Origin of the sequence: Hyunsoonleella jejuensis (assembly GCF_900111025.1) — a bacterium.
Taxonomy (GTDB): domain Bacteria; phylum Bacteroidota; class Bacteroidia; order Flavobacteriales; family Flavobacteriaceae; genus Jejuia; species Jejuia jejuensis.
Genome location: NZ_FOFN01000001.1, coordinates 1 through 57,671 on the forward strand (window position 1 = coordinate 1; position 57,671 = coordinate 57,671).

At 34.8% G+C, this 57,671-nt stretch carries 54 protein-coding genes (1 of these 54 running past the window's edge); 25 read left to right on the forward strand and 29 right to left on the reverse strand.

What is annotated here, in order from left to right; translation table 11 throughout:
* The first annotated feature begins 365 nt into the window (after positions 1-365).
* From BMY39_RS00005 to ppgK, 16 genes are all read left to right on the forward strand, one after another.
* Positions 366-605: a ribbon-helix-helix domain-containing protein gene (locus tag BMY39_RS00005; protein ID WP_092573847.1), complete on the forward strand. Its 240-nt coding sequence runs from the start codon at positions 366-368 to the stop codon at positions 603-605.
* Entirely contained in the window at positions 598-885 is a 288-nt protein-coding gene (locus tag BMY39_RS00010) for a type II toxin-antitoxin system RelE/ParE family toxin (RefSeq protein ID WP_092573851.1), read from the forward strand. Before BMY39_RS00005 ends, BMY39_RS00010 begins: the two co-directional genes overlap by 8 nt.
* Before the next feature lie 178 nt (positions 886-1,063).
* Complete coding sequence (locus BMY39_RS00015) at positions 1,064-1,822, forward strand: DUF6090 family protein (RefSeq protein WP_092573854.1); 759 nt, start codon at positions 1,064-1,066, stop codon at positions 1,820-1,822.
* 321 nt (positions 1,823-2,143) lie between these two features.
* A complete protein-coding gene (locus BMY39_RS00020) occupies positions 2,144-3,361 on the forward strand; it encodes a threonine aldolase family protein (RefSeq protein WP_092573856.1) in 1,218 nt (405 codons plus the stop codon).
* A gap of 80 nt (positions 3,362-3,441) precedes the next feature.
* Positions 3,442-4,218 carry a hypothetical protein gene (locus BMY39_RS00025; RefSeq protein WP_092573858.1) on the forward strand — a complete coding sequence of 259 codons (777 nt, stop codon included), beginning with the start codon at positions 3,442-3,444 and terminating at the stop codon, positions 4,216-4,218.
* Between the two features lie 187 nt (positions 4,219-4,405).
* Positions 4,406-4,861, forward strand: a complete 456-nt coding sequence (locus BMY39_RS00030; RefSeq protein ID WP_092573862.1) for a nuclear transport factor 2 family protein — start codon at positions 4,406-4,408, stop codon at positions 4,859-4,861.
* 143 nt (positions 4,862-5,004) lie between these two features.
* A complete protein-coding gene (locus BMY39_RS00035; protein ID WP_092573867.1) occupies positions 5,005-5,751 on the forward strand; it encodes a hypothetical protein in 747 nt (248 codons plus the stop codon).
* An 18-nt stretch (positions 5,752-5,769) separates the two neighbouring features.
* Positions 5,770-6,255: a hypothetical protein gene (locus BMY39_RS00040; RefSeq protein ID WP_092573869.1), complete on the forward strand. Its 486-nt coding sequence runs from the start codon at positions 5,770-5,772 to the stop codon at positions 6,253-6,255.
* An 82-nt stretch (positions 6,256-6,337) separates the two neighbouring features.
* Positions 6,338-7,276, forward strand: a complete 939-nt coding sequence (locus tag BMY39_RS00045) for an NAD-dependent epimerase/dehydratase family protein (RefSeq protein WP_092573871.1) — start codon at positions 6,338-6,340, stop codon at positions 7,274-7,276.
* A gap of 167 nt (positions 7,277-7,443) precedes the next feature.
* A complete protein-coding gene (locus tag BMY39_RS00050) occupies positions 7,444-8,937 on the forward strand; it encodes a YfcC family protein (RefSeq protein WP_092573873.1) in 1,494 nt (497 codons plus the stop codon).
* Between the two features lie 94 nt (positions 8,938-9,031).
* Positions 9,032-9,772: a DUF3667 domain-containing protein gene (locus tag BMY39_RS00055; RefSeq protein ID WP_092573875.1), complete on the forward strand. Its 741-nt coding sequence runs from the start codon at positions 9,032-9,034 to the stop codon at positions 9,770-9,772.
* A gap of 178 nt (positions 9,773-9,950) precedes the next feature.
* A complete protein-coding gene (locus BMY39_RS00060) occupies positions 9,951-10,715 on the forward strand; it encodes a DUF6090 family protein (protein WP_143064722.1) in 765 nt (254 codons plus the stop codon).
* Between the two features lie 30 nt (positions 10,716-10,745).
* Positions 10,746-11,492 (forward strand): DUF6090 family protein, encoded by a 747-nt coding sequence (locus BMY39_RS00065; protein ID WP_092573878.1) that lies wholly within the window; start codon positions 10,746-10,748, stop codon positions 11,490-11,492.
* Between the two features lie 55 nt (positions 11,493-11,547).
* A complete protein-coding gene (locus tag BMY39_RS00070) occupies positions 11,548-12,201 on the forward strand; it encodes a hypothetical protein (protein WP_092573880.1) in 654 nt (217 codons plus the stop codon).
* Between the two features lie 71 nt (positions 12,202-12,272).
* Positions 12,273-12,869 (forward strand): hypothetical protein, encoded by a 597-nt coding sequence (locus tag BMY39_RS00075; RefSeq protein ID WP_092573882.1) that lies wholly within the window; start codon positions 12,273-12,275, stop codon positions 12,867-12,869.
* Positions 12,870-13,041: 172 nt separating this feature from the next.
* On the forward strand, positions 13,042-13,776 hold the full coding sequence (gene ppgK, locus BMY39_RS00080) for a polyphosphate--glucose phosphotransferase (protein WP_092573884.1): 735 nt from the start codon (positions 13,042-13,044) through the stop codon (positions 13,774-13,776).
* A 52-nt stretch (positions 13,777-13,828) separates the two neighbouring features.
* Here ppgK and argH read toward each other — a convergent pair whose 3' ends face one another.
* The 16 genes from argH to BMY39_RS00160 all read right to left on the reverse strand — a co-directional run bounded on the left by argH (position 13,829) and on the right by BMY39_RS00160 (position 30,574).
* Positions 13,829-15,103, reverse strand: coding sequence for an argininosuccinate lyase (argH, locus tag BMY39_RS00085; protein ID WP_092573886.1), 1,275 nt, complete (start codon positions 15,101-15,103; stop codon positions 13,829-13,831).
* Between the two features lie 36 nt (positions 15,104-15,139).
* On the reverse strand, positions 15,140-16,204 hold the full coding sequence (locus BMY39_RS00090; RefSeq protein WP_092573888.1) for a M20 family metallo-hydrolase: 1,065 nt from the start codon (positions 16,202-16,204) through the stop codon (positions 15,140-15,142).
* Positions 16,201-16,980 carry an acetylglutamate kinase gene (argB, locus tag BMY39_RS00095; RefSeq protein ID WP_092573891.1) on the reverse strand — a complete coding sequence of 260 codons (780 nt, stop codon included), beginning with the start codon at positions 16,978-16,980 and terminating at the stop codon, positions 16,201-16,203. The genes BMY39_RS00090 and argB overlap by 4 nt, the downstream gene beginning before the upstream one ends.
* Before the next feature lie 34 nt (positions 16,981-17,014).
* Positions 17,015-17,953: an N-acetylornithine carbamoyltransferase gene (locus tag BMY39_RS00100; protein ID WP_092573893.1), complete on the reverse strand. Its 939-nt coding sequence runs from the start codon at positions 17,951-17,953 to the stop codon at positions 17,015-17,017.
* A gap of 7 nt (positions 17,954-17,960) precedes the next feature.
* Positions 17,961-18,725: a glutamate 5-kinase gene (proB, locus tag BMY39_RS00105; RefSeq protein ID WP_092573895.1), complete on the reverse strand. Its 765-nt coding sequence runs from the start codon at positions 18,723-18,725 to the stop codon at positions 17,961-17,963.
* Position 18,726: 1 nt separating this feature from the next.
* Positions 18,727-19,920: a glutamate-5-semialdehyde dehydrogenase gene (locus tag BMY39_RS00110; protein ID WP_092573897.1), complete on the reverse strand. Its 1,194-nt coding sequence runs from the start codon at positions 19,918-19,920 to the stop codon at positions 18,727-18,729.
* Positions 19,921-19,943: 23 nt separating this feature from the next.
* A complete protein-coding gene (locus BMY39_RS00115) occupies positions 19,944-21,092 on the reverse strand; it encodes an aspartate aminotransferase family protein (protein ID WP_092573899.1) in 1,149 nt (382 codons plus the stop codon).
* Positions 21,093-21,094: 2 nt separating this feature from the next.
* Complete coding sequence (gene proC, locus BMY39_RS00120; protein WP_092573901.1) at positions 21,095-21,889, reverse strand: pyrroline-5-carboxylate reductase; 795 nt, start codon at positions 21,887-21,889, stop codon at positions 21,095-21,097.
* Between the two features lie 128 nt (positions 21,890-22,017).
* Positions 22,018-22,995 carry an N-acetyl-gamma-glutamyl-phosphate reductase gene (argC, locus tag BMY39_RS00125; RefSeq protein ID WP_092573903.1) on the reverse strand — a complete coding sequence of 326 codons (978 nt, stop codon included), beginning with the start codon at positions 22,993-22,995 and terminating at the stop codon, positions 22,018-22,020.
* Between the two features lie 3 nt (positions 22,996-22,998).
* Positions 22,999-24,174: an argininosuccinate synthase gene (locus tag BMY39_RS00130; RefSeq protein ID WP_092573905.1), complete on the reverse strand. Its 1,176-nt coding sequence runs from the start codon at positions 24,172-24,174 to the stop codon at positions 22,999-23,001.
* A 4-nt stretch (positions 24,175-24,178) separates the two neighbouring features.
* Positions 24,179-24,796, reverse strand: a complete 618-nt coding sequence (locus tag BMY39_RS00135; protein ID WP_092573907.1) for a GNAT family N-acetyltransferase — start codon at positions 24,794-24,796, stop codon at positions 24,179-24,181.
* A gap of 477 nt (positions 24,797-25,273) precedes the next feature.
* Positions 25,274-26,068 (reverse strand): 3-keto-disaccharide hydrolase, encoded by a 795-nt coding sequence (locus BMY39_RS00140; protein WP_092573909.1) that lies wholly within the window; start codon positions 26,066-26,068, stop codon positions 25,274-25,276.
* 2 nt (positions 26,069-26,070) lie between these two features.
* Positions 26,071-27,123, reverse strand: coding sequence for a sugar phosphate isomerase/epimerase family protein (locus BMY39_RS00145; protein ID WP_092573911.1), 1,053 nt, complete (start codon positions 27,121-27,123; stop codon positions 26,071-26,073).
* 126 nt (positions 27,124-27,249) lie between these two features.
* Positions 27,250-28,398, reverse strand: a complete 1,149-nt coding sequence (locus BMY39_RS00150) for a Gfo/Idh/MocA family protein (protein WP_245738101.1) — start codon at positions 28,396-28,398, stop codon at positions 27,250-27,252.
* A 6-nt stretch (positions 28,399-28,404) separates the two neighbouring features.
* Positions 28,405-29,577 (reverse strand): MFS transporter, encoded by a 1,173-nt coding sequence (locus tag BMY39_RS00155; protein ID WP_092573915.1) that lies wholly within the window; start codon positions 29,575-29,577, stop codon positions 28,405-28,407.
* 28 nt (positions 29,578-29,605) lie between these two features.
* On the reverse strand, positions 29,606-30,574 hold the full coding sequence (locus tag BMY39_RS00160; protein WP_092573917.1) for a sugar phosphate isomerase/epimerase family protein: 969 nt from the start codon (positions 30,572-30,574) through the stop codon (positions 29,606-29,608).
* A gap of 198 nt (positions 30,575-30,772) precedes the next feature.
* Here BMY39_RS00160 and BMY39_RS00165 point away from each other — a divergent pair, with 198 nt between their 5' ends.
* From BMY39_RS00165 to BMY39_RS00175, 3 genes are read left to right on the forward strand one after another with little or no spacing between them, the layout of a single operon-like run.
* Positions 30,773-32,479, forward strand: coding sequence for a GMC oxidoreductase (locus BMY39_RS00165; RefSeq protein WP_092577466.1), 1,707 nt, complete (start codon positions 30,773-30,775; stop codon positions 32,477-32,479).
* Positions 32,479-33,066, forward strand: a complete 588-nt coding sequence (locus tag BMY39_RS00170; protein ID WP_092573919.1) for a gluconate 2-dehydrogenase subunit 3 family protein — start codon at positions 32,479-32,481, stop codon at positions 33,064-33,066. Before BMY39_RS00165 ends, BMY39_RS00170 begins: the two co-directional genes overlap by 1 nt.
* 12 nt (positions 33,067-33,078) lie before the next feature.
* Positions 33,079-33,879, forward strand: a complete 801-nt coding sequence (locus BMY39_RS00175) for a 3-keto-disaccharide hydrolase (RefSeq protein ID WP_092573921.1) — start codon at positions 33,079-33,081, stop codon at positions 33,877-33,879.
* A 32-nt stretch (positions 33,880-33,911) separates the two neighbouring features.
* Here the strand turns inward: BMY39_RS00175 and BMY39_RS00180 are convergent, their stop codons facing one another.
* From BMY39_RS00180 to ilvD, 8 genes are all read right to left on the reverse strand, one after another.
* On the reverse strand, positions 33,912-35,150 hold the full coding sequence (locus tag BMY39_RS00180) for an NAD(P)/FAD-dependent oxidoreductase (protein ID WP_092573923.1): 1,239 nt from the start codon (positions 35,148-35,150) through the stop codon (positions 33,912-33,914).
* A gap of 93 nt (positions 35,151-35,243) precedes the next feature.
* Positions 35,244-35,759 (reverse strand): azurin, encoded by a 516-nt coding sequence (gene azu / locus BMY39_RS00185; RefSeq protein WP_092573925.1) that lies wholly within the window; start codon positions 35,757-35,759, stop codon positions 35,244-35,246.
* A gap of 162 nt (positions 35,760-35,921) precedes the next feature.
* Entirely contained in the window at positions 35,922-37,514 is a 1,593-nt protein-coding gene (locus BMY39_RS00190; protein WP_092573927.1) for an NADP-dependent glyceraldehyde-3-phosphate dehydrogenase, read from the reverse strand.
* A gap of 155 nt (positions 37,515-37,669) precedes the next feature.
* Positions 37,670-38,938, reverse strand: coding sequence for a threonine ammonia-lyase IlvA (gene ilvA, locus BMY39_RS00195; RefSeq protein ID WP_394333956.1), 1,269 nt, complete (start codon positions 38,936-38,938; stop codon positions 37,670-37,672).
* 168 nt (positions 38,939-39,106) lie between these two features.
* Positions 39,107-40,582 carry a ketol-acid reductoisomerase gene (gene ilvC / locus BMY39_RS00200; protein WP_092573929.1) on the reverse strand — a complete coding sequence of 492 codons (1,476 nt, stop codon included), beginning with the start codon at positions 40,580-40,582 and terminating at the stop codon, positions 39,107-39,109.
* A gap of 73 nt (positions 40,583-40,655) precedes the next feature.
* Positions 40,656-41,189, reverse strand: coding sequence for an acetolactate synthase small subunit (gene ilvN / locus BMY39_RS00205; protein WP_092573931.1), 534 nt, complete (start codon positions 41,187-41,189; stop codon positions 40,656-40,658).
* Between the two features lie 10 nt (positions 41,190-41,199).
* Positions 41,200-42,933 (reverse strand): biosynthetic-type acetolactate synthase large subunit, encoded by a 1,734-nt coding sequence (gene ilvB, locus BMY39_RS00210; protein WP_092573933.1) that lies wholly within the window; start codon positions 42,931-42,933, stop codon positions 41,200-41,202.
* A gap of 101 nt (positions 42,934-43,034) precedes the next feature.
* Positions 43,035-44,723, reverse strand: a complete 1,689-nt coding sequence (ilvD, locus tag BMY39_RS00215) for a dihydroxy-acid dehydratase (RefSeq protein ID WP_092573935.1) — start codon at positions 44,721-44,723, stop codon at positions 43,035-43,037.
* Positions 44,724-45,197: 474 nt separating this feature from the next.
* Between ilvD and metK the strand changes: the two genes are divergently transcribed.
* Entirely contained in the window at positions 45,198-46,451 is a 1,254-nt protein-coding gene (gene metK / locus BMY39_RS00220) for a methionine adenosyltransferase (protein ID WP_092573937.1), read from the forward strand.
* 270 nt (positions 46,452-46,721) lie between these two features.
* On the opposite strand, the gene BMY39_RS00225 is transcribed toward metK, so the two are convergent.
* The 5 genes from BMY39_RS00225 to BMY39_RS00245 form a co-directional block, all read right to left on the reverse strand.
* Positions 46,722-49,427: a TonB-dependent receptor gene (locus BMY39_RS00225; RefSeq protein WP_092573939.1), complete on the reverse strand. Its 2,706-nt coding sequence runs from the start codon at positions 49,425-49,427 to the stop codon at positions 46,722-46,724.
* A gap of 17 nt (positions 49,428-49,444) precedes the next feature.
* Positions 49,445-50,287: a GLPGLI family protein gene (locus BMY39_RS00230; protein WP_092573941.1), complete on the reverse strand. Its 843-nt coding sequence runs from the start codon at positions 50,285-50,287 to the stop codon at positions 49,445-49,447.
* A 129-nt stretch (positions 50,288-50,416) separates the two neighbouring features.
* Entirely contained in the window at positions 50,417-51,268 is an 852-nt protein-coding gene (locus BMY39_RS00235; protein WP_092573943.1) for a GLPGLI family protein, read from the reverse strand.
* Positions 51,269-51,371: 103 nt separating this feature from the next.
* Entirely contained in the window at positions 51,372-52,196 is an 825-nt protein-coding gene (locus BMY39_RS00240) for a GLPGLI family protein (RefSeq protein ID WP_092573945.1), read from the reverse strand.
* A 2-nt stretch (positions 52,197-52,198) separates the two neighbouring features.
* Complete coding sequence (locus tag BMY39_RS00245; protein ID WP_092573946.1) at positions 52,199-52,564, reverse strand: hypothetical protein; 366 nt, start codon at positions 52,562-52,564, stop codon at positions 52,199-52,201.
* A gap of 169 nt (positions 52,565-52,733) precedes the next feature.
* Between BMY39_RS00245 and BMY39_RS00250 the strand changes: the two genes are divergently transcribed.
* The 5 genes from BMY39_RS00250 to BMY39_RS00270 all read left to right on the forward strand — a co-directional run.
* Positions 52,734-54,278: a sensor histidine kinase gene (locus BMY39_RS00250; RefSeq protein WP_092573948.1), complete on the forward strand. Its 1,545-nt coding sequence runs from the start codon at positions 52,734-52,736 to the stop codon at positions 54,276-54,278.
* Entirely contained in the window at positions 54,271-54,954 is a 684-nt protein-coding gene (locus BMY39_RS00255) for a response regulator transcription factor (protein ID WP_092573953.1), read from the forward strand. Before BMY39_RS00250 ends, BMY39_RS00255 begins: the two co-directional genes overlap by 8 nt.
* A 33-nt stretch (positions 54,955-54,987) precedes the next feature.
* Positions 54,988-55,767, forward strand: a complete 780-nt coding sequence (locus tag BMY39_RS00260) for a hypothetical protein (RefSeq protein WP_092573957.1) — start codon at positions 54,988-54,990, stop codon at positions 55,765-55,767.
* 7 nt (positions 55,768-55,774) lie between these two features.
* Positions 55,775-56,389: a deoxynucleoside kinase gene (locus BMY39_RS00265; protein WP_092573959.1), complete on the forward strand. Its 615-nt coding sequence runs from the start codon at positions 55,775-55,777 to the stop codon at positions 56,387-56,389.
* Between the two features lie 134 nt (positions 56,390-56,523).
* On the forward strand, positions 56,524-57,671 hold the 5' portion of the coding sequence (locus BMY39_RS00270; RefSeq protein ID WP_092573961.1) for a protein-disulfide reductase DsbD family protein. 865 nt of this gene lie beyond the right edge of the window; the window shows 1,148 of its 2,013 coding nt (coding positions 1-1,148); its start codon is at positions 56,524-56,526; the stop codon falls past the right edge of the window.

Below are 57,671 nucleotides of genomic sequence, written 5' to 3' on the forward strand. Positions count from 1 at the left end.
GAGCTACTGACGTTTCAACAACTTGAAATCGAGTTTTTATACTCAAAGAACTGAACGAAATCTTAGTAGTAAAAGAGAGAGGGTTACCAATGTTGTCGAAGTCCAAAGCTTCACCGTGTATACTAACCTTATTTCTCTCTTTTGTTCTTTCTGATTAATAGTCTAATTTATTGAATTGTAAACTTAAGACGTGAATAGCTCATTGCTTCTGAATTTCCTACTCGGAAATTCTTGCGCAATTTGCTATCTTGTTTCCTTAATCGGAAAACCCTACGGATTTTCCGCAACAAGCCATACACGAACACGTTGGCAACAACTTGGAGATGATTCGAATTTGGTGTATATTTACATCAAATAATTAAATTATGGCAAGACAAAGTATATCATTCACCGAGCCAAACGATGAATGGCTAAAAACTCAAGTGGATAAAAAAGAGTATTCAAGTAAGAGTGAATTAATAAATGACTTAATTAGACAAGCCCGAAAACAACAAATTGAAATTAACTGGATTCGCGCTAAATTGGAGAAAGCCGAAAATAGCGGGTTTACAAGTGAAAGTAAAAATGAAATTTTAGCTCAATCAAAGTCTTTACTTAATGACTAAATATAGATTAAGCAATGAAGCTAAAAATGACTTGATACGGATTCATCATTACGGTGTGAAAAAATTTGGAATGACTCAAGCGGACAAATACTTTGAATCATTTTTTAAATATTTTGAAATTATTGTACAAAGACCCTTTTCATTTGAATTGGTTGACTATATTAAAAAAGACTACAGACGTTGTGTTTGTGGAGTTGATAGCATTTATTTTAAAGTAAATGAGGATATTGTAGAAATAATGGCAATTGTCGGCAGGCAAGATTTGAATGAAAAACTATAATCTGAATTAAAAAAAACTGTTGCCTACAATTGCTATAAGTAATTGCTTGTTCTCGCCTACTTCTGAAAATCCTCGCCAATTTTCTATTCGGTTTGTATTTGCTAAATTAGTTGCTGAAACACGCAACGACGTCATACACAAATCCGTTGTGCTTCATTATTTAACCAATCATTACTACATGATAAAGTTCTTTAGAAAAATTAGACACGACTTACTTTCAGAAGGAAAAACTGGAAAGTATTTAAAATATGCTCTTGGAGAAATTATCCTTGTGGTTATTGGAATATTAATTGCCCTACAGTTAAATAATTATAATGAAACTTTAAAACAAAATAGCTTAGAGATAAACGCAATTAATAATTTAAAGTTGGATTTTAAATACAACAAATCACAACTTAGTAATTCAATTGAGGAACTTAATGAAATTATAAATGCTTGTTTTGAAATACTCAACCAAACTGGCAATAAATATCAAGATGGCTTTAAAATAGATAGTTTATTACAGCTTGCACCTAGCATTCCGCAATACTTTCCACAAAATGGGTTTTTAATGGATTTGATTAATTCAGGAAAACTTGGAATTATTGAAAATGATATTTTAAGGAATAAACTTTCCTCTTGGTTGCCAACTTTAGAGACTTTGAAAAATAGGGAGGACCAATCAACTGTTTATGATAATGACCTTATTCGGTTTATAATTAAAAATGGTAGTTGGTTAAATTCTGATCAAATGTCTTCTGATAAAGAAATAACTGCCTTAAAATTTCCAAAGTCTGGATTTGAAATAGACAATAATAATTTACTTCAGAGTATTGAATTCGAAAATATGATAGAAAATCAAATTGTATTTCATTCACAACTACAATCTAAACACAAAGAATGTTTAAAACTTGCTGTAGAGATAATAGAACTTTTAGAAACCGAAAACAACAAATAATAAAAGCATATTAATCGCAATAAGTAATCCCTTAATTTCACCTACTTCTTTTAATTAATTTAGCTACTTTTAGTCGACACCTCTTGCACCTCGTTACCTACAGCGTTTTTACAAAATCTCCCGTTGCACTAATAACATCCCAAAACCCGCTGTGAGTTGTATTCCAAGTATTTTCACTGTATATTTACAAGAGTCCAAGGAAAATCTTCACAAAACTACCCACAACAGCCTGCATAACGGATAGCGAGAACAATAGCTTTAGGTGGACAGGACCCATTTGCGCTATGTACAAAACTGGTAGACAATATTTAAAAACAATAGATGAAAAAAGTAATAGATAAAGAAGAAGGAAATAATAGAAGAGATTTTCTTAAAAAATGTAGTCTTTCAACTGTTCCATTTTTGCTTCCAACAGTTGGCTTAAATGCAATGTCTTGGTCTGAAAACAAGACACTTGATTCAGTAAATAATCCAGAAGTAGCGGTCAACTTTATTTATGATGGTCTTAACCTATCACCACGACAGTATTTAAAAAAACTTACTGAAATTGATGAGAGGGAAAGTCTTGAACCTGACTTTTATGGAAATGGCGGCACTACCAGAGCTCTTGAAGAAAAATTTGCGAAATTAACAGGAAAGGGAAAAGCTATCTATTTACCAACTGGGACAATGGCAAATCAATTAGCAATAAAGTTATTGAATGGAAATAACACCAAGGTAATTGTACCTGAAAACTCTCATATTTTTCGAGATGAGGCTGATGCCTCTCAAAGTGTTCATAGTTTAAGATTAGTTCCTATTGGCAAAGACAAATCTTATTTTCAATTGGACGATTTAGTAAGTACTGTAAAATACATCGATGAAAATGAGGTGTTTCGTAGTGGGCTAGGTACAGTTGTAGTTGAAAATCCCATAAGGCGTGCCAATGGAACAGCAATACCTATCGCTACCCTCAAAGAGATAAGGGCCTATTGCAAAAACAATGGCTATAAAATGCATTTAGATGGTGCTCGTATCCATTTAGCATCAGCATTTACAAATGTTTCAGTTGAAGAATATGCTTCTTATTTTGATACAGTGTATGTATCCTTATACAAATATCTAAACGCAAATGGAGGAGCAATGCTTTGTGGTGATGCGGAAATAATTGATCAAATTTCTCATCAAAGGAAAATACTTGGGGGAAATATGTTTCAGAATTGGAATAACACGGCTATTGCGTTACATTATTTAGACGGGATAACCGAACGATTACACCAAGTAGTTGTTACAGCCAAAATATTAATTATTGAACTTAATAAGATAGACGGAATTACCATAAGCCCTACAAAGAATGGAACTAATATTTATACCCTTAATTTAGCTGACAACATCAACTCAAAAGAACTAGCGGAAAAATTATTTGAAGAACATAATATTCTAATACGTCCTAGTGAAAATGGTATGCTGCGATTTGCAGTAAATGAGAGCTTGCTTACTAGAGACGTGCAGGAAATTATTAATGCTTGGAAAACAGCTGTTAATCATTTGCGTAAATAAAAAACACTGCTCATAGATCTGCCTACACCATTAAAACGGCTCATATACCAAACCGTTGTAACCAATTAAAAAATAATAATATGAAAACTAGAATCATATTTGAAATTGGGTTTGTAATATTAATCTTTTGCGTTTTTTCATTTTCTAGTATAGAGGATGAGAAAACCACTCCCTCATCAAGAATAGAGACATTTACATTCTCCTCCAATGGGACAAACACAAAAGGTAAAATTTATTTGCCCGACTCATTTGCAACTCATAAAGATTTGCCGGCTATCTATTTAATAGATTTTACAGAACAACATTTTAAACTTGCAACCGACGAATTTGAAATGGTCGTTGCTGGCGTTAAGCAAATTGAGGGGTTTGACGCATTGGTGGTAAGTTTAGAAAATATACCTGATATCGATGCTGAACCAGAAATATTTCAAGACCAATATGAAGTTTATAAAAATATGACATCATTTGTTGACACCAATTACACCACCAATTCTACGAGAACATTTATCGGTAGAGGTAGTGAAGGAGGCTTGGTACTAATGGCCCTTTTTATTGAAAATAAGGAAACTGCCGTATTTGAGAACTTCATAGTCACAGACCCTTCGCCCAATTATGCCTCTGCGATAATAGAATTAATTGAAAAAGATACCATTTCAATAAATCAATTGGGAAAAAAATTGCATTATTCATTTTCCACAAGTAATGATCGTGCAAAATGCACCAAACTGATAGATTTGATTAAGGACTCCAATTATAAATGGTTGCATTTTGAATCTAAAGAATATACGAATAGCAATTACGAAAACACTTATCCAATCGCTTATGCTGAAGGAATAAAATATGTTTTTAATAAATAAATTCAGAAAAACTGGCTGCAACAAGAATGAAAAATAACATCCCGAAGCACGCTGTGAGTTGTATTCCAAGTATTTTCACATTATATTTACAAGACTCCACGAGAACTCTACACTAAAGGACGCGTAGTTAGTTGGACCGCAACACTGCGACAGCAGACGTTATTCTGGTATTTAAAAAACTTTAAAAATGAAAAAAATTAGTCTTACAATTTTCATCTTTGTATTACCAATATTACAGATGTTAGCGCAAGAGCGTTGTTTAACTACTGAAAACCTAAAAAAACTAGACGCTTCTTGGGAAAAGGCTCAGTTAGAATTAGACTTTGATACTCTCGATTCTTTGTTAGCTGAAGATTTTATATGGGTTCATAATCATGCGAATACAATAGACAATAAAACGGCTGTTTTAGAAAGAGTTAATCGATATTTAAAAAGCAATAATCGAAACACTAAATCAAGAATTTCTAAAGATGTTAAAGTAATTATTTTGGGAGCTACTGGTATTGTTTCTGGTTATACTGTTGTGGATAGAGGGCCCGTACCCACCACCTATAAATTTATGAGAACTTACGTAGAAACAAATGGAAAATGCTATCTTCTGGCTAACCAGACTATGGCAATTCCTGAAAATGAAAAAGATTAATAAAATGACAACTCAAGACAGTTTATAATTAATTACTGGTTCTCGCCTGCTCCTGAAAACTCTTGCGGTTTTTCTATTAGGTTTGTATTTACTAAAGTGAAAACTAATGGCCAACATAAAAAACAATTTCAATAAAGCATTTTTTGTTAATTGTTATTTTAACAAGTATCACAGGGTTTTGGAATATCTATTTTCGTCCAGATTCAGATCCGACTTTTTATCAAAACTTACATGTTCTGACTACTTTTATTTGGCTTGGACTACTCTTAACACAATTAGTTTTTATTGATTCAAAACATTATTCTGCACACAAAAGCTTAGGTAAATCCATCTTTGTTGTTGGACCTATTCTTATTGCAACATTACTATTGTTATCTGTTCACTCCGCATCAAAATCGGCCGCGCGAGGTGAAGCTGATATGCTGGTAATACAAAATATTTTTCCTGCAATAGAAGTCGCTTTGCTTATTTTGTTAGGGTTTCTTTTTCGAAACAACAGACTGCTACACGGACATTTTCTAATGAGTACATCTCTCTTGTTTTTTGGAATAGCCCTATTTTTTACTTTAATTAGTTTTATACCAGGATATATAATTGAAGGCCCAGAAACGTTTTATCGTTTTGAAAGGGCAGGCATTACCGCAACTTACATAAGTGTTGCCTTGGGACTTATATTATTTCTTATCCAATGGAGGTCAGGGTGGCCATGGCTTTTGGTATGTATTTTATTTTTTATAAATGGTTTCATAGGTAGATTAATTGAAGAAGCTAATCAAATGGTTTATTTAACCCAATTTATCGGTTCAATAAATGAACTTGCAACTTTTTTGATTACATTGGTAATGATGTTAGTAGTACTAATCTTTTCATTATGGAAAAGAAAAGTTTAAACATCTAAATAAACATATATGGAATATAATCCAACTGCATATTATACAATCGCTCAAATAGCAATTACGCTAACAGGATTTATAGCAGTTCTGGTAGCAATTCAGCACGAAGACAATAAATTTTCAAGACTTGCAGTCGTAACAATTTTTGGCACTACTGGTGGCGCATTAATATTTGCATTCGTACCTGATTTATTATTAAATATTGTAAAAGATAACACTGCATGGCGTATCGCATGTGGCACATTTGGTCTATATCATTTAGCATTAATTTTTAATCATCAAATCCGGCAATTACAGTTTAGAAAGAATACTCCTACTCAATTACTAATTGTAATCTTGTCAATTTTTCCAGTAATTTTCCTCAAGATTGCTGTTGGATTTGGTTTTTTCTTAAATCACGCTAATGAAATATTTTTACTTGGATTAGTATGGTGCATTTTTATTCCATTGTACTTATTCTCTTTAATAATATTGGCTTATACAAAACAAAAAACAGATTAAACAATTATGCTAACGTCCTTTATAAATACCTACTTTGGCAAGTGTTTATTTTGAAACACATAACTAATTAAAACTAAAAAACATGAAAACAGTTGGTATTATTGGAGGCTCGGGCTTTATTGGAAGCCATACTACAAAAAAATTTTTAGAGGAAGGGTTTAAGGTCAAAGTATCAGCCACCGACATTTCCAAAACAGAAAAATATAGCCATTTAAAAGCATTACCAAATGCAGAAAACCTTAAAATTCTTCCGTTAAAAGTTGAAAATAAACCTCAACTAAAAGCATTCGTTAAAGGCTGTAACATCCTTGTTCACGGAGGAACTCCATTTCAGCTAGATGTACAAAATCCTAAAACAGAATTATTTGATCCTACCATTAAAGGAACAGAAAATTTTCTTGATGTAATTTCGGAAACGTCTGGAATTGAAAAGGTGGTTTTTATTGCTTCGGTAGCATCATATAACACGAATTTCCCAATGCTTCCTGATGGAAAGGATGTTAACGATGTAATTGATGAATCTGACCAGCCATTTATGAGCGAAGAAAGCCATCCTTATGCCCAAGCTAAGTTTATTGCAAATCAAGTAGTGGAAAAATTTATAAAAGAACATCCAAATGTTGATTTTGAAATTACTAGTGTATCACCAGTTGCTGTAATGGGTAAATCGCTTTCGCAAAGAGAGGACTCAACCTCGTCTGGTTTACAATTCCTTTTCAAAAATAAAATAGCACCAAATCCGTTTGTTCAAATGTTATATGATACAGATGTAGAATTTGCAATAGTAGATGTAAAAGATGTTGCCGACGGCATTTATAGTTCGGGTACAAAAACAGGATTGCACGGAAAAAATTATTTATTGAGTAGTGAAAGCTGGAAAGTTTCAGACATTTCAAAAATGTTGAATAATGAAATGCCGAACGGCAATGCCAAAGTTGTCTACAAAAACGACAATGCAAAAAAAGATTTGGGAATTAAATTCAATTCAGCAGAAATTCCATTGAAAGCATTTGGAAATTAAAGGCCTAAGCCAAATAATGAGAGTAGTTCATAACAGTCGAATTTCTTATCGAAATTCCAAGCTTTTTTTACTAAATTTTATATTATCAAAGAATGTTACTAACGTACCACGCACAAGGACACCTTAGCCAATTTTCTGAAATGTAATACCCTAGAATAAATAAAGGAATGAGAAAACTAAAATTTCCAACCGCCCAAACCATTTTAATCTTTATTGCGATAGTAGTTACCTTATTAACTTGGTTAGTTCCAGCAGGAAAATATGATACTTTGGTATACAATACTGAAAGTGAGACGTTTTTTAAAACTAGCTTAGAAAAGCGTATAGAATTACCTGCAACACAAGAGACTCTAGATAACCTTGCAATTAAAATCCCCGTTAAAAAATTTATAAACGGTGATATTTATAAACCTATCGCCATTCCAAACACCTACAAAAAATTGGAACCAAGACCCCAAGGCCTTGCCGAATTAGCAAAAGCGCCAATTAAAGGAATAATTGCAGCTTCCGATATTATTTTTTTAATTCTAATTATTGGAGGCTTAATAGGTATAATGAATCTCACTGGCGCCTTTGATGCTGGAATTTCTTGGATGTCAAAAATACTTCAAGGCAGAGAGTATATTCTAATTATTTTGGTAACTACACTTATTGCTGCTGGAGGCACAACCTTTGGACTAGCAGAAGAAACCATGGCCTTCTATCCTATTCTAATTCCTGTATTTATAGCTGCGAAATACGATGCAATGGTAGGACTTGCTTGTATATTTCTTGGTTCAGGTATTGGGTCAATGTGTTCTACTATAAATCCGTTTTCCACAATTATTGCTTCGGATGCAGCTGGGATACATTGGACAACAGGACTCGAAAATCGATTGATAATGTTATGCATTTGTTTGGTTATTACTATCCTTTACATTCTTCGCTATGCAAAACGTGTTAAAGAAGATCCATCAAAATCCCTCATTTATGATCAAAAGGAAGCATTAGAAGCGCTTTTTGGATTAAAAACGGTGAGTACAACCACAATATTCACAAATAGGCTGAGGCTTATTATCGTTGTTTTTTCATTATGCTTTGTGGTTATGATTATTGGTGTGTCATTTTTAGATTGGTGGTTTGTAGAAATGACAGCCACATTTCTTGTTGGCGCTATTGTAATAGGCTTTATCGCAAGAATTAAGGAAAGTGTTTTTGTGGAAGAGTTTGCAAAGGGTGCTGCTACTTTGCTTAGTGTAGCTTTTATCGTAGGTATTGCTAGAGGTATAACAATTTTAATGGAAGATGGACTTATTAGCGATACTATTCTATATCATGCAAGTTCAATAACCGAAGGTATGAACAAAGGTGTTTTTGCAAACTTTATGCTCTTTATTTACGGCGGTTTATCTTTTTTCATGCCATCATCTTCAGGGATGGCAGTATTAACAATGCCAATTATGTCGCCATTGGCTGATACCGTTAATATAGGCAGAGAAACTATCGTAGACACTTATCAATACGGTATGGGGTTATTTTACCTTATAAATCCTACTAGTTTAATATTAGCGGCATTGGCAATTGTAAAAATAGGGTTTAATAAGTGGTTAAAATTTGTAATGCCACTTCTTTTAATTCTATTAGTAACATTAATGATATTCTTAACAATTTCTGTTTACTAAATTAGTTGCTACAAACACAATTAACCATAGGCAAAACTGTTGCTTTTCATTGCTTAAAGTAAACTTTTACCAGAAACATTAGAACGCATAACAAATGAGATGTTTAAATTGCAATAGCTTAGTTACAGCAAATTTTTGTCCAAATTGCGGACAAAAAACATCAACTAAACGATTTTCGTTTAATCATATTTTTGAGAACGGAGTTTTAAGCGGCATCTTCAACGTTAATCGAAGTTTGTTATACACGTTAAAGGAGCTTTTCACGAGACCTGGTCACAGTATAAGAGACTATATACAAGGAAAGAGAATAAAACATATTAATAGTTTTAGCCTTTTAGTGGTATTAATTGCCATCGAAATTTTAATTCAAAAATTATTCGCCAGTGATAATGAGGTCTTACCTGAAATTCTAGAAGATTCTACGGACTCTTTTAACCAAATAATGATTTCTTATCCACAGCTTATTTATATTATTGTGATAGTTACTATGGCCGTTTCAACTTTTGTGTTATTTAGAAAAAGTAAAACCAATTTTGCAGAAAATATCTTGTTGAACGTATATGTCATGTCTGGTATGATTACTCTAAGTTTCCCTTTTACAATACTAAATTATTGGATACAAGAAGACACCTTTCGTACAATCCTTGATGTTTACTCAATTATAGCTATTGTTTATGTTTTTTGGTTCATTTATCAATTTTTCTCTAAATACAAATACAGAAAAATAACTTTGGTTTTATTTGTTTTAGTTTCAATTGTTATTTCACAATTATTAAAATTCGCTACTTTAATCGGTATAATTGAGATTAAAAAAATTTTGGAGGCCTTTGTTTAATTTGGAATTTGAAACAACGAAATATCAATAATGTATATAAAAATTGCTATTTTGTACTCAACCAATGGTAGTTGCTTTATTTAGGCTTCTGATTTTTTATTTTTTAAAATCCTCGCACATAAACCCGCAACTATGCTTAAACGAGACCTTAAGCTTCGTTATAACCAACCGCCAACCAATGATGAAATTTTTTCGAAAAATTAGACAAAACTTACTTTCAGAAGGAAAAACTGCAAAGTATTTTAAATATGCTATTGGTGAGATAATACTTGTTATGATTGGTATATTATTGGCTTTACAAGTTAATAATTGGAATAATGAAAGACTGGCAGAAAAACAAATGCGTTCATTTCTACATGGAATAATAAATGATTTGAAATCAGATACGTTGCAATTTGAAAATAGAATTCAAATCTTCAACAATCTTAAGGAACATAAAAAGACATTACTTCAATTATCAAATTTTGAGGAAATCGATTCCGATAGCCTTTTTATGATGATACGCCCAAGGATTGCGAATTACGAAATAAATATGACAACTTTTGACAAAATTAAAAGTTTAGATATTACACAAATTTCAGAAAATGACAGTCTCTCTACAACCGTCTATAATTATTACACCGTTTGGACTAATTCTTTAATAAATCTTATGAATTGGGATAATGAAGAATCTAAGGAAGAAGCCTATTACTTTTATTTTAATCATAATCAATTTGAGATTAGCCTGGAGGGATACAATTTTGAAGATTCTAATGAAATTATAAATTTTCAAGAAGAATCAATTAGAAAGGCAAATCTGGTCAAATTATTATCTGAACCAACTGGACGAAATCACTTAAAACGAGATTATACCAGGAAACAGATTATTTTAAATAGACTTGAAAGATTTAAAGATAGAGCAACTAGCCTGATTGCTGACATAGAAAAAGAATTGAATAAATAAATATTCTAACTTTAGAGAAATTCTCGATTAATGATAAAATTCTTTAGAAAAATTAGACAGAACTTACTTACCGAGGGAAAAACTGGAAAGTATTTAAAATATGCTATTGGTGAGATAATACTTGTTATGATTGGTATTCTACTGGCGCTGCAAGTGAATAATTGGAACGAACAAAGAAAAATAGTCCAAAAGGAAATTCAGGTACTGCAAGCATTGAAAGAAGATATTAAATCTAACATAAACAATTTAAATAAAGGAATTGGCGAACTTAATCGAATGAAATCCAATAATATAGAAGTCATTAAGTTTTTTGAACAAAAAACACCTTACAACGAAAGCATGAACCAATATTTTTTTAATTTTTTATCGTTCTGGGATCCTGATTTTTCTTATGCTTCCTTTGAAAATTTAAAAGATCAAGGTGTTGATTTAATTTCGAATGTTGATTTAAGAAAATCTATTATTAATCTATTCGACGTTGATATGGATATTTTAGACATAGCAGATATGGCAAGAATGCATATTTTATTTGAAAATATGGTTATTCCGATACAGAGAAAATACTTTTATAGAGACCATACATCAATGGAGCCATGGTCTACTACGCCTTTTTTGCCGCTTAACTACAATGATATGATACATGATATGGAGTTTTATTCTGTATGTACAGAAATAGCTTACAGGCAAACAAGGTCAATTCAGCTATACAAGGCATTTAATTTAAATGCTGAAAGTCTGGTAAAGGAAATTAATTCTGAAATTAAAAATCTTGAATAACAAACGACTAACACCGTAGAAACCAAATCTACTGTGGTTCACAAATTAGGATAAAATGAATTTTTTAATTTTTGTAATAGTACTACTCATAATTTTGATTACGTTCTTCTCTTTTAATAAGAGGTTTAAAGGAATAAGAAAAAAGTATACTAATGGCATTGATTTCTATTTCACGCTAATTGCTACAATTATTGGTGTATTGTTAGCCTTCTATTTTTCTGATTTGGCAGAAAGAAAAAAAGACAAACAATACGTTATAGATATGCTTGAAATTTCTAAAAGCAATGTTGACCAAAATATTCTAGAAAATAAAAACCTTATTAACCTATACAAACGCGTAGAATTAGATTCTTTAAACGTTGCGATTAATGCTTTAAACTACCCCGTATTTACAGAGCAAATAATCTTCGCAGACCCAAAAATTAATCAATATATTTCTAGGACAACTTACAAATCCCTTTTGTCTAGATTTGAATCTTCAAAAAAAATGAGAAATTTGTTTCATACCTATTCTTTCAATCAAAGTAGCATAGTAGCTGAACAATACAACTTAACGCTAACCAAAATTTCTACTGACTTGAACTTAGAAATCCAGTTGCAAAAGGAAATATTGGATGAAATTGAGGTTGTTAAAAAGAGAGATTCATTGCATATAGTTTTTAGAAATAGAATAGAAGAAATTAATACAAACCCTATAATTAATAAGTAACCTATTAAACCAACTCTAATTTCTACATAACATCGAAACAGAGGTCATTATGAACAAATAAAATGTAAGCCATGATTATTAAAATTCTCTTATTACTTCTAATTGTATTTGCTGTTTTTTTTCTTTTCAAGCTACTAAAAAGAAAAAATGGCGCTGAGCTTTTTAATTTTTTAACTACAACTTTAGCAACGTTATTAGGTGTTTTAATAGCCGTAAGCTTAACAAATTACCAAGAAAAACTTAAAGAGACCGAGGATACTGTTAAACTAATGAAATCCGCGAAACGAACCTTAGACCTAAATTATGAATATGCAAAAGGGACAATACAATATCTTGAATCTCAATACAAGGACTCTTTAAATTCTGAGGTGAAAATAAATAGAGAATTAATTAATAATTCACTTCCCTATCCAGATTTATTCGAACAAATTATTTTAAGCGAAAATTCTTCTAAGAACATCTCTGAGGCTTCTTTATTTAATATGTACAATGTACTTGTTAATCTGCGGAGGCTATCAGGAAAAAATATTGAAAGGAGAACGTATTTAAGAGAGCTAGAGCGATTAAAAACAATAATGCAACTTGAAATTGATTATCAATCTGGAAATTTATCGTATTCAGCATTAGAAAAGAAAATACAAACCATCGTAAAAAAGGATTTGCAATAAAAATTATTGCTGTTTCCTTTACGTTTTATATCACAGCAAATTACATACGTTAATAGTTGGCTGAGTCCTTAGAATTATTTTGGGCAATGCAATACTATAGCTAACCGCATTAGAAAGCAATTTCCTAGAGGTAAAATTAGTTTTAGTACATTTGAAAATACTCATAAAAACCATGAAAGTTTTAGGAATAGATATTGGAGGCTCTGGCATGAAAGGCGGAATTGTTGATTTAGAATCTGGAGAAATGATCACCGAACGTTATAGGATACCAACCCCTGCATCACGAAAACCAAAAGAAATGGCAGAGGTGTTCAGGGATATTGTAAATCACTTTGAGTATAAAGGCCCTATTGGATGTGGTTTCCCAACTATTATAAAACACGGTGTATGCAAGTCGGTCAGCAACCTTAACAAAGGATGGTTAAATTTAGATACACAAAAATTATTTTCAGATGCTTGTGGGCAACCTGTCACTGTTATTAATGACGCCGATGCCGCAGGATATGCGGTAATGAAATATGGTATAGGCAAAAATGAAGACGGCTTGGTGTTAATGATAACCATAGGCACAGGAATAGGAAGTGGCGCTTTTTTTGACGGTGTACTTATTCCTAATTTCGAACTAGGCCAAATACCTTACAAAAAGTATAAAAAAATTGAGCATTATGCTGCAGATTCGGTAAGAAAGAATAAGAATCTTAGTTTCAAGGAATTTGGAAAACGCGTCAATAAATTTTTAGAATTTGTAGATATTTTAGTTTGCCCAGACCTTATTATTTTAGGGGGAGGTGTATCAAAATATTTTGATAAATTCGAAAAGGAAATAAAAATTGAAACCCCCGTAAAACCAGCTATTCTAGGCAATCATGCAGGAATTATTGGTGCAGCTGCCGCTGTATCATTTTAAAACAGTTTGTGTTTTCTTAGTTGTCGTTTGCATTGAAGCTATCCTAAAGGCCCTAATTAGGATATTTATCCCGAATCTTATCTAAGCTCAAATTGTGTATACTTCCCTCATGTGTATGCTGCTTAGACGTGTCAGGAACGTAGGTGCCATCTTGCACTTGGCCACCAATTTTTTGATACGCTTCCCTAAATGACAAACCTTCAACAACGAGCGTGTTTATATTATCTACCGTAAATAGATATTTGTACTTATCATCCTGAATATTTATATCCTTTACGATGACCTGCTGTATTGAGTAATTAAATATATCTAAAATGTCCTTTAACTCTTCAAAAGCGGCAATCATATTTTCTTTTAACAACTGAAAATCCCTGTGATATCCACTCGGTAAATTATTGGTAATTAATACCATTTCAGTTTGAAGTGCTTGTATTTTATTGCACTTGCCACGAATTAATTCAAAAACATCTGGATTCTTTTTATGTGGCATAATGCTACTACCTGTGGTTAATTCATCAGGAAAGGAAATAAAGCCAAAATTCTGACTCATGTACAAACATACATCCATGGCAAATCTAGAAAGCGTATTCGCTAAACTACCTAAGGCTGCTGCAATGGTACGTTCGTTTTTACCACGGCCCATTTGAGCCGCAACCACGTTGTACTTTAAAGTTGAAAACTTCATTTCTTTGGTGGTTAACTCCCTATCGATTGGGAACGAACTGCCATAACCAGCTGCAGAACCTAAAGGGTTCTGATCTACTGTTTTTAAAGCCGCATTTAGTAAATACACATCATCAATCATCAATTCGGCATAAGCTGAAAACCACAATCCGAATGATGATGGCATCGCTACTTGTAAATGCGTATACCCTGGTAAAACTTTGTCCTTATAGGTATCTGCTAAATCTAAAAGTGTATCAAAAAGTGTTTTTGTTTTTGTTTGAATCAACTTTAAATTTTCTTTATAGTACAAATGGCATGCCACTAAAACCTGATCGTTTCTAGAGCGTGCCGTGTGGATTTTTTTACCAACTTCACCCAGAGATTTTGTAAGCTCAAACTCTATTTTAGAATGTACATCCTCAAATTGCGCATCAATTTCAAAGGTGCCTTCTTCAATCTGGGATTCTAGTACATCTAAACCCTCAAGTAATTGTTGTAATTCTTCGGAAGTTAAAATACCGATACTTTGCAACATTTTTGCATGCGCTTTCGATGCTATTACATCGTATTTTGCAATATGGATATCAATCTCTCGGTCGTTCCCAACGGTAAATTGTTCTATTTTCTTGTCTATTGATATGCCTTTATCCCAGAGTTTCATTTTGTAAAACGTTTATTTGTTGATACGTTGATTTGTTTAGACGATAACTCCATTTAACAATTCAACATAAATTTTAATGCCTTCTTCTATCTCATTCAAATATATAAATTCATCTGCTGAATGTGAACGTGTACTATCGCCAGGACCTAATTTTAAACTAGGACAAGACAATACGGCCTGATCTGATAAGGTTGGTGAACCATAGGTAGTTCTTCCCATTGCAATTCCTGCCTTAACTAAATCATGATCCAACGGAATACAGGATGAGTTTAATCGTAAGCTTCTTGGTATAATGCTTGTTACTGGTGCTTCTTTCTGCAAAATATCGGCTACTTCTCTATTACTGTATGCATCATTTACTCTTACGTCTATCACCAAACTTAAATCTGCGGGTACTGCGTTGTGCTGTTTTCCTGCACTAATTTGACTCACAGTTAATTTCACATCTCCTAGAGTTTCAGAACCTCTTTCAAACTTAAAATCCCTGAACCATTGTAAGACATCAATAGATTTATAAATTACATTATCATTGTTGGGATGTGCGGCATGACTAGGTGTTCCCGTAACCACTGCATCAAACACTACCAATCCTTTCTCAGCAACTGCCAAGTTCATTTGAGTGGGTTCTCCAACGATAGCCACATCAATCTTTGGAATTACCGACAGCATACTGTTCAATCCGTTAGGACCACTACTCTCCTCTTCCGCAGAAGCAACAATAACTAAATTATATTTTAAATCGTGATGATTGTAAAAATAAACAAACGTAGCCATTAATGATACCAAACAACCGCCTGCATCATTACTGCCTAAACCGTATAATTTACCATCCTCCACTATGGCACGAAACGGATTTTTAGTATATGCAGAGTTTGGTTTAACCGTATCATGATGTGAATTTAAAAGTAACGTTGGCTTGCTATCATCAAAATGTTTATTTACGGCCCAAACGTTGTTTTTTGTACGTTTAAAATCAATATCATAACGTTGAAACCATTTTTCAATATGAGCTGCAGTAACATCTTCTTCTGAGGAAAATGATTGAGTTTCAATCAAAGTCTTTAAAAGTGAAATGGCATCTTTGGTCAGTTTCTCTATCATAAGTACAAAGTAGTAAACTTTTGATTTTTATCACTAATTATCGTTGGGTTTCCAACAAAAACTCTTGAAACACCAGATTCAATAGCGTGAAAACTATTATCTAGTTTAGGGAGCATGCCATCATGAAAAGCACCTCCATGCTTTAACATTTCGTAGGTGCCATAATCCATATATTCTATAACCGAATTATCGTCTTCTACAGATTTTAGAACACCGTTTTTTTCAAAACAGTAATACAACTCAACACTATATAATTTTGAGAGCGCTATAGCCAATTCTGAGGCAATGGTATCTGCATTTGTATTAAATAATTGCCCTTTTTTATCATGTGTAATGGCGCAAAACACAGGTGTAAAACCTGCTTTAATCAATTTGTTTATAGATTGATGATTCACTTTTTTAACATCACCTACAAAGCCATAATCGATTTCTTTTACTGGGCGCTTTTCAGAATATATACTATTAATATCTGCACCTGTTAACCCAATAGCATCAATATTCAATCCTTGAAGTTGTGCCACAATATTTTTATTTACCAATCCACCATATACCATTGTTATCACCTCTAAGGTATCAGCATCAGTAATACGCCTTCCATTAATCATTTTAGAAGGGACACCTAATTTAGAAGCTATGTAGGTAGCACGTTTTCCACCTCCATGTACTAAAATCTTATTCCCCTTAAGCTTAGAGAAACGTTCTAAAAATAATTTTAGTGCTTCTGCATCTTCGATAACATTACCGCCAATTTTAACGATGGATAATTGTGCTTTCATATTTTGTTTTTAAGACTTTTGTACTACTATTACTCTATAAATTTTCTAATATCTTTTTTAACACCAATTGTGCGGCATAGGTTCTGTTGTTAGCTTGTTCAATAACGATGGAATTATGGCTATCTAATACTGCATCTTCAACTACTACGTTGCGTCTTACTGGCAAACAATGCATAAATTTCGCATCGCCTATTTTATCTTTAGTAATCATCCAATCAGTACCCTTATTTATAACTTTACCGTAAGCGTCGTAAGCACTCCAGTTTTTCGTATAAATAAAATCAGCATCTTTAAATGCCTCTTCTTGATTGTGGTAAATCGGTGTATCACCAGTAATTTCAGGATTTAAATCATAGCCTTCTGGGTTTGCTATCACAAACTCCACATCCATTTTTTGCATTGCTTGTGTAAAGCTATTGGCAACGGCATGCGGTAAAGCCTTAATATGGGGTGCCCAACTCAGCACTACTTTTGGTTTGGCTTTTTGTGAGAATTCCGAAATAGTGAGCGCATCGGTTAAACCCTGTAATGGATGTCCTGTAGCACTTTCCATATTCACAATTGGAACAGAGGCATACTCCATAAAAGCATTCAAAACCTGTTCACTTTCGTCTTTAGCTTTATCGGTTAATGTTGGAAATGCCCTAACCGCAATTATATCGCAATATTGAGATACTACTGCAGCTGCTTCTTTAATATGTTCTGCCGTATTACCATTCATAATAGTACCATCATCAAACTCTAAGCCCCAAGCATCTCCGGATACATTCATTACAATAGGGTTCATTCCTAAATTCAATGCTGCTTTTTGCGTACTTAAACGGGTACGCAAACTGGAATTAAAGAATAATAACCCTATGGTCATATGCTTTCCTAGCGCAACATGCTGCAACGGATTTGCCTTTAACGTTTTGGCGTCTTCAATCCATTTCTTAATATTATCAATATCATGTATGGATGTGTAATGCTTCATTTCTATTTTATTTTATCTTCGTAAACGGTACTTTATGCGCTATAGCATTGAGAATAAAATTATCCTCTAATCCGTTTACAATCCACGTTTCAATATTTGCTTTTTTTGTAACCTCAGCAGCTTCTATTTTAGATTGCATCCCACCACTGCCATGAGAGGATTTAGAACTGACTACTTCCTCTGCTAATTCCTTAAAATCATTTACTTCTTCGATAGTTTTAGGCGAACCACTTTCTATAGATAGCTTAGTGTAAATACCATTTGTATTGGTTGCTATTATAAATAAATCAGCACCCAATAAAGATGCCGTTAAAGCGCCTAATTTATCATTATCACCAAATTTAATTTCATCTGTAGCAACTGTGTCGTTTTCATTAATGATTGGAATGTAATTGTTATTCACCAGAACATTAATAGTATTCATAATATTGCTTCTGCTGTCTTCCTTTTCAAAATCGGAATAGGATAATAAACACTGCGAACTCAACAAGCCATATTCTCTAAAAATCTCTTGATAAATTCTAATTAAATGAGGTTGACCTATGGATGCCAAAGCTTGCTTTACAAATACATCTTGTTGCTTGCTCTCCAATTTCACAAATTGTTTTGCTACTGCAATAGCGCCAGAACTTACAATAATAAACTCACAGGAATCCTGAAGTTTTGCAATTTGATTTGCGATGTCTTCAATCTTGCCTCTGGAAATATTATCGGTTTCCTTGGTTAAGGTATTAGAACCTACTTTTAATAATATGCGTTTTTTCTTCTGCATGCTATCTTATTTGTCCGTTACCATGAACGTACCATTTGTTAGTCACCAAATGTTGCAACCCTATTGGTCCGCGTTGGTGCAATTTATCTGTACTAATAGCTAATTCGCCCCCTAAACCTAACTGACCACCATCTGTAAAACGTGTAGATGCGTTATGATACACCGCTGCTGTATCGACGTTTTCCATAAAGGTTTTAGCTTCTACTTCATCAGTTGTAATAATAGACGATGAATGCCCACCGGAATATGTATTAATCATAGCAATAGCATCTTGATTAGATGCTATTTCACCAATAAGAATTTTATAATCTAGAAATTCCTCGTACCAAATGTCATCAGATTTAATGGATTCCAACCCGTTCTCTTTTGAAATAGTTTCATCACCTAAAACTTCAATTTTGAAATCTTTTAATTTAGAAACCAAAGTGTTTACAAACTCCTGTTTATTTGGAAGATTTTTATCAATCAATACTTTATCTACTGCATTACACGCTGATATTTTCGACTTTCCGTTCATAATCACATCAATGGCAATATCTAAATCGGCTTCTTTATGAACGTACACAAAATTATTACCACGCCCGCTAATAATAACAGGACAGGTTGCATGTTGTTTTACAAAGGCTATTAAACGTTCACCACCACGAGGTACAATTAAATCAACCCGTTGTGTTGGGTTTTCTAAAAAGGCTTGCGTTTCCGTTCGGTTGTATTGTAAATATTCAACCCAATCGGTAGATGCGCCTTCTTCCTGCAATGCTTGATGCCACAACTCCACAATTTTTAGGTTAGATCTTAGCGACTCTTTTCCCCCTTTTAGTAAAATTTTATTTCCTGATTTAAAGGCAATGCCTGCTGCTTCAACTGTTACATCTGGACGAGATTCGTAAATAATCAATACCGTTCCAAAAGACGCCGTTTTATTAAATACCTGCATGCCATTTTCATGTTTAAAACTGAATCGTTCCACACCAACCGGATCGTCTTGTGATGCCAAATGTGTTGCTGCTTTAATCATTTCATCTACCTTATTATCGTCCACTTTCAAACGGTCAAACATAGAGATATCATCCCCTTTATAGGATTGTAAATCAACTTTATTAATATCAATTATCGCCTGACGTTCTTGCTCTAGAAGTGCCGCCATTTTTAATAAAACAGCGTTTCTTTTTTCTATAGATAATAGCGTGTTCATTTTATTTGTTTTGAGTCTTAATCTCAGTCTACAATTTGTTCTGCATTTTTCAAAGCTCCTTTCAAAGCTTCAAAAAACTGATCAATATTTTGTTTTTCTATATTCAAAGGCGGTAAAATTCTTAAAAGTTTTTTATTTGCTGCTCCTCCTGTAAATATCTTATAATTATAAATTAAATCTTTACGAAGGTCTCCTACTTCAAAGTCGAATTCTAAACCAAGCATTAATCCTCTACCTTTTATATTTTTTATTTGCGGGATAGTTTTGGCTTTTTCTATAAAATAATGAGACATGGCATCTACATTAGCCATTAATCCCTCGTCTTCAATCGTATGCAACACCGCTAATCCCGCAGCGCATGCCAGATGATTACCACCAAAAGTGGTACCTAACATGCCATATTTTGCTTCTATATTTGGATGAATTAAAATACCACCAATAGGAAATCCGTTGCCCATACCTTTTGCTATGGAAATAATATCAGGGGTTACATTGTAATGTTGAAACGCAAAGAATTTCCCTGAACGGCCATAACCAGATTGTACCTCATCTGCAATAAACATGGTGTTATTCGTTTTACACAGCGCATACACTTGCTCAAAAAAAGCTGCAGAACCTTGATCTAAACCACCGACACCTTGTATAAACTCAACGATAACCGCGCACACATCACCTTTTTCCAATTCAGCTTTAACACCCAAAATATCATTGAGTTCTAAAAACGTCACTTTCTGTTGTGCATTTATTGGTGCTACTACATTTGGATTATCAGTAGCTGCAACAGCAGCCGATGTGCGTCCGTGAAATCCATTTTTAAAAGCTATCACTCGAGATTTTCCCGTTTTAAAAGATGCTAATTTTAAAGCGTTTTCATTGGCTTCAGCTCCAGAATTTACTAAAAACAACTCATAGCCTTGGCAACCAGAAAGTGCTTCGATCTTATCGGCCAATTGCTTTTGTAAAGGATTCTGAATCGCATTAGAATAAAATCCCAATGCATTTACTTGACTGGTAATAGCCTCCACATAGTTTGGATGTGCATGCCCAATAGAAATCACAGCGTGACCTCCATAAAGGTCCAGATATTCTTCACCTTTATCATCGTAAACATGAATACCTTTCCCAGAAACTGGGGTAACATTATATAATGGATAAACGTCAAATAATGGCATGTTTAACTATTTTTAATTTGGTTAATTTTTTCAAACGAAGCCGTAATACCCTTGATTAAAGACGAACTCAATCCTTGGTGCTCCATTTCATTAAGGCCCTCAATTGTACAACCGCTTGGTGTAGTTACTCTATCGATTTCAGCCTCTGGATGTCTACCAGATTCTTTCAATAAACTAGCCGCTCCATAGCAGGTTTGTAATGCTAATTGGTGTGCTTCTTCTGCCTCAAAACCTAGTTGAATAGCGCCTTGGGTTGTAGCACGCACCAAGCGCATCCAAAAAGCAATACCACTCGCGCAGATTACAGTTGCTGCTTGAATTTGTTCTTCTGGAATTACCATAGTTGTTCCTAATTGATTGAAAATAGTCTTTGCCAATTCTATTTTCAACTGCCCCACAAGATTTGCCGACAAACACGTCATGGATTTACCAATAGAAATCGCCGTGTTTGGCATCACACGAATAATGTGTTTATCCTCACCTAAAATGGCCTCAATCTTTGCAATGGAAAATCCTGCGGCAACCGACATCACAACATGCTCCTCAGTAATCAATGGTTGTATTTCTTTTAATACACCTTCAATATGGCGCGGTTGTAATGCAAAAATCACAACGTCGCTGTTTTCAACTGCAGCAGCGTTATTATTGGTAATCGTCACATATGCTTCATCCACAAATTCATTCACTTGCGACGTGTTTTTGTCGCTCAAGTACAACGACGTGAAAGACTTGTTTTTTATCAGCCCTTTTGCAATCGAACTTCCCAAATTTCCCGTTCCAATAATCGCTATTTTCATAATTCCTAGTAAGCCCTTCCTAACCTACCCATAGGGAGGAACAAAAGCTATTTTTTTATGTTATTATTTATATCTCAATACTATATACTCACAAGAGTTTCCTCTCCTTCGGAGGGGTTAGGGGAGGCTTAAAAGTAAGTCGCTTTCAATCCTAATCCTGTTGTTTCTTCTAATCCGAACATCAAATTCATATTCTGTACAGCTTGTCCTGAAGCGCCTTTCAATAAATTATCAATAGTACTAGTTATTAGTAATTTACCGTTGTGCTTATGCAAATGCACCAAACATTTGTTAGTATTTACCACCTGTTTCATATGTAAAAAATCATCCGAAACAAAAGTAAACTTCGCATCCTTGTAAAACGATTTATAAATGGTTTTTGCATCTTCAACCGATCCTTCGAAATCGGTATAAATAGTTGCAAAAATTCCTCTTGAAAAATTACCTCTATTTGGCATAAAAATAATTTCAGAAAAAAAATCAGACTGTAATTGATTCACAGATTGATTGATTTCACCTAAATGCTGATGCGTAAAGGGTTTGTAATACGAAAAATTATTGTCTCTCCATGTAAAATGAGTGGTAGCTGACAGTGATGTGCCTGCACCAGTTGCACCAGTTACAGCATTTACATGCACATCTTTAGTAATTAAACCTGCATCTGCCAATGGCAATAGCCCTAACTGAATCGCCGTGGCAAAACAACCAGGGTTTGCGATATATTTCGCATTTACAATAGCCTCTTTATTTAATTCTGGCAACCCATAAACAAAAGTTTTACCTTCAAAAGTTTTATCCGCTTCAAGTCTAAAATCGTTTCCTAAATCTATAATTTTAGTAGTTTCAGAAAAGGTATTTGCCGATAAAAACTTTACTGAATTACCATGACCTAAGCATAAAAACAACACATCTATATTCGGGTTTACGGTATCCGTAAATTTTAAATCTAACGATCCTACTAAATCTTGGTGTACTTTACTAATGTGGTTCCCAGCATTCGAGGTACTGAATACAAAATCTATCTCTGCATTTGGATGATTAATCAATATCCTAATTAACTCTCCAGCTGTATATCCTGCACCACCAATAATTCCAACCTTAATCATATTTTAAGAGTTTACCTGTTGATATATTTTGTTTTGATTTCCAAGAATTTTAATAAATCCTTTAGCATCATCAGCAGTCCAAGCTCTATTTTCTTCCCCATAGCTTCCAAATTTCGCACTCATTAAATCATGCTCAGATGTTATACCATCTAATGAGAAATGATAAGGTTTCAAGGTTACTGTAACATCTCCCGACACCATATCTTGACTACTTTGTAGAAATGCTTCAATATTTCGCATTACTGGGTCTAAATACTGTCCTTCATGTAAATGCATACCATAAAAACTAGACAAGTATTCTTTATGCTGCAATTGCCATTTGGTTAATGTATGCTTTTCTAATAGGTGGTGCGCTTTCACTGTAATTAAAGCTGCGGCAGCTTCAAATCCAACTCTTCCTTTTATACCAACAATGGTATCACCAACATGTATATCTCTACCGATGGCATAGGCCGAAGCTATATCATTTAGTTTTTCAATATTTACTTCTGGAGCATTTTCTTCACCGTTTAGCGCAACGAACTCTCCCTTTTTAAAAGTTAAGGTTACTTTTTCTTCTCCCTCTTTTTCCAATTGTGATGGATAAGCCTCACTTGGTAAAGGTTTTTCTGATTCTAATGTTTCAACACCTCCAACACTAGTACCCCAAAGCCCTTTGTTTACAGAGTATTTAGATTTTTCCCAAGGCATATCAATACCTTCAGATTTTAAATAATCAATCTCTTCCTGTCTGGTTAATTTTTGGTCTCTAATTGGAGTAATAATCTTGATATTCGGTGCCAACGTTTGGAAGATCATATCAAATCTTACTTGATCATTTCCTGCACCTGTACTGCCGTGGGCTATATATTCTGCATTAATACTTTTAGCATATTCAATAATTTCAATCGCTTGAATAATACGCTCTGCACTTACAGATAGCGGATATGTATTGTTTTTTAATACGTTACCAAATATTAAGTATTTTACCACTTTTTGATAAAAGGTAGCAACCGCATCAATGTTCTTGTATGTAGAAACCCCCATTTTATAGGCGTTACTTTCAATATGTTTAATTTCTTCTTGTGTAAAACCTCCTGTATTCACACTTACCGCATGCACATCATAGTCTTTAGATAAACTAACTGCACAGTACGAGGTATCCAATCCGCCACTATAAGCTATTACTAATTTTTTCATTGTATTATTTTTTGTCTTTTTTTAGAAACAAAGCTTCTTTAATTCGTTTTAATCTGTTAAACGCACCTTCTTTGACTTTTACTTTTTCGTCTTTCTTGGCTTTTTCAGGATCGTAAAGCATACCTGTACACAAACACATTTTTCTATTGGTACGAGTTAATACATCGTAATTTTTGCAAGTTTGGCAGCCATCCCAAAAGGTCTGGTCATCTGTTAATTCAGAAAAGGGAACAGGTTTATAACCTAAATCGCTATTCATTTTCATTACAGGTAAACCAGTAGTAATACTAAACACTTTGGCATCTGGAAACTTATTTCTAGAATGCTCAAATATCTTATGCTTAATTTGTTTTGCAAGACCATGCCCTCTATAATCTGGATGCACAATTAAGCCAGAATTGGCTACAAATTTGCCATGTCCCCATTTTTCGATGTAACAAAATCCAGCAAATTTATCGCCATCCAAAGCTATAACGGCGTTTCCGTTTTCAATTTTTGTCGCAATATATTCTGGTGTGCGTCTGGCAATACCTGTGCCTCTAACCTGGGCAGATTCAGCGATAGTGTCGCAGATGGCTTCTGCGTATTTAATATGTGATATATCGGCTATTACAACCTTCATTTTTTGTCGTCTTTTTAAATTTTAAAATTTTCTTTTGAATACTGAACCGGACTCACCTAAGCTCAAAAAAATAGATAGTACCCTTACGGGCGACGAGGGAAACGACGACGCATAATAGAATTGTGGTTAATTATTGAATTAACTTTATTTTGAAATGCTATGTTTTGATTTTTGGACACTGTTTGAAAAATTAAAATGACGTTTTGGGTTTTACTAATTTTAAAGTATTAGAAGCGGCGGCGTCTGCGCGCGGGGAAACCGGGAGTGGTAAAACGTATCTTATGTTTTAAATTTTTCATGTAGTAAAACTAAAACTTTATTTCATAAACACCTAAAAACCATGAGACTTTTGATGAAAATTGAATAAATCTCTTTTTTTCAAAGGTTTTGTTTTGAAAAATTTAAAAAATAGAAGTTTTAGCAAAAAAAATGCACGTCTTAAATCGTGCATATATTATAGTTTGAAGTAAGAACCTTTTAATCGAGTGCTCTAACCCAGATATTTCGATAACTTACGCGGCTGTTATCTCCATGATCCTGTAATCGAATAGGTGCTTTACCATGTGGGTTGTTTTTTGGCCAGCCAATATATTCTGTAGTACCTTTTATCTCAAAATGGTCTTGAATGAGTACATTATTATGTAAAACAGTGACTGTGGCAGATTTTGTTTTTTCACCAACATCGCTAAATTCAGGAGCATGGTAAATAATATCATAAGTATTCCAATCTCCAGAAGGTACCGAGGCCTTTGCTAATGGCACTGATTGTTTATAAATTGAGCCTACTTGACCATTTACATATGTGTCATTATCGTTATTATCCAATACTTGAACTTCATAAAGCCCTTGTAAAAACACGCCACTATTGCCCCTACTTTGCCCTTTACCCTGAGTGTCTTTTGGAGATTTCCATTCAACATGTAACTGCACGGAGCCAAATTTTTGCTTCGTCTGAATATCGCCAGACTTATTTTTAACGATCATTGAGCCATCATCATTCAATAGCCATTCTGCCGGCCTACCATCTTTAGAATCCTCCCATGCATCCAAATTGGAGCCATCAAACAATACAATAGCATCACTCGGAATTCCATTTTTCCCCGTAGGATCAACCACAGGCGGCACAGGCTTATAAAACTCAGTAGCTTCAGGAGTTGTAGGTTCTACTTCATCTGCGATGTTATTTTCAGTATATATTTTTAATGGTGTTTCCTGCTTTTGATTGCATGACAAAAACAACAATCCCATTAATAAAACATAAACTCTTTTCATATTTAAATCCCTAAAATACTTTTCAAATAATCTTCATCTATATCACCACCAGCAAAATCATCAAAACTACGCGTTGCTGCCTCTATGATATGTTTTTGAATAAACGGCGCACCCTCTCTTGCACCTTGTTCAGAAGATTTAATACAACATTCCCATTCCATAACCGCCCATAAATCCAACCCGTATTTGGTTAATTTAGAAAATATACCACTAAAATCTACCTGTCCGTCTCCTAAACTTCTAAATCTACCTGCGCGGTCCTTCCAATCGGCATAACCTCCATAAACACCTTGTCTACCAGTTGGGTTAAACTCAGCATCTTTTACATGAAACGCTCTAATGCGCTCATGGTAAATATCAATAAAAGATAGATAATCTAACTGTTGTAACACAAAATGACTTGGATCATACAACAAATTAGCACGTGAGTGATTTCCCGTGGCTTCTAAAAAGCGTTCATACGAAATCCCATCATGCAAATCTTCACCAGGATGAATTTCATAACACACATCCACACCTTGTTCATCAAAATGATTTAAAATAGGAAGCCATCTATTTGCCAATTCCTTGAAGCCCATTTCTACCAATCCATTAGGGCGCTGTGGCCAAGGGTACACGGTGTGCCACATCAAAGCTCCTGAAAACGTAGCATGCGCCTTCAAGCCTAATCGTGCGCTCGCTGTTCCAGATTTTTTCACAAAATCTATCGCCCATTCCGTTCTTGCTTTTGGGTTGCCTCTTACATGTTCTGGCGCAAACCCATCAAACATGGTGTCGTACGCAGGATTTACAGCCACCAATTGTCCTTGTAAGTGCGTAGAAAGTTCTGTGATTTCTAAACCATAAGAATTCACTTTTCCTTTTAATTCATCGCAGTATATCTGACTTTCGGCCGCTGTTTCAATATCAATTAAACTCGCTTCCCACGTCGGAATTTGTATGCCTCTATAGCCCAAATCCGCAGCCCATTTCCACATGCCATCTAAAGTGTTAAACGGTGCTTCACTTCCTGCAAACTGTGCCAGAAATACAGCTGGTCCTTTTATAGTCTTCATATTTTTTAGTTATTTTTTTGGCGTTACCACAAGGGTCGGGCTTTCGCTAGTCGCTCTCTGCGAGGAGCTCCAACATACCGCTCAATCCCTAACGCGGGCATATCCGCCAACTTTAGTTTTTAAAATCTAGTTTATTTTCGTCCAAGCAGCATTATTTTTATCACTTTCCACAGCTGCATAAATAAATTTCATACCACGCACACCATCTTCAACAGTGGGATAATCTGGGTTCTCAACAGACTTTCCTTCATTAATCGCATTCACATGTGTTGCGAAATTTTTATAAATAGTGGCAAAAGCCTCCAAATAGCCTTCAGGATGTCCCGCAGGAATTCTACACACTTCCAAAGCTTCTTCGTGTAAACCATTACCATTTGGAGTATACACTTTTTTAGGCTCCTCCAACCATCGAGTTATTAATTCATTAGGGTTTTCTTGATACCATTCCAAACTTCCCTTGGTACCATATACCTTAATACCTAGGTTGTTTTCCTCTCCTAAAGCAATTTGAGAAATAGAAATTGTTCCCTTCGCTCCATTCTCCATTCTAATCAACATATTACCATCATCATCCAAAATTCGGCCTTCTCCAAATCGCCCTAAATCGGCAGCAATCTCTTCAATTTTTAGACCTGTAATATATTCAATTAAGTTCTCAGCATGTGTACCAATATCTCCTAAAGCACCCCCAATTCCGGAGCGTTTAGGGTCTACTCTCCAAGCCGCTTGTTTTTGCTCGGTTTTTTCTAAAGATGTAGACAACCACCCTTGTAAATACTGTGCTTGTATTTTTCTAATAGTTCCAAACTCACCTTTTGCAACCATTGCTTTAGCTTGTTTCACCATGGAATTACCTGTGTAATTATGCGTTAAAGCAAATAATTTTCCGTTTTTAGCTACAATATTTTGCAATTCCACGGCTTCCTCCAAAGTTAGTGTTACAGGCTTATCAGAAACCACATGAAACCCATATTCCAAAGCCATTTTTGCTGGTGGAAAATGCATATGATTAGGCGTTACAATAGCCACAAAATCCATTCGGATATCCTCGGGCAATGCTTTTTCTTTTTGAATCATTTCCTCAAAGGTGCCATAACATCTGTTTTTATCTAAATTCAAGGCCAATCCTGATGCAATAGATTTTTCAGCAGTACTGCTAAATGCACCACATACCAATTCAATCATCCCATCAATGGCTGCGGCTTTTCTATGCACATCGCCAATAAATGAGCCAGCACCACCGCCAACCATTCCCATTCTTAATTTTCTACTCATAAATATTTAAACTTCTGAAGGTTTATATCTTTTTTTCATGTAAATATGCAATCCTAAAAATGCTACTATTAATATCGCAGGCAATATAGACATGGTGCGAAGTGCTTCTGATGCACTTGCATTATCCATTAAATTACCCATAATTGGTAGCACTATTGAAACTGAAAACATACCTGCACCTCCCATAATCGAAAGTCCTAACGCTCCAGTTTCTGGTAAATATTCTGCAACAAAACCAAGCATTGTTGGCCAGAAAAACGTGACACCAATGGCAAATACAGCAGCAGCTACAAACGTCATCCCACCACTAGATATAGTTAACAACCACAACCCGACAAAGGTGAAAATTGCTGAATACAGCAACATCCCTGAAGGACTTAATTTATGCACAACTTGACCTGCAAACAAACGCCCCAATGCCATAATACCATTTATAAATGCTAACACCAATAACGGTTTAGCTACCGATTCTTTCAACAAAGATTCTATACGCTGCGTTGTTCCAAGTTCTGAGGCTGCGGTTAAAAACATACAAGCCACCATGAATAAAAACAAAGGTTTTAAAACACTGGAAAACATCTTTTTATTACTAATACCCAATTGTACGCGCTCTGTTACAGGAATGTTTTGACCAAAAAACAAAAATCCGTAAATTATGAGTGGAATGAACAAAGTGCCTACCATAACTTGCCAACTTAAGCCCAAAACATCCATAACAAGCCAGCCTACCAAAGCACCAATTACAATACCTCCAGGGAACCACACATGAAATCTGTTTAACATTTTCGTTTTTTCCTCTGGATACATCGATGCCACCATTGGGTTTAGGGCAGCTTCTACAAATCCATTACCAATACCGATAAATAGGGTAGCAATAAATAGTGAAGTCATGGAGTCTGCTAATAAGGTTAACACGATGCCAACGGCATGGGTAATAAACGCCATCCACGTTATTTTTTTAATTCCTAATAAATCTACTAATGGTCCTCCAATAATCATGGCTATTGTAAATCCAAAAAAGGCAGGTGCAAAGGCATACCCAATTTGTTCTAAAGTTAAGCCTACACCCTCGGGACCAAAAACGGTTTCTAAACGCGCACGAATTGCAAACGTCATTGCGGTTGTAATTAAAGCTAAACAGCTTGCTAGAAATAGCCTATTTTTATTTATATGTTCCATAATGTATTTGGTTTGGTTGGTTTTCTCTTTAAGACAGTTGTTTACCTACATTTATAAGTAAATCTCTCGTCGCTTTTATCCCTTCATCTTCAGACAAGCGTTTACCTTCATATTCAACGCCTACAAATCCCGTGTAATTTACATCCTTTACCATTTTCATCACTTTCATAAAATCTATAGTGGTTTCATTACCGTTAGCATCAAAATCATAAGACTTTGCGCTTACCGCTTTAGCAAAAGGCAGTAACTCTTCCATTCCCTTATACCTGTCGTAAGCCTCTATACAATTGCGTTCTTTATCTTTTGTAATGCAGAAATTTCCAAAATCTGGCAGCGTACCACAATTTTCACTTTTCACCTGAGAGAACACGTTGTGCATCCATTCTCCATTTGAAGAAAAACCACCGTGATTTTCAACTAAAATATTGATGTTTGCTCCTTTTGCATAGTTCGAGAGCTGCTCTAAAGAATCAACTGCAGCTTTTGCAGCATCAGTTTTGTTAATACCTCCCGCCAAATTAACACGAATGGCATGACAACCTAAAAAGTGAGCTGCATCTACCCATTTATGATGGTTTTCAATCGCTTGTAATCGTGCTTTTGTATCAGCATGTGCTAATTCGCCTTCGCCATCAATCATGATTAGCACATTTTGCTGACCTTCAGCATCTGCTCTACTATTCATTTCTTTTAAATACAATTTATCTTTCGCCTTATCCTTAAAAAAAGCATTCACATATTCTAAACCTTCACACCCAAACCTTCTGGATGCCGCCGCAAAATCAAGGTTATTCATCTTCTTATCAAACAAACCGCGATGTAAAGACCATTGCGCCAAAGATATCTTGAAGAACAAATTGTTGGAAGATGTAACAACTTCATGATTTTCTTCTTCCAAATTATTTTTCTCTTTTGAATTTTTACAAGCCAAAAAACCTAAAGTAGATAAGGCTATACTTGTTTGAGATGTTTTAATAACGAATTCTCTGCGCTTCATATGGATAGTATTATCTTTTGTAGTTATGTTAATCTTCTGGGTATCCTAAATAGGATAGCGCAAAAGACTTGATTTAACAATATTGCAACACAAAATAGCTATTTTTCCATTTATATTAATATTTTTATGAATATTATTCGTTTTTCATTAAAAAATAGAATTTCAATAGGATATTTATTTTCAACAGAACCAACTAGAATGAACTACAACAAAAAAAACAAAACCTCAGAATACGATGCTATTGTAATTGGCACAGGAATTACTGGAGGTTGGGCAGCTAAGGAACTTTGTGAGAACGGACTCAAAACTTTGGTTTTAGAACGCGGCAGAATAGTTGAGCACATTAAAGATTACCCCACTATGCATTTAGACCCATGGGACATGGAGCTTCGAGGTGACCCTACAGCAGAAGAAAAAGCGAGACAGTATAAGCAGGCAAGAACAGGTTATGTAGTTAAAAAAGATTCTAGACACTGGTTTGTTGATGATATAGACCATCCATATAATGAAACAAAACGGTTTGATTGGATTAGAGGGTATCATGTTGGAGGGCGTTCTATTATGTGGGGTAAGCAAACCTACAGACTAAGTGATTTAGATTTTGAAGCTAATAAAAAAGACGGTTATGGCGTAGATTGGCCTATTCGCTATAAAGATATTGAACCTTGGTATAGCTACGTAGAACGTTATGTAGGCATTAGCGGGGAAGCTTTAGGCTTACCACAACTTCCCGATAGTATTTTTGAACCACCTATGGAACTTAATTGTGTAGAGCAGCATCTTAAAGAAGAAATGGCAAAAAACCAAGGACGTGTTTTAACTATTGGTAGAGTTGCCCATATCACTGGAGATACCCCACACGAAGGGCGTGGTAAATGCCAGTATAGAAATAGATGCAGACGTGGCTGTCCGTATGGCGCTTATTTCAGCAGTAATGCATCTACTCTTCCAGCCGCCGCTCGTACAGGCAATATGACATTAAGACCACATTCTATAGCTTATGAAATTGTATATGATGACAATTTAAAAAAAGCAACTGGTGTAAAAATAATAGATTCAGAAACTAAAGAAAAATTTGAATTTGAAGCTGATATTATTTTTTGTTGTGCCTCTGCAATTGCTTCAGCGTCTATTTTATTGCAATCTAAATCTGAACGTTTCCCCAACGGATTAGGAAATGATTCTGGTGAGTTAGGACATAATATTATGGACCACCACCTAGGCTCAGGTGCTTCAGGCACCATAGATGGTTTCGATGATAAATATTACAAAGGGAGAAGACCCAATGGCATCTATATTCCTCGTTTTAGAAATCTTGGTGATAGTGCCAGTTATACAAATAAATTCCTAAGAGGGTATGGGTATCAAGGTGGGGCCGGAAGACATGGCATTGCAGAACATGTAGCCGAATTAGGTTACGGCGCTGAATTTAAAGAGAAAATTCTTGAACCTGGTAGTTGGAGAATGGGCTTAGGAGGTTTTGGGGAATGCCTACCCTACCACGACAATAAAATGACGCTAAACTATGACAAACTAGATCAATGGGGCCTCCCCACCATAACCTTTGATGCTGAATGGAAAGAGAACGAGCTCAATATGAGAAAAGATATTATTGAACAAGCCGTAGATATGTTAGAAAAAGCAGGGTTTAAAAACATTCAAACATTTGATAGACCTGCCGCACCTGGTATTGGCATACACGAAATGGGAACTGCTAGAATGGGTAGAGACCCCAAAACATCTGTCTTGAATAAATACAATCAAATTCATAGTGTGCCAAATGTGTATGTAACCGACGGTGCCTGTATGACCTCAGCAGGATGCCAAAATCCATCTTTAACCTATATGGCATTAACTGCTAGAGCTGCACATCACGCTGTTAAACATTTTAAAGCTAAACAATAATGAAACGTAGAGAAGCATTAAAAAATATTGGTTTAACCCTAGGATACTCCGCGATAGTGCCAAGTGCGTTTAGCATTTTACAAAGTTGCACAAGCGATGTTGAAAAATGGACACCTGTTTTCTTTAACCAAGAAGAAAGTATCGTTATAAAAAAATTAGTGGATTTAATATTGCCCAAAACTGAAGCCACACCTGGAGCCTTAGATGTTAACGTTCCTGAATTTTTAGATTTATATGCCGCAAAGGCTTATGATGATGAAGGTAAAACAAAATATAGAAAAGGGATAAAAAGTATACTTAAAGCACTCCCTATTTCAGAATCAGGAGCAAAAGATTTAAAAACTGAAGATTACATAATACTCTTAGATAAGTATTTGAGAGCTACTAAAACAGAAAAAAATCAATTTAGAAAAGAGAAGAACTTAGTGTATAGATCACTTGAAAACTTAAGAGATCAATCGGTTTGGGCCTATAAAACAAGTGAAAATGTAGGAGAACATGTTTTGGCATACGACCCGATACCAGCTCAACAAAAAGGTTGTATTTCTCTAGAAGAAGCCACAGGTGGTAAAGCATGGTCTTTATAAAATGAATGACCGATGAAATTTTCAAACAAATTATTGGCAGTTGTAGTACTATTGCTTTTTGTGATACAGTCTTGCAAACAAAAGCAAAATGAAACATCTGTTATTGAAACAGAAAAGTGGATTGAATTATTTAATGGGAAAAATCTAGATGGCTGGACCCCCAAAATTAAGGGCTACACCTACGGAGACAATTACAATAATACATTTATAGTTGAAAACGGCATATTAAAAGTATCCTATAAAGCTTATGACTCTTTTAATAATGCATTTGGACACTTATTTTATAAAAATCCGTACAGTAACTATCGCTTTAAAATGGATTACCGTTTTACAGGTGAACAAGTTTCAGGAGGAAGGCCATGGGCGCTTCGAAATAGTGGTATAATGATTCATTGCGAAGACCCCAAAAACATGGGTTTGGAACAAAACTTTCCTGTTTCAATTGAAGTGCAACTTTTAGGTGGTAATGGTATCGATGAGCGTTCAACGGGAAATTTATGCACCCCTGGAACCCATGTTTTTTATAAAGACTCGCTAATTACAGAACATATCATTCAATCGTCTTCAAAAACCTATCATGGCGACCAATGGGTAAATGTGGAAATTGAAGTTAGAAACGATTCAATAATTAAACATTTTATAAACGGGAAAGAAGTTTTACAATACAACAAACCTCATATTGGAGGTGGTGCTGTTAACACAGGAGATAAATGGAAATCAAAAGAAAATCAACCACTAAAAAGCGGCTATATTTCTTTACAAAGCGAAAGTCATCCTGTGGAGTTTAAAAACATTAAACTTTTAGAATTGTAAATAAGGGGTTCTAAAAAATACGCTTTCCCGTGTTATTCAATATACCCAGTTATTTTCTGGTGTATGGCCTTTGCGGCTAATTCTCCTGAAAGCATTGCAGCATTAAGCGACCCATTGAGTAACGTATCTCCTACTAAGTAAATAGAATCTGTTAATTGTGTTTCTGAAGGATCAATGCTGTAAGACACATTAGCAAGATCTGGCAATGCCTTTTCTATGGTGTAAGTTTTTAAATGTCTTAATGTTGAAATACTGAAGTAAAGGTTCAATTCTTCCATAATGCGTTTGATAAGTTCTTCTTCACTCAGACCATGTCGTTTTACGACACTAACTGACAATAATTTGTTAGTGTGATGTTCAGAAAAAGGAAAAGAAATAGAATTAATTAGTGCATCTTCAGCATCTGCAAGTAACCCTATGATTTGTTTTTGAAACACCATAGTAGCATCAACTTCAAAATAGAGCGTTTGCGTGCTTTTCCAGCTATTTATATGCCTTGTCATGTTAGGAATGAGACTGGAGGCTTCGGTAGCAACTATACAATAATCACATGTAATATTTGAACCATCTTTAAGAACAATTGTATTTTCTTTAACGGTTTCAACACTCTGCTGATACTTAACCGTAGTTTGCTTTAATTTAGATAGTAACTGATTAGGTATTTCTTGAATGCCATACTTTGGGATTACCGCTTCGCCTTCGCCGAACATTTTAAAGATAAACTCGAACATTCTTGAGGATGTTTTTAAATCAGTCTCTAGAAAAATACCTGTGAAAAACGGTTTAAAAAAATCATTTATGATGGCATCTGAAAATCCAAAACGTTCTAAATATTTCTGTGTGGTTAATGCTTCGTCGTTAAAGATAGCATCGATGGATTTTTTATTGAGCAGTCTATTAAGCTTAAACACTTTTATTTTATCTGAAAACTTACCTACTGAAGAAAAAAGCGTTGGCCATAAAAGTGAAATATCTCTTAAAGGATCGCCAATACAAAATTGCTTACCTTTTTTAAAAATATATGATCCTGAAACAAATGATTCAAGTTGTAGCTCGTTATAATCTAAATATTTCTTAGCCAGAGGATAGGCACTAAGTAATACTTGAAACCCTCTATCTAAAGTATAACCATCTACTACATCAGATTGTACCCGCCCTCCAACACGCTTATCAGCTTCAAGTATTTTGGGTTTATAACCATATTTCTCTAGTTGTAATGCTGCAACTAAACCACTAATTCCTGCTCCTACAATCACAATATTTTTATCCATTTTCTCTAGCTTTTATAAACAAAATTAAGTCTTGTAAATGAAAAAGTGCTTTATTTTACAATAAAGCACTTTAAATAAAATTCAAGTTCTATATTATTCTACAATAAACTTTCCTTTCATTAGTGCATAATGTCCAGGAAAGCTGCACATAAAATCATAAATCCCCGCAGATGGTGCATCAAACTCGATGGATGTGGTTTGCCCACCACCTATAATTTTTGTATAAGCTATAACATCACCTTCAGAATCTACAGGAATATATCCGTTATCTTTTGCCGTAGCTGCTTTATTACCAAATGCTGTAATATTTACGCCTTGTTTTAAAATTACAACATTATGCCCCATTACATTCACATCCATCTTACCTGTATGCCTTAATGTTAGTTTTACTTTTTGCCCTGCCTTTGCTTTTAGCTCTTTTTTATCAAATTGCATGGCGTCATTTCCAGAAATCACCAAATTAGCCACATTTTCATCAACTTTCTTTTCGTCTTTTTTAGTGCTTAATTTAATTTTTTCTTTTGGCTCCTCCTTCTTTTTATCGCCTCCGCAATTAAACAAAAGCGATGCGGTAAATACTACCGTAAATAAAAATTTAATCGTTTTCATAATCTTTCTTTTTTGTTTTTGCAAAGATAAATATTACCATCCATATCCGCTCACGATTTCATGCATTGTGAAAAAATTACTCCTATAATAGAATCGTTCTAAACAACGGAAAACAATGTGTGTTTAAGCTATCTAGGTTACCTTATCAAATAAATATCAGAGTTACAAAATATAATCTGTACTAATAAAATTAGACGTTTTTTTATCTAACAATTCATTTAGAATGGCATTGTTATATTCGTTGTTTTTAGCTGCAACAAAAGTTCTTATAGAAAATGAGCGCAAAGCATCAGTAACACTTAATGTACCAACTGCAGAATCTTTTCTACCAGTGAAGGGGTAAACATCAGGCCCACGCTGGCAGGAACTATTTAAATTTACACGACACACCAAATTCACTAAAGTATCAATTAATGGAGACAACGTATTGACGTTTTTACCAAACAAACTTACTTGTTGTCCGTAATCAGACTCTGCCATATCATCTAGCGGTTCATCAATATTTGAAAATGGCACTACTGGAATAACCGGCCCGAATTGTTCTTCCTTAAAAACGCGCATAGCTTTACGCACAGGAAATAATACTGCTGGAAAAATAAAATTTTCGGTAGTTTCTCCTCCTTTTTTATTTAATATTTTTGCGCCTTTTTTAGTTGCATCATCAATTAATTCTTGAATATAAGCTGGCTTATCAACCTCGGGAAGCGGTGTTAATTTTGCGCCATCATCCCATGGATTTCCAAATTTAAGCTGGTCTACCTTGTAGGCAAACCTTCTGTTAAATTCTTCAACAATAGATTCATGAACGTAGAGTACCTTTAACGCAGTACAACGTTGCCCATTAAACGACAAGGTTCCGGCAATGCATTCTTCTACAGCCAAATCTAAATCCGCATCAGGCAGTACAATTGCTGGATTTTTAGCTTCAAGCCCTAATACCATTCGTAACCTGTTGCCTTTAGGGTGTTGACTTTGTAATGCGTTTGCAGATTTACTATTACCAATTAATGCCAAAACATCAACCTTTCCAGATTTCATAATTGGTGTTGCCAATACCCTTCCGCGTCCATAAACAATATTCACCACACCCTTTGGAAAACTACTTTGAAAGGCTTCTAACAGTGGAGAAATTAATAGCACTCCTAGTTTTGCTGGTTTAAAAATGGTGGTATTCCCCATGATTAAAGCAGGAATTAACAAGCAGAATGTTTCGTTTAGAGGATAATTATAAGGTCCTAAACACAATACCACTCCAAGAGGGCCTCTGCGTATGTGCGCATGTACACCAGAGTGTTTCTCAAAACGTGCTGAGTCTCTATCTATATCTTTATAAGCTTCAATGGTATCATTTATATATTCGATGGTTCTGTCAAATTCTTTTTGAGAATCTGGCAGATTTTTGCCTATTTCCCACATCAACAACTTCACCACCTCATCGCGCTTTGTTTTCATCTGTTCCACAAACTTCTCCATACATGCAATACGATCTTCCACCTTCATGGTTGGCCAAAGTCCTTTACCATTATCATAGGCAGTAGTGGCAGAATTTAATGCCTCCAATGCTTCGGTTTCACCTAATTGCGGAATTGTACCCAACAAGGTTGGCTTATACGTTTTGGTGGATGAAATTGTAGAATATATTTCAGCGGTATCACCATGCCACTGCTTCAACTCCCCATCTACTAAATATGTGCTTTGGTGCAACAAACTATCAATTTGATATGCTTTAGGAATATTGGTCTCTGAATTACTCATTTTATTTAATTTATTAGTACTGCTAAGATATTGATTATTGAAACGCATCTACATTACAAAAGTCGATAAAACCCTGATAAACTAAATATTTAACGACAATTTTACACAAAAAACAAACTAAATCGTTTGAGTATAATTTCTATTTAATGAAAGATTTAGACTAAGAATCTAAATAAATCGGGCGTATTGTTAAGATAGTCTCCATAAAAATTTAGCGCTTTCATTTTGGCAATAAGAGGCTCTAAATCATTTTTAGACTTTAATTCGATACCAACCACAGCTGACCCATTTTCACGATTACTTTTTTTAGTGTATTCAAAATGTGTAATATCATCATTTGGCCCTAAAACTTCTACTAAAAATTCTTTAAGGGCTCCTGCTCGTTGTGGAAATTTTACGATAAAGTAGTGTTTTAAATTTTCATAAAGAAGGGCTCTCTCTTTTATTTCTGCTGTGCGGGTAATATCATTATTGCTACCACTTACCACGCAAACTACGTTTTTACCTTTTATTTCTTCTGAATAATAATCTAGAGCGGCGATGCTTAAGGCTCCGGCAGGTTCTACTACAATAGCATCTCTGTTATAGAGATCTAAAATGGTTTGACATATTTTGCCCTCTGGTACAGAAATCATGGCATGTAAATTCCCTTTGCAAATGGGAAACGTTAAATCTCCCACGCGCTTTACTGCAGCACCATCTACAAATTTTTCTATATGCTTTAAAGTGGTGTTTTTATTGTTTTTGATGGAAACCGACATTGAAGGCGCTCCCTCTGGTTCTACTCCTATAATTTTGGTTTTTGGCGATAAAACCTTAAACACTGTAGATAGACCCGCGGACAAACCACCACCCCCTACAGGCACAAAAACATAATCTATTGACGCTTTTGCTTGATTTAATATTTCGAGCCCTACCGTTGCTTGCCCTTCTATAACCTTTTTATCATTAAATGGATGAATAAACGTTTTTTTAAGTTGCTCACATTCTTCCATAGACGCATGATAAGCATCGTCAAAGGTATCGCCAACCAATTTTATTTCTATAAATTCCTCGCCAAACATTTTCACCTGCTTTACTTTTTGGCTAGGTGTAGGGGTGGGCATAAAAATTGTACCTTTTATTTGTAATAGCTTACAAGATAACGCTACGCCTTGGGCATGATTTCCTGCGCTTGCACAAACCACTCCCTTTTTGGAATCTTCTGATGATAATGAACTTAATTTATTGTATGCCCCTCTAATTTTATATGAGCGTACGCGTTGCAAATCCTCGCGTTTATACAGAACCTCAGCATTAAATTCTTTAGAATGTCTTACACTCTTTATTAATGGCGTTACTTCTGATACATCTCTAATAGTCTCCGCCGCAAGTTTTACAGATTCAATAGTTGGAAAGTAGATCGTCTTTTTCATGCTTAACATCACCCCGAATAGGTTGAATTACGATAATTGGTCTTTATAAAATTTACCTCCTATTTCCTTTAACACCAACAAAACGTACTTTTAATCTTTTATTAAAAAAGCCCCACACTTTACACATGTGAGGCTTTGCAACATTTAAAAAAATGTTTGTCTAGTTTAGTTGAATTGTTATACTATTGGCTTCATAGCCGTCATAGATTCTCTTAAGAACGCTCCTATTTTCTCAACGGGGTGCGCTCGTAAAGTAGCATTAATCTCAATTAATTTAGCATTATCCACACCGTCTCCATTATCTTTTGCGAATGGCTTACCAATCACGTCAGTATCAATGGTTCTCATAAAATCAGCTAAAAGTGGTTTACATGCATGGTCGAACAAATAACATCCATACTCCGCAGTATCAGAAATTACACGGTTCATTTCGAATAATTTCTTTCTAGCAATTGTATTTGCAATTAGCGGTGTTTCGTGCAAAGATTCGTAGTACGCAGACTCATCAATAATACCAGATTCTGTCATGGCTTCAAAAGCTAATTCAACTCCAGCACGCACTAAAGCAACCATGAGTACACCATTATCGTAGTATTCTTGCTCGCTTATTTCCATATCGCCAGCTGGTGTTTTTTCAAAAGCGGTTTCAGCCGTAGCTGCTCTCCAATCTAAAAGGTTTTTATCGCCTTGTGCCCAATCTGCCATCATGTTTTTAGAAAACACACCTTCCATAATATCGTCCATATGCTTTTGGAATAACGGACGCATAATGTCTTTTAATTCTTCAGATAATTCAAAAGCTTTAATTTTTGCAGGGTTGGATAATCTGTCCATCATATTAGTGATACCACCATATTTTAAACCTTCAGTAACAGTTTCCCAACCGTATTGAATTAATTTTGATGCATATCCTGGATCGATACCTTTTTCTACCATTTTATCAAAACATAAAATAGAACCTGTTTGCAATAAGCCACAAAGAATGGTTTGCTCTCCCATTAAGTCTGATTTTACTTCAGCAACAAAAGACGACTCTAAAACACCTGCTTTATCTCCACCAGTTGCTACCGCATAAGCTTTTGCTTGCGCCAACCCTTTTCCTTCTGGATCATTCTCTGGATGAACTGCAATTAATGTTGGTACGCCAAATCCACGCTTATATTCTTCGCGAACCTCAGATCCCGGAGACTTAGGTGCACACATAATTACAGTAATGTCTTTACGTACTTGCATACCTTCTTCTACTATATTGAATCCATGGGAATACGATAAGGTAGCACCTTTTTTCATTAAAGGCATTACCGAGTTAACTACATTAGTGTGTTGCTTATCTGGAGTTAGATTTAACACTAAATCGGCTGTTGGGATTAACTCTTCATAAGTCCCTACATTAAAACCATTTTCGGTTGCATTTACATAAGATGCACGCTTTTCTTTTATCGCCGCTTCACGTAAGGTATAAGAAATATCTAAACCAGAATCTCTCATGTTTAAGCCTTGGTTTAATCCTTGAGCACCGCAACCTACAATTACAATTTTTTTGCCTTTCAATGCATTTACGCCATCAGCAAATTCTGAGGCATCCATAAATCTACATTTAGACAATTGGTTTAATTTACCAGCTAATGTAAGTGTGTTAAAATAATTTTCCATTGTTATTTATTGATTTAATAGTCTGTTTGTTTGCATCTTAAACGATTATGATGCATTATTTAATATTGGTTTATTATTGATTTTTAAATTCTTCTAGTATTTCTGAAACTTTCATTTCATCTTTAGTTACAGCTATACGACCCGAGCGTACAAATTGCATAATACCGTAAGCCTCTAACTTTTCTCTCAGTTCTTCAATTTCAAAACGTCTTCCCGATTTTTCTAAAACGAAAAACTCTTTATTTACTGTTACAATTCTAGAATCACTATCTTTTATAATATTCTGAATTTGTGGTTCATCGAACAGTAAATCTGATTTTATTTTGAACATACAAGACTCTGTGAAAATTGTCTCTTCATTCGTATGGTAATAAGCGCGTATAGCTTCGACTTGCTTTTCAATCTGGCGAACAACTTTAATTGCTTGATCTTCTGTAATTTTTACTACAATTACAAAACGATTTACGTCTTTAATTTCAGATTGCGATGTCGTTAAACTTTCTATATTGATGTGTCTACGTTGAAAAATAGCCGAAATACGATTAAGCAGTCCGATATTATTTTCGGTGTAAACCGATATGGTGAATGTCTTTATTTCTTGACTCATGTTTTTTAGTTTAGCTTAAACGAATATCTGAAACTGAAGCTCCTGAAGGAATCATTGGGAATACATTATCTTCCTTCTCTACACAAACTTCTAAGAAATATGATGCATCTGATTCCATCATTTCTTTTACAGCATCAGCCAACTCTTCACGCTTCGTTACACGTTTTCCTTCAATATGATAGCCTTTTGCTATGGTTACAAAATCTGGGTTGGTCATTTCAGTAGAGGCATATCTTTTATCAAAGAATAATTGTTGCCACTGGCGTACCATTCCAAGGAACTCATTGTTCAATACCACAATTTTAACAGCTGCTTTTTGTTGAAAAATAGTGCCTAGTTCTTGAATATTCATTTGGTAACCGCCATCTCCAATTATAGCAACAACTTCACGTTGTGGTTCAGCCATTTTAGCACCAATAGCTGCAGGAAGCGCAAACCCCATAGTTCCTAAGCCACCAGATGTAATGTTACTTTTAGATTTATTAAATTCAGCATAACGACACGCAATCATTTGATGTTGGCCAACATCAGATACAATAGCAGCATCGCCATTACTATAATTATTGATTTCCTTAAGAACCTCACCCATAGTTAGGCCTTCTTTTTCAGGTAACAAATCGTCCTTAATAACCGCTTCATATTCAATAGCATATAAATCCTTGAATTCTTGAAGCCAAGAGTCGTGCGAATTTGCCTTTAATTCAGAATGCAATAATGCTAAACTTTCTTTTGAATCTCCCAACACAGCAATATCAACTTTTACATTTTTGTTGATTTCTGCTGGATCTATATCAAAATGAATAATTTTAGCTTGTTTAGCATACGTATTTAAATCACCAGTAACACGGTCATCGAAACGCATACCTATGGCAATTAATACATCACATTCGTTAGTTAACTTGTTAGGCGCATAGTTACCATGCATCCCCACCATACCAATATTTAATGGATGTGATGTTGGAATTGCAGAAGCTCCTAAAATAGTCCAAGCCGCTGGAACTCCAGATTTTTCAATTACAGCCTTTAGCTCTTCTTCAGCTTTACCCAAAATAACACCTTGACCCCAAACTATCATTGGCTTTTTGGCGTTATTAATCAATTCTGCAGCAGCTTTCACAATGTTTTTATCCGTTTTTGGAACAGGATTATAACTTCTTACAGCTGTACACTTTTCGTATTTAAAATCAAATTCTTCAAACTGTGCATCTTTTGTAATATCAACCAATACTGGCCCTGGTCTTCCACTTTTAGCAATATAGAATGCTTTTGCCATTACTTCTGGAATTTCAGATGCTTTGGTTACTTGAGCATTCCATTTTGTAACTGGTGTAGAAATACCAACAATATCAGTCTCCTGAAATGCATCTGTACCCAATAAATGTGAAGGCACTTGCCCCGTAATACATACTATAGGTGTAGAATCTATTTGTGCGTCGGCTATTCCAGTAATTAGGTTTGTGGCTCCTGGGCCTGAAGTGGCCATAGCAACACCAACTTTCCCTGAAATTCTGGCATACCCTTGGGCTGCATGTGCGGCTCCTTGCTCGTGACGCGTCAATACATGATGTATTCTGTCTTGGTATTTAAACAACTCATCATAAACCGGCATAATTGCACCTCCCGGATACCCATAAAGTATATCTACGCCTTCAGCAATTAAGCATCTTATGATGGCTTCAGAACCAGAAATACGTTCCGTTTTAGCTGTTTTGTTTTCTTCTTTTTTTATTGTTTCTGTATTCATAATATGTCATTTAATGATACCCTTCGCTAACTTCGTTATATACTTTCAATAAAAGTTTACTTTCATTTCAGTAGTGCTCAGGGCGACATCATATTATATATTTAAAATGCATCCGTTACACAACCCTTAGAGGCAGATGCTACGGACTTTGCAAACTTATAAAGTATGCCTTTTTTATGTTTTAATGGTGGCTCTACCCACGCCTCTTTCCTTTTTGCTATTTCTTCATCAGATAACAACACGTTAATTGAATTGTCTTCTGCACTAATTTTAATTCTATCTCCTGTTTCAATAATTGCTATAGTACCACCAGATTGTGCTTCGGGTGTAATGTGCCCCACTACAAAACCATGGGTTCCTCCAGAAAAGCGACCATCTGTAATTAAGGCCACAGATTTCCCTAAACCTGCCCCCATAATCATAGAAGTCGGTTTCAGCATCTCTGGCATTCCAGGACCACCTTTAGGACCAACATAACGAATAACTACAACATCACCTTTTTCCACTTCGCCCTTACTAATACCTGTATTGGCTTCTTGCTCGCTATTGTACACCACCGCTTTACCTTCAAAAAGCAATCCTTCGTTTCCAGATATTTTCGCCACAGCACCTTCCGAGGCTAAATTTCCATAAAGAATCTGTATGTTCCCCGAAGATTTCAATGCCTTATCCTTTGGATAAATGACAGCTTGACTATCATCTTCAAACTGAAGTGGTGCTACATCCGCTAAATTTTCGGCCAACGTTTTGCCTGTTACCGTCATACAATCACCATGTAAATAGCCATTATCCAACAAATATTTCATTACTGCTGGCGTCCCACCAATTCCATGAACATCTTCCATCAGGTATTTTCCAGATGGTTTTAAATCGCCAATTAGCGGTGTTTTATCACTTATACGCTGAAAATCTTCAAGAGTAAAATCTATATCTGCGGCAAATGCAATGGCTAAAAAGTGCAGCACTGCATTAGTAGAACCCCCAAGTGCATTTACCATTGTAACTGCATTCTCAAGAGATTTCTTAGTAATAATATCCAGTGGTTTTAAATCTAACTCCAACAAGTTTTTTATAGCTCTGGCATGTCGTTCTGCCTCCGATAATTTACTAGGGTTTTCAGCAGGAATAGAAGAATTATAAGGCAACGCAAACCCCATAGCTTCAATTGAAGATGCCATTGTATTTGCAGTATACATACCACCACAAGCCCCTGCTCCAGGAATAGATCGTTTTATAATCTCTTTATATTCCTCTTCATCAATCTCTCCAGATACTTTTTGTCCCAAAGCTTCAAAAGCCGAAACAATATTTAGTTTTTTGCCTTTGTACATACCTGATGCCGTAGCACCACCATACATCATTATAGACGGACGGTTTAAACGACACATCGCAATTACTGCTCCAGGCATATTTTTATCACAACCTACAACCGCAACTAAAGCGTCGTAACTCTGTGCTTGCATTACAGTTTCTATAGAATCTGCAATAATATCTCTAGAAGCCAAAGAATAATTCATCCCAGAAGTTCCCATAGAAATTCCGTCGCTCACACCAATAGTATTAAAACCTAAACCAACTAAACCTGCAATATTACACTCTAGCTTAACCTCATCTTTCAACCTGTTTAAGTGCATATTACAAGGGTTGCCATCAAAACCCGTACTAGCAATACCTACTTGAGCCTTGTTCATATCATCATCGGTAAACCCTGCAGCATACAACATAGCCTGTGATGCCGGTTGCGATTCATCTTGTGTTAATCTTTTACTATATTTATTGAGTTCTTGCATTTTTGGTGAAAATAATTTTGGTTTTAAATAGACTTTTTAAAAATTATTCAATCGATTTAAGACTTTTAACATTAATCTTAAATTTCAGTTAACGAAAATAAATGTTTATACACTTACTATAGGTCGTAGCAAATTTTAATGGGTTAAATTCACTACCCCTAAAAATCTATTATATTGCTGTTTATCAGCATACTAAGTCTATTTTTTTATGATGTTCAAAACCAAAAAAGAATATGAAAATTTTTTTTTGGTTTTACACTGCCAGCTAGTGATCTTGGTTTGCACGATATCTTTTTGCCATAACGCATATATTTCTCTTATTTTTTTTACTTTTGCACATCGATAAATCATAGAGGAAAGATTTGACTGATTGCAACCTCTTTACACCACAAAAATCGTGTAAGCAAAAATGCTAAAGGCAGTGTAAACTCCTGAGACGTTTTCCGTCAAATCTTACTTCGAAAACAAAATAGTATGCCATATTTATTTACTTCAGAAAGTGTTTCTGAAGGACATCCAGATAAAGTTGCCGACCAAATAAGCGACGCCTTAATTGATAATTTTTTAGCCTTTGATGCCGACTCAAAAGTAGCTTGTGAAACTCTAGTAACTACGGGACAAGTAGTGCTTGCTGGCGAGGTAAAATCACATACCTATCTTGACGTGCAAAAAATTGCAAGGGATACTATAAACAAAATTGGATATACCAAAGGCGAGTATATGTTCGATGGGAATTCCTGTGGTGTCTTTTCGGCAATACATGAACAATCTGAAGACATCAATCAAGGTGTAGATCGTGCTACCAAAGAGGAACAAGGTGCCGGAGACCAAGGGATGATGTTTGGTTATGCCACCAACGAAACCGAAAACTATATGCCTTTGGCTTTAGATTTATCGCATCGCATTTTAATTGAATTGGCGGCGCTACGTCGTGAAAACAAAGACATCACCTACTTAAGACCAGATTCTAAAAGTCAGGTAACCATTGAATATAGTGACGATAATGTACCGCAACGCATTGATGCTATTGTAGTATCTACACAACATGATGAGTTTGCCGATGATGATACCATGTTGGCAAAAATAAGAAAGGACATCGTAGAAATTTTAATACCGCGCGTGGTTGCTAAACTTCCTGAAAAGATTCAAACCTTATTTAATAGCGATATTAAGTATCATATCAACCCCACCGGGAAATTTGTAATTGGCGGTCCGCATGGAGATACGGGCCTAACAGGGCGTAAAATTATTGTAGACACTTACGGCGGCAAAGGTGCCCATGGTGGTGGTGCATTTTCTGGGAAAGACCCTAGCAAAGTAGATAGAAGTGGAGCATATGCTACGCGACATATTGCTAAAAACCTAGTGGCAGCAGGTGTTGCAGATGAAGTTTTAGTGCAAGTAAGTTACGCTATTGGTGTTGTAGAACCTATGGGTATTTTTATTGATACTTATGGCACTTCAAAAGTAAACTTGAGCGATGGCGAAATTGCTGAAAAGGTGTCACAAATTTTTGATATGCGCCCTTACGCGATTGAGACACGACTAAAATTACGGTCGCCCATGTACAGTGAAACAGCCGCTTATGGCCACATGGGGCGCACTAACAGAACCGTAACAAAAACCTTTGAACAACCTAATGGCGAAAGCACAACGCTTGATGTGGAGTTGTTTACTTGGGAAAAGTTGGATTTTGTGGATAAGGTGAAGCATGTGTTTAACTTGTAACTGACTACTAAAGACCAACTTCAAAAAAGCACTATTTCGTTCTGAATACAACGAGTAGGTTTTAAATTTATATCCACAGTCCATTGAATTAACAGCGCATTTTGTGCAGCTTTTTTGAGTTGCATAAAATTTTGAATAAAAAAAGACGGTTTAAATACCGTTTTTTTTATTGAAACTCATCTTGAATTTGTAAAAATTTTACACTATTCATGTCTACTGGCGGATATAAGCCCTTAACTTACAGATATACGAGACTGGTAAACGAACCTCCTAAATCTCATATCTTAATCGAAACGTCACAAACCTTGGTTGTATAAAATATTCCGAAGTAAATACAGATACATTATTATTACCGTTTTGTATTAAAGACGTGGCATTTAACAGGTTGGTCGCCTTAAGGGTATATTCCCATTTTGCATCACGGTCTTTTCTGTAAGACAGGGAAGCATTCCATATTTCAAACTCTTGTGGAGACCCATTTGGATTGCTTTGGCGTGTGTATGCATAATCGGTTAAAAATGTGAATTTCTTCCAGATATAGGCATCAAACTCAATAGATGGGGCATTAGTGGTAAAGGTTGTGCTTCGCCCACCTTGCTGGTTTGTGTTTACCGCGTAACGGTAAGAGATTTCAAAATTTGGCGCCTCCCTAAAATTAGTTCTTAGCTCTGGTGTATAAGATTGCTGAAAATTCTCATTAATAGAGCGCTCCCCTTGGATAAACTGATTAAACTTACTGTAATTAAAACGGGTATTGATACTAGCTCTCAACTTACCGAATGTACGCTGAAAACGCCCAAAAGCCGTAACACTTTCGTCGGCAAAACCAGAATTAAAAAAGTTATTGGTACGCACTACACTTTCAAAATTAGAAATAGAGCGTATTTGGTCTACTGCATTACTATAATTTACAACAGCAAACACATTGGTATAGTTAAACAGGTTAAAGCTTCTGTAAATTAAACTAACGTTATTGGTTAATGCATTTTGCAACTCTGGATTACCTACTTGAATGCTATTAAACCCATTTAATACAATACCACTTGCTAATCGCGTAACATCGGTAAATTGGTTACGCATAGTGTACCTGAGTGTTAAACTCTCGCTCTTTTTAAATTGCATACGGGTTTCGAAACTTGGTAATAGCAATCCGAAATTATCTTGGAATTCTTGACCAAACTGATCGTTACCGTATCTGTAAGCATGCGCGGAAACCCCGGGCATAAAGGTAAAAATTCCAGCTTTTAAGGTGTATTTCGCTCCTAAATAATAATCGCTAAAGCTATATACAATGTCGTTAATAGCTATACCATTGTTGAAGTTTGGTGTGGGATCAAAATTAGAATCATCGTCCAAAATTTGAAATAAATTAGAATTAAAATCTTGCCTACTGGAAATAGCACCTAAGGTTAGGTTGATGTTACTCTTATCATTTAAAACGTTCCAGTAGTCTAATTTAGCATCTAACTGATTGGTTTTTACACGTCTGGTTTGATTGATGTTGTATCCTATCTGATCTGGATCTAAACCTAAGGCATCTGCTGTATTTTCGTAATTATCCTTATCCTCTAAAATTGCGTTATAAAATGGGTCTTCATCCTGTAGCAAATGTTGTACCTCTAAAGCAAAAATGTTGGTTTCGTTTAGGGTGTAGTAATAATTTAAATTCTGATTGATACTATAGGGCGTGTTGTCTTCAAACTGGTTTGTGTTTCCAATAACCGATGAAAAGAAGTTCTGCTCTTGCGACTCTTTTGTTACGCGTCCTAACACATCATAATCCATTTGGTTATTAAAATTAGGCTTGTACGTGGCACTTAGCTTCACCAATCCAATATCTGAACGCTGTGACGTGATTTGATCTGTATCTTCATCGGGAATTCCCAAATTCGGATTTGTATATTGCACAGATCTTATCTGTCGGATATCAACACTACTACTATTAAAAATTCCAAAACCACTGATATCTAAAGCCCTATTTGGAGAATAACTAAAATTCGCCGAAGCCAGTTTATTTTCAATATTTTGAGCGCGATTGTTTTGGGTTGCTAAAAACCCTAAATCGTTGTTTCCTAAATTTAAACTGGTACCACTATCTCTACTTGGAGACCTAAAACCGCCGCCAAAACCTCTTAAGTCGCGTCGTGAAAGTGCTGGTTCTCCGGTATTATTCAAATCACCAATAATGTTAATGCTATATTTAGGGCTGTAATAAAACAATTTGGGTTGCACGAGATACAACTCATCATCTGGCGACGACCCACCACCCGCAGTTACATTACCAAACCAGAAATTCTTTTTTCCTTCTTTTAACTTAATATTTATGGCGTAGTTATCTTGATTATTGGTTACACCGCTTAATTGACCAACTTCGGCATAATTTTTAAGCACCTGTACCTTATCCACAGCGTTGGATGGGATGTTTTTGGTAGCTAATTTGGTGTCGCCATCAAAAAAATCTTTACCATCTACCATAATTTTAGACACACGTTGGCCTTCAACTTCAATTTGGCCTTCGTCATTTACCTCTACACCAGGTAATTTTTCCAATACATCTTCCAGCTTTCGCTCTGTACCGTTTTTAAAAGAATCTGCATTATATATCAACGTATCGCCTTTTATAGTTACTGGCATTTCATAAGTTAGCTCTACCGCATCCAAAGCATTATCAGTAACCATGGTGATGTCTTTATCAATATTTGCATCTGTGGTTTCTATAATCTCTTCGAACGTTTTCATACCGATATAGCTCACTTGCAGTTTGTACTGAGAATTTTTACCTAGTGTTAACACAAACTTCCCTTTCTCGTTCGTAATTCCGTAAGATTCCATGGCATTCGTCTCTTGGTTAAGTGCCATAACGTTTGCCAATTCTAACGGGCTGCCTATACTATCTTTTACAACCCCTTGCAGTTTAACTTGCGAAAAGCCCAGGGTTACTAATAATGTAAATACTATGGTTAGTTTTAATTTCATGGTTTTTGGTTGTTTATCTATCGCCTAGAGCCTCCACCCCTCCTAAAATTTTCCCTCATTTCTTGGAACTTGCTCGTGGCAATATCTACGTATTCTTCTTTTGTTACTTCTTTTCCTTTAGATGGTTTTTTTATAGTTGCCTTATCCTCTGGATTTAATATTATTTTGGTACACAACATGGTAGTTTTATCGGTATTAATCTCCAGAATTAAACCTGGTAAGCCTTGGTAGAAATCTGGACCATGATTTACAGGTATTTGCATAGTGTACCATGCTGTTATTGTAATGGGTTGTTCTGCTTCCTGTTCTGCTTCATCATCTTTATCCTCAGTAGTATCAGAAGGTCTTCTAAAGCTAGACATATCAAAATCTTTCCATGTTTTTATTGCCGTAGCCTTAAAACAGGTATAACCACCAATTTGCTTGGTTTCTCCAGTCATTTTCCAATCTAACTCAGGAATATCATCTTTTATTAAAAACAGTTTTCCAAAGAGTTCATGTTCACTCAAAATTTCTTTAGACTTAATGTTTTTGTAAGTAACACCATCAATTGCACCGGACATTACAGAACCAAATCTTCCACCCTGACCTTGCCCAGGTGTTTCTAATTTTTCATCTAATTTATAAACCGACTCTACTTTGTTAAAGTCTAAAATAAAGGTCTTTTCAAACATTTGCTTTAAGCGTTCTGCCATTCGTTTCTTTTGGTCTTCAGACATATTTGGTCGTCCAAAGTTGCTCATATCTACTGAAGTTTTAGACATATAATAAGCTTTACCTTGGAACTCTTGAGCATTTATGACTAGTGAAAAGATTAAAAATAAAAGAGGAATTGAACGCACTGCAGTGGTTTTTGTCATGATAATTAGTGTTTGATGTTATCTTAAAATATATGCTCCTAAAGAAACTATTTCTTTCTGAAAGACGTTTATATTTGACTAAACCAAAACCTGTAAGTTTAAAGCTATTGTATTAAAATATTGTTAAAATTATCGACTGTAACGTCTACCAACTCTATTATCACGAAACTCCTTCATTTTTTTGAAGATGATTTCTTTGTATTCTGCTTTTGTTACTTCTTGACCTCTATTTGGTGCTTCAATTTTTATTTTCTCCTGAGGATTCATTACCAGCTTAGAACATAATATGGTAGTTGTACCAATATTTAATTCGAAAATTAACCCAGGTAAACCCCAAAATTCTGATGGCCCTTGACTTACTGGTACTTGCGGCGAATACCAAGCTTCTACTTCTGTCATAGGAATCTCTTCTTCTATATCTTCAGAATTCGCATCTGACGAATCATTTTCATCCTCGTTTGTTTCCTGACGCAATTGGCTCCAAGAAAATTCCCAGAACGACAATTCTGAAGTAGGTATCATGGCTGTAGCTTTCATACAAGTATAATTACCAATTTGCTTTGTCTCGGCACTTATCTTCCAATCAATTTTCAATAATTTGTCTTCTATTAAAAACTTTTTACCATAAAACTCTTGGTCTTGCACAAAGGTATTGGTCTTTACGTTTTTGTACTGTTCCCCTGGCGTAAAATTCTTGCCCCAAGAATCAGTTGCTCCAGACATAGCATCCAATTTTTCATACTCATTATAGACCGATGCTTCCTTGTTGAACGTTAAAATGTATGTTTTTTCCAGTCTATTTTTTAAACGTGCAGCAATCTGCTTCTTTTGGGCTTCACTCATTTTTGCACCCCAACGCCCCAAATTCATCTGAGCTTTGTAAACATACTCTGCCTTACCTTGAAACTCTTGTGCACTTATAGAAACTGGCACTATAAAACTTAAACAAAAAATTACTATGGCGAACTTAACTGACTTCATGATGCTGTTAGATTTAAAATGTTCAACAAATATAGATAATTATTAAACAAAATAATTTTTTATAACATATTTCTAACATATTCATCTAAAAACTAAGTGTTTCTTAGCCGCCAACGTGAAACATCACACGTTCTCCACTTTTCTTGCCACTGTTTACGGATCGAAATTCTTCTAACCTTTCTGCCGTTTTTTTATCTTGTATGTCGTCAAATTCTTCTTGAGATACTTTTTTGCCTTTTGCAGGCTCAGCTATTTCGACTACTTCTTCTGGGTTTAAAACTATCTTGGTACATACTAATGTGAGTTTTCCATCATTCACTTCTAAAATTAAACCTGGAAGTCCGAAATAATTAGAAGGCCCATTACTCACAGGTATTTGAGGCGTATACCAAACCGTGGTGGTGCGTGGTTTTGTTACGGTTGTGAACTCCCCTTCTTCATTGAAGGTTCTAGTGGTATATTCATCCTCAAAAATAGCTTTGTAACAGGTATACTCGCCTATATTTTTAGTTTCATTAACTAATTGCCATGTTCTGCTGGTTAATGAATCTTTGATTAAAAATAATTTCCCGTAAAGTTCAGTTTTATTGGTGTAACGTCGCTCCTTAATATTTTTATACATTATATCGTCACCTTGAACTATTTTAATACTTATACCCGAACTTGGAGGTTGCGGTGCATCAAGCTTTTGTTCTTGCTTGTAAATAGACTCATATGTATTGAACTCTAAGGTGTACTCGCGCTGAAACTGCTTTTTTAACTGCTCCTGAATCATTTTTTGTTGGGCATTATCCATTTTATCATCTCCCATTTTCAAATCTACTTTTCGGTGTGATTTATAAGTAGCAACCCCCTGGAATTCTTGCGCTTCTAGCTTTGACACTACCAATAGCGTGAAAACAATGATTATATATACTAAGGTTTTCATAATTATGATTTGTTTTTGTAATATTTGATTGCCGATTTTCTTATCAATTTAATGCTTTTAATAAAACCATCTAAATCATTAGTATTACCTTTTACTTTATACGTTAGGTGACTATTTGAATTTTCGGCTGTATTCTCGCATGTAACTGTAAAACTCAACGCTTCATTGTCATCAACATCTAAAACAATGTTTTTAATGTCACTAACATCAAATGTTCTTTTTATATCCTCTGCCGAATTAACCGTTACAGAAATATTAAGGTTTTCGAATGTCACTTTATCTTTTGAAATATCGCCTTCCAAAGTAGTGTTTTGAGCCGAAGCGAACGTAAAACTAATAAGTGCTAAAATTGTAACTAAATTTTTCATGTGTTTTGATTTTTAAGATTAATACTTTTTTTGATTATAAAAACAACTGTAGTCGTTCTTTGATTGATGTGGTACAAATATCATAAGCAAAAACGGTTATGAAAGTTAACCAGTGTTAACGAGTGTTAACCGATTAGTTTTTAAGGGTTTTTCCCTTTACTTTTGAAGTATGAACGATAAACGATATACATACATTCTCTATATAATTATTGCTGTAATTATAGCTACCATTGGTATACAAGCCTATTGGAACTATAAAAATTATCTTTCTAATAAACAGCAACTTATTATTGATGTACAAACGAGTTTAGATAAAGTGGTGGACGATTATTACACCGATTTAGCTCAAAAAACCACCTTAGGCTTAACTTTTGAGGGGGAAAATCAAAAAAACGTCTTTAGCGAAGGTGGAATTTTAGAAAAAATCTCAAAATCTATTGACGAAAATGATAAAACATTTAAAGGAATAGATTCCTTAAACCTAAATTCTATTGAAGGTATAACTATTATTAAAGGGTTAAAAGCTGACTCTTTACTGCCTAAAGAAAAGAATAACAAATTCCCATTTTGGAAACAGGATTCATCGAAACAGCGCCAACAAGTTCACCTATTGAAAGCTGACTCAATAGCTAATAAATTTAAATTATTAACCTCTAAAGTAATTATCTCAATTAATAAAGACACATTAAACGTAGCTGCAATTGACAGCTTATTGCAACTAAACTTAAAAGACAAACAGATTGATTTAAATTACCAGATAAACTACAGCAAACCCATAGAACGATTTCCGCGTTTTTTCTCTTCAGCAACAAATGAAACAACCAAAGCGGTTGATTCATCCGCGAATAACAACACATTGAATGTTACTTCAAAATCCACCTTTTTACCAAAAGGCAGTACGCTTGGAGTATCCTTTGACAATGCTAATTGGGCAGCCTTTAAAAAAGGGATAAGTGCTATTTTAATCTCCACACTTTTGGTTTTAGCGGTTATTAGCTGTTTGTTTTTTCTATTAAAAATAATAAAGGAACAAAAGCAGTTGGCAGAAGTTAAAAACGATTTGATTAGTAACATTACCCATGAATTTAAAACGCCTATTGCTACCATTGGTGTTGCTTTAGAGAGCATTAGTAATTTTAACGTGATTGAAGACAAAGAAAAAACAAAGCAATATGTAGATATGTCTTCTAACCAGCTATCAAAACTTAATTTAATGGTAGAAAAATTACTGGAAACTGCAACCTTAGATAGTGAATCTTTAAAATTCAACAAAGAACCGCTTGATGTGTCGCATTTGCTTGACACAATGGTTAACCGCTACAAAACTCAACGTCAAAACAAAAACTTCAACTTACATCTTGATAGTGAAAATATAGTAATACATGCTGATGTGTTTCACTTTGAAAATGCCTTGAACAACATTTTAGATAATGCTGTGAAATATGGTGGTGATGATATTTCGGTGTACTTAAAATCCAGTAGCAATAGCGTTCAAATTTCAATTTCTGACAACGGAAATTTATTAAAGAAAGAGAACAAACATAGAATTTTCGAAAAGTTTTATCGCATTCCAAAAGGCAACACACACGACGTTAAAGGCTATGGCATTGGGCTATATTATACCAAAACCATTATCAATAAACATAACGGTACTATTGCTCTTGATTTAAGCGAAAATCTAACCTCATTTAAAATTTCCATACCCAATGGCTAACCCGGTAAAACTTATATTAGCAGAGGACGAGCCTGCTTTGGGCCAAATCATAAAAGAAAGTCTTGAAACCAGAAATTTTAAGGTGACACTCTGTGAAGACGGTGAAAAAGCATTAAAACAATATCACATTATTAATCCTGAATTGTTGGTACTTGATGTGATGATGCCAAAAAAGGATGGTTTTACCTTGGCTAAAGAAATTCGCGAAATTGATGATGCTATTCCTATTATCTTTTTAACTGCAAAATCGCAAACGCAAGATGTTGTGGAAGGTTTTACCATTGGTGGTAATGATTATTTAAAAAAGCCATTCAGTATGGAGGAACTCATTGTTCGCATTAATAATTTATTGAACCGCAGCAAAGAGCAACAACAATCAGAAATTATCATATTGGGCGATTACACCTTTAATTTTCCCAAACAAACATTGCAGTTTCAATCTGAAGATAAAGTTCAGCTTACGCACCGCGAAGCACATTTGTTATTTCATTTGATAAAAAATAAAAATAAGGTTTTAGATCGCTCTTTAATTTTGAATAAGCTCTGGGGAACCGATGATTTTTTTGCAGCTAGAAGTATGGATGTCTTTATTACCAAACTTCGAAAAAAACTAAAAAAAGATACCAACATTGAAATTATAAATGTTCGCGGTTATGGCTATAAGTTAATTTTATAGAAGTGGTTTGATTTTTGTACTTTTCAAACCGAAATGAAAACAGTTTTATATTTTTTTTTACTGCTTTGGGTTTCAATAGGCGCTCAAGAACCTATTGAAATAGCACCCCTTAAAACTACACCTTTAAAAGCTGATAGTGTTGTTGGCGTTGATAATTTTGGCACTATTTTCTTCACTCAAGAAAGTACCATTTACAAGAAAAATAAAGACACTACAATTAGCTACAACAATTTGCAATTAGGAAAACTAACGTCGGCAAATAGTTTTAATCCACTAAAAATCAACGTGTTTTATCAAGAATTCAACACTGTTATTATTTTAGATAATCGTTTAGCTGAAATATTTAAAGTTGATTTTAATACCCTAAATAACTACAAAAATGTATCGCATATTTCTACCGGATACGACAATACCATTTGGATTTTTAATCAAGACACACAACTCTTAGAAGTATTTGATTATAAAACCAGAACTACAAAAGCACAAACGCTGAAACCTATTGATAGTCCTATATTAGATTTAACAAGTAATTACAACTATGCGTATCTACTAACTGAAGATTCTATTTTGGTTTATAATTACTTTGGAAGTTTGGTAAAGAAAATAAAAAATGCTGGATTCACTGAGATTGTTGAAAATAACGAGAGTTTGTACTTAAAAAAGGAAAATGGCTTATTTTATTTGGCAAAAGATTCTACAGCCGTAATTCCTGTAAAAACTAATAATAATTTGGTACCGCAATTTTTTGTAACCAATGAAACCTTGTATATTTACAACTTTGAAACTCTCCAAGAATTCCGAATAAAAAATTAATTAAACTATGCATATTGCTGTAGCCGGAAATATTGGCGCTGGAAAAACGACGCTGACCAAATTACTTGCAAAACACTATAAATGGGAAGCACAACTAGAAGATGTGGTTGACAATCCTTATTTAGATGATTTTTACAATCAAATGGAACGCTGGAGTTTCAACCTACAAGTTTACTTTTTAAATAGTCGTTTTCGTCAAGTATTGCAAATTCGAGAAAGTGGAAAAGACATTATTCAAGATAGAACCATTTACGAAGATGCCCATATTTTTGCACCCAACCTACATGCCATGGGTTTAATGACAAATAGGGATTTTAGCAATTACAGCACACTGTTTGATTTAATGGAATCGCTTGTTCAAGGCCCTGATTTATTAATTTATTTGCGTAGTTCTATCCCTAATTTGGTATCGCAAATTCATAAACGTGGTAGGGATTATGAGAACTCCATTAGTATAGATTACCTCAGCAGATTAAACGAGCGCTACGAAGCTTGGATTCATGGGTATGACAAAGGCAAATTATTGATAATGGATGTCGATAAATTAAACTTCGTAGATAATCCTGAAGATTTAGGACATGTTATCAATACTATTGATGCTGAAATTAACGGGTTGTTTTAAAAGGCTTCTTCCGATTTTACAGTTAAAAATCTATTAAAAACCACAGGAGTTTTTACATAAGTTATTTTAATAACGTTATTTTGTAATTAGGCAAATATTAAAACGCCCACCCTACTTACAACACATTAAATAAAATGAAACGATTACTATTTCTGCTTTTAATTTTATATACTAGTTTAGCATTTTCACAGATGTATAATCCTGTAAAATGGAAAACTCAAGTTGAAAAAATATCTGATTCAGAATACAACTTAATTTCTATTGCAACAATTGAGGAAGGTTCTCACCTGTACGCTCAAAACATTCCAGAAGGAGGACCAATTCCGACTGAATTCAATTACCATAACGACAACAACGATTATACGCTTATCGGTAATACTTCAGAAGAAGAAGGCATAACCGTTAACGACGCAGTATTTGAAATGGAAATTAAGTATTTTGAAAACACGGCTGTTTTTAAGCAAAAAGTAAAGCTTATTAATGCCATAGACAAAATAACTGGTAGTGTATTGTTTATGGCTTGTGATGATGAAAAATGCACGCCCCCAACAGATTTTGAATTAGTTTTTATTCTGAATGAATCAAAAAAAGCTGCTTCTGAAAACACCAATAAACAGATTGAAATTGACTCCAATAAAACAAACCATTTACTATATGGAATGTCTTCTGATGATATTATTAAACCAACTACATCTTGTGGAAATGAAGTCGAAAATTTGAATGTTACCTCAAGCAATAGTTCATTATGGCGTATTTTTGGATTGGGTTTCTTAGGGGGGTTGTTGGCATTATTAACACCTTGCGTATTCCCTATGATTCCGCTCACAGTTAGTTTTTTCACAAAAAACAGCAGTGAAAACAAAGGATCGGGCGTATCAAAAGCCTTACTGTATGGCTTCTTTATTTTCGCTGTTTATATTTTACTAAGCGTACCATTTCATTTGTTAGATTCGGTAAACCCAGATATTCTAAATGAGATTTCAACCAACATCTGGCTAAATATTATCTTCTTTTTAATTTTTGTGTTCTTTGCCTTTTCATTTTTCGGATATTACGAATTAACATTACCGTCTAGTTGGACGACAAAAACAACACAAGGCGAAAATACAGGTGGTTTAGTTGGAATATTTTTCATGGCACTTACACTAGCTATAGTATCCTTTTCTTGTACAGGACCTATTCTGGGGTCTTTACTCGCAGGCTCTTTAACAGCAGATGGTGGCGCGTGGGAACTCACAGCAGGTATGGCTGGTTTTGGAGTATCTTTAGGTTTACCTTTTGC

Bases quoted from the DNA above. Each gene is read 5' to 3' on its own strand.
- BMY39_RS00005 (WP_092573847.1), top strand. From the start codon at position 366: ATGGCAAGACAAAGTATATCATTCACCGAGCCAAACGATGAATGGCTA.
- BMY39_RS00010 (WP_092573851.1), top strand. From the start codon at position 598: ATGACTAAATATAGATTAAGCAATGAAGCTAAAAATGACTTGATACGG.
- BMY39_RS00015 (WP_092573854.1), top strand. From the start codon at position 1,064: ATGATAAAGTTCTTTAGAAAAATTAGACACGACTTACTTTCAGAAGGA.
- BMY39_RS00020 (WP_092573856.1), top strand. From the start codon at position 2,144: ATGAAAAAAGTAATAGATAAAGAAGAAGGAAATAATAGAAGAGATTTT.
- BMY39_RS00025 (WP_092573858.1), top strand. From the start codon at position 3,442: ATGAAAACTAGAATCATATTTGAAATTGGGTTTGTAATATTAATCTTT.
- BMY39_RS00030 (WP_092573862.1), top strand. From the start codon at position 4,406: ATGAAAAAAATTAGTCTTACAATTTTCATCTTTGTATTACCAATATTA.
- BMY39_RS00040 (WP_092573869.1), top strand. From the start codon at position 5,770: ATGGAATATAATCCAACTGCATATTATACAATCGCTCAAATAGCAATT.
- BMY39_RS00045 (WP_092573871.1), top strand. From the start codon at position 6,338: ATGAAAACAGTTGGTATTATTGGAGGCTCGGGCTTTATTGGAAGCCAT.
- BMY39_RS00050 (WP_092573873.1), top strand. From the start codon at position 7,444: ATGAGAAAACTAAAATTTCCAACCGCCCAAACCATTTTAATCTTTATT.
- BMY39_RS00055 (WP_092573875.1), top strand. From the start codon at position 9,032: ATGAGATGTTTAAATTGCAATAGCTTAGTTACAGCAAATTTTTGTCCA.
- BMY39_RS00060 (WP_143064722.1), top strand. From the start codon at position 9,951: ATGATGAAATTTTTTCGAAAAATTAGACAAAACTTACTTTCAGAAGGA.
- BMY39_RS00065 (WP_092573878.1), top strand. From the start codon at position 10,746: ATGATAAAATTCTTTAGAAAAATTAGACAGAACTTACTTACCGAGGGA.
- BMY39_RS00070 (WP_092573880.1), top strand. From the start codon at position 11,548: ATGAATTTTTTAATTTTTGTAATAGTACTACTCATAATTTTGATTACG.
- BMY39_RS00075 (WP_092573882.1), top strand. From the start codon at position 12,273: ATGATTATTAAAATTCTCTTATTACTTCTAATTGTATTTGCTGTTTTT.
- ppgK (WP_092573884.1), top strand. From the start codon at position 13,042: ATGAAAGTTTTAGGAATAGATATTGGAGGCTCTGGCATGAAAGGCGGA.
- argH (WP_092573886.1), bottom strand. From the start codon at position 15,103: ATGAAACTCTGGGATAAAGGCATATCAATAGACAAGAAAATAGAACAA.
- BMY39_RS00090 (WP_092573888.1), bottom strand. From the start codon at position 16,204: ATGATAGAGAAACTGACCAAAGATGCCATTTCACTTTTAAAGACTTTG.
- argB (WP_092573891.1), bottom strand. From the start codon at position 16,980: ATGAAAGCACAATTATCCATCGTTAAAATTGGCGGTAATGTTATCGAA.
- BMY39_RS00100 (WP_092573893.1), bottom strand. From the start codon at position 17,953: ATGAAGCATTACACATCCATACATGATATTGATAATATTAAGAAATGG.
- proB (WP_092573895.1), bottom strand. From the start codon at position 18,725: ATGCAGAAGAAAAAACGCATATTATTAAAAGTAGGTTCTAATACCTTA.
- BMY39_RS00110 (WP_092573897.1), bottom strand. From the start codon at position 19,920: ATGAACACGCTATTATCTATAGAAAAAAGAAACGCTGTTTTATTAAAA.
- BMY39_RS00115 (WP_092573899.1), bottom strand. From the start codon at position 21,092: ATGCCATTATTTGACGTTTATCCATTATATAATGTTACCCCAGTTTCT.
- proC (WP_092573901.1), bottom strand. From the start codon at position 21,889: ATGAAAATAGCGATTATTGGAACGGGAAATTTGGGAAGTTCGATTGCA.
- argC (WP_092573903.1), bottom strand. From the start codon at position 22,995: ATGATTAAGGTTGGAATTATTGGTGGTGCAGGATATACAGCTGGAGAG.
- BMY39_RS00130 (WP_092573905.1), bottom strand. From the start codon at position 24,174: ATGAAAAAATTAGTAATAGCTTATAGTGGCGGATTGGATACCTCGTAC.
- BMY39_RS00135 (WP_092573907.1), bottom strand. From the start codon at position 24,796: ATGAAGGTTGTAATAGCCGATATATCACATATTAAATACGCAGAAGCC.
- BMY39_RS00140 (WP_092573909.1), bottom strand. From the start codon at position 26,068: ATGAAAAGAGTTTATGTTTTATTAATGGGATTGTTGTTTTTGTCATGC.
- BMY39_RS00145 (WP_092573911.1), bottom strand. From the start codon at position 27,123: ATGAAGACTATAAAAGGACCAGCTGTATTTCTGGCACAGTTTGCAGGA.
- BMY39_RS00150 (WP_245738101.1), bottom strand. From the start codon at position 28,398: ATGAGTAGAAAATTAAGAATGGGAATGGTTGGCGGTGGTGCTGGCTCA.
- BMY39_RS00155 (WP_092573915.1), bottom strand. From the start codon at position 29,577: ATGGAACATATAAATAAAAATAGGCTATTTCTAGCAAGCTGTTTAGCT.
- BMY39_RS00160 (WP_092573917.1), bottom strand. From the start codon at position 30,574: ATGAAGCGCAGAGAATTCGTTATTAAAACATCTCAAACAAGTATAGCC.
- BMY39_RS00165 (WP_092577466.1), top strand. From the start codon at position 30,773: ATGAACTACAACAAAAAAAACAAAACCTCAGAATACGATGCTATTGTA.
- BMY39_RS00170 (WP_092573919.1), top strand. From the start codon at position 32,479: ATGAAACGTAGAGAAGCATTAAAAAATATTGGTTTAACCCTAGGATAC.
- BMY39_RS00175 (WP_092573921.1), top strand. From the start codon at position 33,079: ATGAAATTTTCAAACAAATTATTGGCAGTTGTAGTACTATTGCTTTTT.
- BMY39_RS00180 (WP_092573923.1), bottom strand. From the start codon at position 35,150: ATGGATAAAAATATTGTGATTGTAGGAGCAGGAATTAGTGGTTTAGTT.
- azu (WP_092573925.1), bottom strand. From the start codon at position 35,759: ATGAAAACGATTAAATTTTTATTTACGGTAGTATTTACCGCATCGCTT.
- BMY39_RS00190 (WP_092573927.1), bottom strand. From the start codon at position 37,514: ATGAGTAATTCAGAGACCAATATTCCTAAAGCATATCAAATTGATAGT.
- ilvA (WP_394333956.1), bottom strand. From the start codon at position 38,938: ATGTTAAGCATGAAAAAGACGATCTACTTTCCAACTATTGAATCTGTA.
- ilvC (WP_092573929.1), bottom strand. From the start codon at position 40,582: ATGGAAAATTATTTTAACACACTTACATTAGCTGGTAAATTAAACCAA.
- ilvN (WP_092573931.1), bottom strand. From the start codon at position 41,189: ATGAGTCAAGAAATAAAGACATTCACCATATCGGTTTACACCGAAAAT.
- ilvB (WP_092573933.1), bottom strand. From the start codon at position 42,933: ATGAATACAGAAACAATAAAAAAAGAAGAAAACAAAACAGCTAAAACG.
- ilvD (WP_092573935.1), bottom strand. From the start codon at position 44,723: ATGCAAGAACTCAATAAATATAGTAAAAGATTAACACAAGATGAATCG.
- metK (WP_092573937.1), top strand. From the start codon at position 45,198: ATGCCATATTTATTTACTTCAGAAAGTGTTTCTGAAGGACATCCAGAT.
- BMY39_RS00225 (WP_092573939.1), bottom strand. From the start codon at position 49,427: ATGAAATTAAAACTAACCATAGTATTTACATTATTAGTAACCCTGGGC.
- BMY39_RS00230 (WP_092573941.1), bottom strand. From the start codon at position 50,287: ATGACAAAAACCACTGCAGTGCGTTCAATTCCTCTTTTATTTTTAATC.
- BMY39_RS00235 (WP_092573943.1), bottom strand. From the start codon at position 51,268: ATGAAGTCAGTTAAGTTCGCCATAGTAATTTTTTGTTTAAGTTTTATA.
- BMY39_RS00240 (WP_092573945.1), bottom strand. From the start codon at position 52,196: ATGAAAACCTTAGTATATATAATCATTGTTTTCACGCTATTGGTAGTG.
- BMY39_RS00245 (WP_092573946.1), bottom strand. From the start codon at position 52,564: ATGAAAAATTTAGTTACAATTTTAGCACTTATTAGTTTTACGTTCGCT.
- BMY39_RS00250 (WP_092573948.1), top strand. From the start codon at position 52,734: ATGAACGATAAACGATATACATACATTCTCTATATAATTATTGCTGTA.
- BMY39_RS00255 (WP_092573953.1), top strand. From the start codon at position 54,271: ATGGCTAACCCGGTAAAACTTATATTAGCAGAGGACGAGCCTGCTTTG.
- BMY39_RS00260 (WP_092573957.1), top strand. From the start codon at position 54,988: ATGAAAACAGTTTTATATTTTTTTTTACTGCTTTGGGTTTCAATAGGC.
- BMY39_RS00265 (WP_092573959.1), top strand. From the start codon at position 55,775: ATGCATATTGCTGTAGCCGGAAATATTGGCGCTGGAAAAACGACGCTG.